This is a genomic window from Dielma fastidiosa (assembly GCF_003475485.1).
Lineage (GTDB): Bacteria > Bacillota_I > Bacilli_A > Erysipelotrichales > Erysipelotrichaceae > Dielma > Dielma fastidiosa.
The window spans coordinates 632,690-688,452 of sequence record NZ_QRQL01000001.1 but is presented as its reverse complement, the minus strand read 5'-3'; the positions used below and the strand labels follow the sequence as shown (position 1 = coordinate 688,452).

General features: G+C 40.0%; 63 protein-coding genes, 1 pseudogene and 1 riboswitch (2 of these 65 running past the window's edge). Of the genes and pseudogenes, 51 read left to right on the top strand and 13 right to left on the bottom strand.

The features are described from left to right. The 3 genes and pseudogenes from DWZ33_RS03560 to nrdD all read left to right on the top strand — a co-directional run. A protein-coding gene (locus DWZ33_RS03560) for a hypothetical protein (RefSeq protein ID WP_118453816.1) crosses the window boundary here: on the top strand, positions 1-1,024 show its 3' portion. It extends 563 nt beyond the left edge of the window; 1,024 of the gene's 1,587 nt are visible here — the last part of the coding sequence; the start codon falls outside the window, past its left edge; the stop codon is at positions 1,022-1,024. Between the two features lie 215 nt (positions 1,025-1,239). Next, positions 1,240-2,643, top strand: a complete 1,404-nt coding sequence (locus DWZ33_RS03555; RefSeq protein WP_118453815.1) for a DNA recombination protein RmuC — start codon at positions 1,240-1,242, stop codon at positions 2,641-2,643. Between the two features lie 255 nt (positions 2,644-2,898). Next, positions 2,899-3,003, top strand: a pseudogene (nrdD, locus tag DWZ33_RS18495) (anaerobic ribonucleoside-triphosphate reductase); the annotation flags it as partial. A 63-nt stretch (positions 3,004-3,066) separates the two neighbouring features. On the opposite strand, the gene DWZ33_RS03545 reads toward nrdD, so the two are convergent. Beyond that, positions 3,067-3,732: a gamma-glutamyl-gamma-aminobutyrate hydrolase family protein gene (locus DWZ33_RS03545; protein WP_118453814.1), complete on the bottom strand. Its 666-nt coding sequence runs from the start codon at positions 3,730-3,732 to the stop codon at positions 3,067-3,069. A 101-nt stretch (positions 3,733-3,833) separates the two neighbouring features. Between DWZ33_RS03545 and DWZ33_RS03540 the strand changes: the two genes are divergently transcribed. From DWZ33_RS03540 to DWZ33_RS03485, 13 genes are all read left to right on the top strand, one after another. Continuing rightward, positions 3,834-4,790, top strand: a complete 957-nt coding sequence (locus DWZ33_RS03540) for an Rcat domain-containing protein (RefSeq protein ID WP_118453813.1) — start codon at positions 3,834-3,836, stop codon at positions 4,788-4,790. Further along, positions 4,783-4,914 (top strand): hypothetical protein, encoded by a 132-nt coding sequence (locus tag DWZ33_RS18410; RefSeq protein ID WP_276330524.1) that lies wholly within the window; start codon positions 4,783-4,785, stop codon positions 4,912-4,914. The genes DWZ33_RS03540 and DWZ33_RS18410 overlap by 8 nt, the downstream gene beginning before the upstream one ends. Beyond that, positions 4,907-6,091 (top strand): NAD(P)-dependent malic enzyme, encoded by a 1,185-nt coding sequence (locus DWZ33_RS03535; RefSeq protein WP_118453812.1) that lies wholly within the window; start codon positions 4,907-4,909, stop codon positions 6,089-6,091. The genes DWZ33_RS18410 and DWZ33_RS03535 overlap by 8 nt, the downstream gene beginning before the upstream one ends. A gap of 30 nt (positions 6,092-6,121) precedes the next feature. Further along, on the top strand, positions 6,122-7,114 hold the full coding sequence (gene mutY / locus DWZ33_RS03530; protein WP_118453811.1) for an A/G-specific adenine glycosylase: 993 nt from the start codon (positions 6,122-6,124) through the stop codon (positions 7,112-7,114). Next, positions 7,111-8,166, top strand: coding sequence for a M24 family metallopeptidase (locus tag DWZ33_RS03525; protein ID WP_118453810.1), 1,056 nt, complete (start codon positions 7,111-7,113; stop codon positions 8,164-8,166). Before mutY ends, DWZ33_RS03525 begins: the two co-directional genes overlap by 4 nt. A gap of 197 nt (positions 8,167-8,363) precedes the next feature. Continuing rightward, positions 8,364-9,086 carry a tryptophan synthase subunit alpha gene (locus DWZ33_RS03520; RefSeq protein WP_182425496.1) on the top strand — a complete coding sequence of 241 codons (723 nt, stop codon included), beginning with the start codon at positions 8,364-8,366 and terminating at the stop codon, positions 9,084-9,086. Between the two features lie 134 nt (positions 9,087-9,220). Further along, positions 9,221-9,979, top strand: coding sequence for a DeoR/GlpR family DNA-binding transcription regulator (locus DWZ33_RS03515; RefSeq protein WP_118453808.1), 759 nt, complete (start codon positions 9,221-9,223; stop codon positions 9,977-9,979). Between the two features lie 11 nt (positions 9,980-9,990). Then, positions 9,991-10,479 (top strand): PTS sugar transporter subunit IIB, encoded by a 489-nt coding sequence (locus DWZ33_RS03510; RefSeq protein ID WP_022936802.1) that lies wholly within the window; start codon positions 9,991-9,993, stop codon positions 10,477-10,479. Positions 10,480-10,498: 19 nt separating this feature from the next. After that, complete coding sequence (locus DWZ33_RS03505) at positions 10,499-11,248, top strand: PTS mannose/fructose/sorbose/N-acetylgalactosamine transporter subunit IIC (RefSeq protein WP_022936803.1); 750 nt, start codon at positions 10,499-10,501, stop codon at positions 11,246-11,248. A gap of 11 nt (positions 11,249-11,259) precedes the next feature. Beyond that, a complete protein-coding gene (locus DWZ33_RS03500; RefSeq protein ID WP_022936804.1) occupies positions 11,260-12,075 on the top strand; it encodes a PTS system mannose/fructose/sorbose family transporter subunit IID in 816 nt (271 codons plus the stop codon). Between the two features lie 51 nt (positions 12,076-12,126). Further along, entirely contained in the window at positions 12,127-13,596 is a 1,470-nt protein-coding gene (locus tag DWZ33_RS03495; protein ID WP_118453807.1) for a serine hydrolase domain-containing protein, read from the top strand. After that, complete coding sequence (locus DWZ33_RS03490; RefSeq protein ID WP_118453806.1) at positions 13,593-14,000, top strand: PTS sugar transporter subunit IIA; 408 nt, start codon at positions 13,593-13,595, stop codon at positions 13,998-14,000. Before DWZ33_RS03495 ends, DWZ33_RS03490 begins: the two co-directional genes overlap by 4 nt. After that, complete coding sequence (locus tag DWZ33_RS03485; RefSeq protein WP_022936807.1) at positions 14,001-14,804, top strand: BtpA family protein; 804 nt, start codon at positions 14,001-14,003, stop codon at positions 14,802-14,804. It abuts the gene before it with no gap. A 47-nt stretch (positions 14,805-14,851) separates the two neighbouring features. On the opposite strand, the gene DWZ33_RS03480 is transcribed toward DWZ33_RS03485, so the two are convergent. Further along, entirely contained in the window at positions 14,852-15,262 is a 411-nt protein-coding gene (locus DWZ33_RS03480) for a type II toxin-antitoxin system HicB family antitoxin (RefSeq protein WP_118453805.1), read from the bottom strand. Between the two features lie 342 nt (positions 15,263-15,604). Between DWZ33_RS03480 and DWZ33_RS03475 the strand changes: the two genes are divergently transcribed. From DWZ33_RS03475 to DWZ33_RS03465, 3 genes are read left to right on the top strand one after another with little or no spacing between them, the layout of a single operon-like run. After that, positions 15,605-16,591: an ABC transporter ATP-binding protein gene (locus tag DWZ33_RS03475; protein ID WP_118453804.1), complete on the top strand. Its 987-nt coding sequence runs from the start codon at positions 15,605-15,607 to the stop codon at positions 16,589-16,591. A gap of 9 nt (positions 16,592-16,600) precedes the next feature. Further along, a complete protein-coding gene (locus tag DWZ33_RS03470; RefSeq protein ID WP_022936810.1) occupies positions 16,601-17,404 on the top strand; it encodes an ABC transporter permease in 804 nt (267 codons plus the stop codon). Between the two features lies 1 nt (position 17,405). Then, the gene (locus DWZ33_RS03465; protein ID WP_118453803.1) at positions 17,406-18,182 is read left to right on the top strand and encodes an ABC transporter permease; all 777 of its coding nucleotides are present in this window, start codon (positions 17,406-17,408) and stop codon (positions 18,180-18,182) included. An 84-nt stretch (positions 18,183-18,266) separates the two neighbouring features. Here the strand turns inward: DWZ33_RS03465 and DWZ33_RS03460 are convergent, their stop codons facing one another. Continuing rightward, on the bottom strand, positions 18,267-20,174 hold the full coding sequence (locus DWZ33_RS03460; protein WP_118453802.1) for an aconitate hydratase: 1,908 nt from the start codon (positions 20,172-20,174) through the stop codon (positions 18,267-18,269). A 111-nt stretch (positions 20,175-20,285) separates the two neighbouring features. Between DWZ33_RS03460 and DWZ33_RS03455 the strand changes: the two genes are divergently transcribed. The 8 genes from DWZ33_RS03455 to DWZ33_RS03420 all read left to right on the top strand — a co-directional run bounded on the left by DWZ33_RS03455 (position 20,286) and on the right by DWZ33_RS03420 (position 28,030). Next, positions 20,286-21,620: a citrate synthase gene (locus tag DWZ33_RS03455; RefSeq protein WP_118453801.1), complete on the top strand. Its 1,335-nt coding sequence runs from the start codon at positions 20,286-20,288 to the stop codon at positions 21,618-21,620. A 1-nt stretch (position 21,621) separates the two neighbouring features. Next, positions 21,622-22,626: an isocitrate/isopropylmalate dehydrogenase family protein gene (locus DWZ33_RS03450; protein ID WP_118453800.1), complete on the top strand. Its 1,005-nt coding sequence runs from the start codon at positions 21,622-21,624 to the stop codon at positions 22,624-22,626. A 147-nt stretch (positions 22,627-22,773) separates the two neighbouring features. After that, positions 22,774-23,496 carry a GntR family transcriptional regulator gene (locus DWZ33_RS03445; protein ID WP_022936815.1) on the top strand — a complete coding sequence of 241 codons (723 nt, stop codon included), beginning with the start codon at positions 22,774-22,776 and terminating at the stop codon, positions 23,494-23,496. A gap of 79 nt (positions 23,497-23,575) precedes the next feature. Beyond that, the gene (locus DWZ33_RS03440) at positions 23,576-24,019 is read left to right on the top strand and encodes a PTS sugar transporter subunit IIA (RefSeq protein WP_118453799.1); all 444 of its coding nucleotides are present in this window, start codon (positions 23,576-23,578) and stop codon (positions 24,017-24,019) included. A gap of 12 nt (positions 24,020-24,031) precedes the next feature. Next, a complete protein-coding gene (locus DWZ33_RS03435) occupies positions 24,032-24,766 on the top strand; it encodes a sugar isomerase domain-containing protein (RefSeq protein ID WP_118453798.1) in 735 nt (244 codons plus the stop codon). A 14-nt stretch (positions 24,767-24,780) separates the two neighbouring features. Continuing rightward, positions 24,781-25,059 (top strand): PTS sugar transporter subunit IIB, encoded by a 279-nt coding sequence (locus DWZ33_RS03430; RefSeq protein ID WP_022936818.1) that lies wholly within the window; start codon positions 24,781-24,783, stop codon positions 25,057-25,059. A gap of 18 nt (positions 25,060-25,077) precedes the next feature. Continuing rightward, a complete protein-coding gene (locus DWZ33_RS03425) occupies positions 25,078-26,406 on the top strand; it encodes a PTS ascorbate transporter subunit IIC (protein WP_118453797.1) in 1,329 nt (442 codons plus the stop codon). A gap of 283 nt (positions 26,407-26,689) precedes the next feature. Further along, complete coding sequence (locus DWZ33_RS03420) at positions 26,690-28,030, top strand: dicarboxylate/amino acid:cation symporter (RefSeq protein ID WP_118453796.1); 1,341 nt, start codon at positions 26,690-26,692, stop codon at positions 28,028-28,030. Positions 28,031-28,080: 50 nt separating this feature from the next. On the opposite strand, the gene DWZ33_RS03415 is transcribed toward DWZ33_RS03420, so the two are convergent. Next, the gene (locus DWZ33_RS03415) at positions 28,081-28,284 is read right to left on the bottom strand and encodes a hypothetical protein (RefSeq protein ID WP_022936821.1); all 204 of its coding nucleotides are present in this window, start codon (positions 28,282-28,284) and stop codon (positions 28,081-28,083) included. 192 nt (positions 28,285-28,476) lie between these two features. Here DWZ33_RS03415 and DWZ33_RS03410 point away from each other — a divergent pair, with 192 nt between their 5' ends. From DWZ33_RS03410 to DWZ33_RS03355, 13 genes are all read left to right on the top strand, one after another. Continuing rightward, on the top strand, positions 28,477-29,748 hold the full coding sequence (locus DWZ33_RS03410; protein ID WP_118453795.1) for a hypothetical protein: 1,272 nt from the start codon (positions 28,477-28,479) through the stop codon (positions 29,746-29,748). 96 nt (positions 29,749-29,844) lie between these two features. Next, entirely contained in the window at positions 29,845-29,976 is a 132-nt protein-coding gene (locus DWZ33_RS18405; RefSeq protein ID WP_276330523.1) for a hypothetical protein, read from the top strand. A 354-nt stretch (positions 29,977-30,330) separates the two neighbouring features. Continuing rightward, a complete protein-coding gene (locus DWZ33_RS03405; RefSeq protein ID WP_118453794.1) occupies positions 30,331-31,233 on the top strand; it encodes a peptidase U32 family protein in 903 nt (300 codons plus the stop codon). Continuing rightward, the gene (locus DWZ33_RS03400; RefSeq protein WP_022936825.1) at positions 31,230-32,459 is read left to right on the top strand and encodes a peptidase U32 family protein; all 1,230 of its coding nucleotides are present in this window, start codon (positions 31,230-31,232) and stop codon (positions 32,457-32,459) included. The genes DWZ33_RS03405 and DWZ33_RS03400 overlap by 4 nt, the downstream gene beginning before the upstream one ends. Positions 32,460-32,473: 14 nt before the next feature. After that, a complete protein-coding gene (locus DWZ33_RS03395) occupies positions 32,474-34,162 on the top strand; it encodes a proline--tRNA ligase (RefSeq protein WP_118453793.1) in 1,689 nt (562 codons plus the stop codon). 128 nt (positions 34,163-34,290) lie between these two features. Beyond that, a complete protein-coding gene (locus tag DWZ33_RS03390) occupies positions 34,291-35,985 on the top strand; it encodes a phosphoenolpyruvate carboxykinase (ATP) (RefSeq protein ID WP_022936827.1) in 1,695 nt (564 codons plus the stop codon). 295 nt (positions 35,986-36,280) lie between these two features. Further along, entirely contained in the window at positions 36,281-37,138 is an 858-nt protein-coding gene (locus DWZ33_RS03385; RefSeq protein ID WP_118453792.1) for a KilA-N domain-containing protein, read from the top strand. 130 nt (positions 37,139-37,268) lie between these two features. Next, the gene (locus DWZ33_RS03380) at positions 37,269-38,087 is read left to right on the top strand and encodes a Cof-type HAD-IIB family hydrolase (RefSeq protein ID WP_118453791.1); all 819 of its coding nucleotides are present in this window, start codon (positions 37,269-37,271) and stop codon (positions 38,085-38,087) included. Then, positions 38,087-38,527 (top strand): YaiI/YqxD family protein, encoded by a 441-nt coding sequence (locus tag DWZ33_RS03375; RefSeq protein WP_244925842.1) that lies wholly within the window; start codon positions 38,087-38,089, stop codon positions 38,525-38,527. The genes DWZ33_RS03380 and DWZ33_RS03375 overlap by 1 nt, the downstream gene beginning before the upstream one ends. Next, the gene (locus tag DWZ33_RS03370; protein WP_118453789.1) at positions 38,527-39,378 is read left to right on the top strand and encodes a hypothetical protein; all 852 of its coding nucleotides are present in this window, start codon (positions 38,527-38,529) and stop codon (positions 39,376-39,378) included. The genes DWZ33_RS03375 and DWZ33_RS03370 overlap by 1 nt, the downstream gene beginning before the upstream one ends. A 94-nt stretch (positions 39,379-39,472) precedes the next feature. Then, positions 39,473-40,216, top strand: coding sequence for an N-acetylmuramoyl-L-alanine amidase family protein (locus DWZ33_RS03365; protein ID WP_182425494.1), 744 nt, complete (start codon positions 39,473-39,475; stop codon positions 40,214-40,216). Between the two features lie 23 nt (positions 40,217-40,239). Continuing rightward, positions 40,240-40,935, top strand: coding sequence for a DinB family protein (locus DWZ33_RS03360; protein WP_118453787.1), 696 nt, complete (start codon positions 40,240-40,242; stop codon positions 40,933-40,935). A gap of 80 nt (positions 40,936-41,015) precedes the next feature. After that, positions 41,016-41,363 carry a hypothetical protein gene (locus DWZ33_RS03355; RefSeq protein ID WP_022936834.1) on the top strand — a complete coding sequence of 116 codons (348 nt, stop codon included), beginning with the start codon at positions 41,016-41,018 and terminating at the stop codon, positions 41,361-41,363. A gap of 28 nt (positions 41,364-41,391) precedes the next feature. Here the strand turns inward: DWZ33_RS03355 and DWZ33_RS03350 are convergent, their stop codons facing one another. Both DWZ33_RS03350 and DWZ33_RS03345 read right to left on the bottom strand, forming a co-directional pair. Beyond that, positions 41,392-42,156: a DeoR/GlpR family DNA-binding transcription regulator gene (locus DWZ33_RS03350; RefSeq protein ID WP_022936835.1), complete on the bottom strand. Its 765-nt coding sequence runs from the start codon at positions 42,154-42,156 to the stop codon at positions 41,392-41,394. Positions 42,157-42,225: 69 nt separating this feature from the next. Further along, on the bottom strand, positions 42,226-43,041 hold the full coding sequence (locus DWZ33_RS03345) for a glycosyltransferase family 2 protein (RefSeq protein ID WP_022936836.1): 816 nt from the start codon (positions 43,039-43,041) through the stop codon (positions 42,226-42,228). A gap of 146 nt (positions 43,042-43,187) precedes the next feature. On the opposite strand from DWZ33_RS03345, the gene DWZ33_RS03340 reads away from it, so the two are divergent. Beyond that, on the top strand, positions 43,188-43,382 hold the full coding sequence (locus tag DWZ33_RS03340) for a hypothetical protein (RefSeq protein WP_118453786.1): 195 nt from the start codon (positions 43,188-43,190) through the stop codon (positions 43,380-43,382). Positions 43,383-43,413: 31 nt separating this feature from the next. On the opposite strand, the gene DWZ33_RS03335 is transcribed toward DWZ33_RS03340, so the two are convergent. Together DWZ33_RS03335 and DWZ33_RS03330 are read right to left on the bottom strand one after the other, a co-directional pair. Then, positions 43,414-44,322, bottom strand: coding sequence for a hypothetical protein (locus DWZ33_RS03335; protein WP_118453785.1), 909 nt, complete (start codon positions 44,320-44,322; stop codon positions 43,414-43,416). A gap of 100 nt (positions 44,323-44,422) precedes the next feature. Then, entirely contained in the window at positions 44,423-45,280 is an 858-nt protein-coding gene (locus DWZ33_RS03330; protein ID WP_118453784.1) for a DUF4438 domain-containing protein, read from the bottom strand. Positions 45,281-45,396: 116 nt separating this feature from the next. On the opposite strand from DWZ33_RS03330, the gene DWZ33_RS03325 reads away from it, so the two are divergent. From DWZ33_RS03325 to DWZ33_RS03295, 7 genes are all read left to right on the top strand, one after another. After that, the gene (locus tag DWZ33_RS03325; RefSeq protein ID WP_118453783.1) at positions 45,397-46,563 is read left to right on the top strand and encodes an amidohydrolase; all 1,167 of its coding nucleotides are present in this window, start codon (positions 45,397-45,399) and stop codon (positions 46,561-46,563) included. Then, entirely contained in the window at positions 46,556-47,536 is a 981-nt protein-coding gene (locus DWZ33_RS03320; protein ID WP_182425492.1) for a retropepsin-like aspartic protease, read from the top strand. The genes DWZ33_RS03325 and DWZ33_RS03320 overlap by 8 nt, the downstream gene beginning before the upstream one ends. Positions 47,537-47,639: 103 nt before the next feature. Beyond that, the gene (locus DWZ33_RS03315) at positions 47,640-48,071 is read left to right on the top strand and encodes a peptidylprolyl isomerase (protein WP_029473041.1); all 432 of its coding nucleotides are present in this window, start codon (positions 47,640-47,642) and stop codon (positions 48,069-48,071) included. Next, positions 48,071-48,421, top strand: a complete 351-nt coding sequence (locus DWZ33_RS03310; RefSeq protein ID WP_118453781.1) for an amino acid permease — start codon at positions 48,071-48,073, stop codon at positions 48,419-48,421. Before DWZ33_RS03315 ends, DWZ33_RS03310 begins: the two co-directional genes overlap by 1 nt. 16 nt (positions 48,422-48,437) lie before the next feature. Then, positions 48,438-48,779 (top strand): hypothetical protein, encoded by a 342-nt coding sequence (locus tag DWZ33_RS03305; protein ID WP_147352865.1) that lies wholly within the window; start codon positions 48,438-48,440, stop codon positions 48,777-48,779. 91 nt (positions 48,780-48,870) lie between these two features. Continuing rightward, positions 48,871-48,991: riboswitch (FMN riboswitch) on the top strand. 60 nt (positions 48,992-49,051) lie between these two features. Then, positions 49,052-49,651, top strand: coding sequence for an ECF transporter S component (locus tag DWZ33_RS03300; protein WP_118453779.1), 600 nt, complete (start codon positions 49,052-49,054; stop codon positions 49,649-49,651). A gap of 16 nt (positions 49,652-49,667) precedes the next feature. Next, positions 49,668-50,132, top strand: coding sequence for a pyridoxamine 5'-phosphate oxidase family protein (locus DWZ33_RS03295; protein WP_118453778.1), 465 nt, complete (start codon positions 49,668-49,670; stop codon positions 50,130-50,132). A gap of 81 nt (positions 50,133-50,213) precedes the next feature. On the opposite strand, the gene DWZ33_RS03290 is transcribed toward DWZ33_RS03295, so the two are convergent. After that, positions 50,214-50,948 (bottom strand): TrmH family RNA methyltransferase, encoded by a 735-nt coding sequence (locus tag DWZ33_RS03290; protein WP_022936847.1) that lies wholly within the window; start codon positions 50,946-50,948, stop codon positions 50,214-50,216. Between the two features lie 115 nt (positions 50,949-51,063). Here DWZ33_RS03290 and DWZ33_RS03285 point away from each other — a divergent pair, with 115 nt between their 5' ends. The 3 genes from DWZ33_RS03285 to DWZ33_RS03275 all read left to right on the top strand — a co-directional run bounded on the left by DWZ33_RS03285 (position 51,064) and on the right by DWZ33_RS03275 (position 52,424). Continuing rightward, on the top strand, positions 51,064-51,696 hold the full coding sequence (locus DWZ33_RS03285) for an alpha/beta hydrolase (protein ID WP_118453777.1): 633 nt from the start codon (positions 51,064-51,066) through the stop codon (positions 51,694-51,696). A 99-nt stretch (positions 51,697-51,795) separates the two neighbouring features. Next, positions 51,796-51,996: a helix-turn-helix transcriptional regulator gene (locus DWZ33_RS03280; protein WP_118453776.1), complete on the top strand. Its 201-nt coding sequence runs from the start codon at positions 51,796-51,798 to the stop codon at positions 51,994-51,996. After that, positions 51,996-52,424 carry a hypothetical protein gene (locus tag DWZ33_RS03275; protein ID WP_118453775.1) on the top strand — a complete coding sequence of 143 codons (429 nt, stop codon included), beginning with the start codon at positions 51,996-51,998 and terminating at the stop codon, positions 52,422-52,424. Before DWZ33_RS03280 ends, DWZ33_RS03275 begins: the two co-directional genes overlap by 1 nt. A gap of 48 nt (positions 52,425-52,472) precedes the next feature. Here the strand turns inward: DWZ33_RS03275 and DWZ33_RS03270 are convergent, their stop codons facing one another. The 4 genes from DWZ33_RS03270 to typA all read right to left on the bottom strand — a co-directional run. Beyond that, positions 52,473-53,195, bottom strand: coding sequence for a DUF5131 family protein (locus DWZ33_RS03270; protein WP_118453774.1), 723 nt, complete (start codon positions 53,193-53,195; stop codon positions 52,473-52,475). A gap of 12 nt (positions 53,196-53,207) precedes the next feature. Beyond that, on the bottom strand, positions 53,208-53,612 hold the full coding sequence (locus DWZ33_RS03265) for a VOC family protein (RefSeq protein ID WP_118453773.1): 405 nt from the start codon (positions 53,610-53,612) through the stop codon (positions 53,208-53,210). 43 nt (positions 53,613-53,655) lie between these two features. Further along, complete coding sequence (locus tag DWZ33_RS03260) at positions 53,656-54,486, bottom strand: AraC family transcriptional regulator (RefSeq protein ID WP_118453772.1); 831 nt, start codon at positions 54,484-54,486, stop codon at positions 53,656-53,658. Positions 54,487-54,587: 101 nt separating this feature from the next. Continuing rightward, a protein-coding gene (gene typA, locus DWZ33_RS03255; protein WP_118453771.1) for a translational GTPase TypA crosses the window boundary here: on the bottom strand, positions 54,588-55,763 show its 3' portion. It continues 663 nt past the right edge of the window; 1,176 of the gene's 1,839 nt are visible here — the last part of the coding sequence; its start codon lies beyond the right edge, outside the window; the stop codon is at positions 54,588-54,590.

Below are 55,763 nucleotides of genomic sequence, written 5' to 3'. Positions count from 1 at the left end.
TTTAATGATGATCTTTATCGTGTTGGTCTTTTTCGGTTCATTTATGATACAGACACTGGTTGGCAGTGCTGTTGATGTACAAGAAGTTATCCGCAACATGCAGCTTTATCTGCCATTCTTTGGCTTAATGGTAAAAGGCATGATTGAGGGAAGTCTGCTGAGTTATCTGCTTGGTTTTTTATGCAATGTCCTGCCTTTTGTATTCTTTGTGGTTTTCTTTGCCAAGCGTTTTACGTCTATTAACAGCCGATTGAGAGGCAGCTATCGCGAGAAAAATTATAAACTGGCTAAAATTAAACAAAGCTCAAGCTTTAATGCATTGTTTATGAAGGAGGTACGGCGTTATTTTGCCTGCGGTATCTATGTGATGAATACGGCTTTTGGACCGGTTATCATGCTGGGTGCCTCTATCTTTGCTTTATTCAGTAAACAGAGCTTGATGGCGATCATGAATGAACTGCCGGCGGAATTGACTTCGCAGATCAGTGTGATATTGGCGCTTGGATTGATTTTCTTAATTGTCATGAGCTGTACAACGAATTCATCAATTTCTCTTGAGGGCAGGCATCTATGGATCATTAAGTCATTGCCCATCCGCACGGAGGAAATCTTTGCGGCTAAGATCGCGCTGAATCTGATGATTCTGATTCCGGCAGCGATGCTTTCGGTTCTGTTATTGGCACTGTTGTTTTCATTAAATATCGCAGAGCTTTTATTGCTGCTTCTGTTATGTGCAGTTACGGCATTCTTTACAGCAAGTTTTGGCTTGATTGTGAATCTTAACTTTCCGCGGTTTGACTGGGTCAGTGAGACAACGGTTGTGAAGCAGAGTATGGCATGCATGATCAGTATTTTTGGCGGTATGATTTTATCTGGTATCATTGCCTTTATATCGATTCAAGTGATCGGCAGTATGCCGGTGCTTGTTTATCTGTTGATTTTAAACTTATTTTTTATCTTATTGGGTGTAATTTGTCTGATTTATCTGAAAAAGGCCGGCATTGCGCAATTTAAGCAATTATAGCATGCAGTTCATGATGAAGTCAGCAATCAGTGATTCAAGAGATGCAAGCTGGATCACAAAATTCTAAAGCCGAATAATTGAATGATATGGGAGCTGAAACGGCTCCTTTTTGTTTTACTAACCACCCATTATGCATGTTAGAATATGAATTAAAATGCTTTCTTTGATCGTATGAATCAGCAAGTATGTTAAAATAGAAGCACTGGAGGGATTCTATGGAATTATTACTTTATATATGTTTGATTGGGATTGCAGTGCTGGCTGTTTTGCTGTTTGTGCTGCATCTTGGTGATAATAAAAAAAATGCGGCGATGATGGCGGAGCTGAAGCTGATGAAGCAGGAGCTGAGCGCATCAACGCAGAATCAGGTAAGCAGCCTGTCAACGGTTTTGTCTGATTCACAGAAAACCTTTATGGAGCTTCAGAATATGCGGCTTCAGGAGCTGAATCAATCAATGAGTTCTCGTCAGGATGTTTTAGCGGCCAATATCAATACGCTGATTAAGCAGATGGATGAGCGGATGCTGAAGGTCAATGAATTAAATACTGCCAACAATGAGATGGTACGCCGTCAGCTGTTTGAAACGAGCAGCCAGCTTGAGGAAAAGGTGAATGTACTGACCCGTCAAAATGAAGATAAGATGGAACAGATGCGTACAACACTGGAACAGAAAATTACGGAAATGCAGGCTGACAACGGCAAGCGTTTGGAAGAAATGCGGGTTACGGTTGATGAAAAGCTGCAGGATACGCTTGAAAAGCGTATTTCTAAATCATTTCAGCTTGTGTCTGAGCGTTTGGAACAGGTTTATAAGGGACTTGGTGAGATGCAGACGCTGGCTGCCGGTGTCGGTGATTTGAAAAAAGTGCTTGGCAATGTGAAAACCCGTGGTATTTTAGGTGAGATTCAATTGGGAGCCATTTTGAAAGAAATCTTGGCGCCTGAACAATTTGAAGAAAATGTCGCGACCAAAAAGGGCAGCAAGAATGTTGTTGAGTTTGCGATAAAAATGCCTGCTGATAATGATCGCTTTGTTTATCTGCCAATCGATTCAAAGTTTCCAAGTGAACCTTATGTAAAGCTGCTGGATGCTTATGATACCGGCGATAAGGAACAGATTAATGCGGCGGGGAAGCTGTTGGATACAGCGATTAAACAGAATGCTAAGGATATCCGAGATAAGTATATTGATGCCCCGAATACAACGGATTTTGCAATCATGTTCCTGCCATTTGAGGGCTTGTATGCGGAGGTTGTGCGCCGTGGGCTGATTGAAGTGCTGCAGCGTGACTATAAAATCAACATTGCCGGACCTACAACGATGGCGGCCTTATTAAATTCATTGCAGATGGGCTTTAAAACACTGGCTATCCAAAAGCGTTCCAGTGAGGTTTGGGATGTACTGGGAGCCGTTAAGACAGAATTTGAAAAATTTGGTGATGTTCTGTCGAATACTCAAAGCAAGCTTGATCTGGCACAGAAGGAGCTTGATAAATTGGTAGGTGTACGCACGCGTCAAATTCAAAAACGACTCAGTTCAGTGACTTCGCTGGATGAATCGGCTTCAGCGCAGATGATTGAGAATACAATGGTTTTTGCCGAGGAAAGTGAAGAATAAAAATGAGCATTGTGAATGCAAGCAATGCTTAGATAGCTTATACTTAAGGTAAGGAAAAAGGAGAAATGCGATATGGTATTTAATAAATTAATTAATGGTGTGCAGATTAGCGCCAATGAGGAAATGAGTGATCAGGATTGCCGCAATTACATTGAATGGGCCAGAAAGAAGAATCCCGGTCATGTCATTGAATCAATGAATCTTGAATTTGATGGTGAGGATGTCGGTATCGAATATAAAATTGCACCCGTGCCTTTTGAAAAGATTCGCCGCATTACCGGTTATTTGGTAGGCACGCTGGATCGCTTTAATGATGCCAAAGCAGCGGAGGAGCACGACCGCGTTAAGCATACAATTTAAGGGAAAAGAAAAATGCGCAGATCAGCGATTAGGACTTGATGTGCGCATTTTTATATTCCGTTATTATTTTTGGCATTGCTTAATAAAGCACTTAAACAGCTTCAGCTGATCCGGCTCATGCGTTAATGCTTCAGGATGCCACTGAACAGCTAAAATATTATCGGCTTCAATAGCTTCAATGTAGCCCTCGCTGCTGAAAGCAACGGCTTTTAAGCCATCACCCAATCGATCAATCACCTGATGATGCAAAGAATTGACCTGTGTGCTTTCATTAAAGATTGAGGCTAGCTGACTGTCCTTAACGATCTTAACTTCATGAGTTAATACATGACGGTCTGCCTTTTGGCTGTGGTTGGGAATGTCTTGAATCAGTGTACCGCCAAAAGCTACATTTAATACTTGCAGGCCCCGGCAGATTCCTAATATTGGTTTGTGCTGCTGCATAAACGCTTGAATAAGGTTTAAGTCAAGTGCGTCAATTTCATCAAAATAATCCGTCACAGTAGGATCAGGCAGCTGATGATAGAGCGCGGGGTTTAAATCAGCACCGCCAGGCAGCAATAAGCCATCACATGTTAAAGCGGCTTGTTTGGCATCCATTAACGGAAAGATGGGAACGCCAAGGGCATCAATCTTATCCAGCATATATAAATAATCAGTATTCGCGTAATGATAGGTATAATCCTTGTCTTTCATGCAGCGTACCGCCACAGCAATTTTTGTTTTCATTTGTTCACCTCAGATATTTGTATTTTATCATAAATTATAAGAGGATAAAAGCTTTTAACTATGTTATAATAACCTCGAAGAAATTGGAAATGAGGCGTTTTATGAAAGAGATTCAATGCCCAAAATGCAATGCGCTGATTCAGCTTGATGAAGCGGGAGGCTGTACCCATTGTCATTATGAGTTAACTGCCAATGATATTGTAAGCAGTTTGTTTGATGATGAGTTTTTCAAGCGGTTGGCACTCGATGAAAAGCATCCGCTGCGTGAGGGATATGCTTATTATTTTGATGGCAATCTGAAGAAAGCAGAGCCGCTTTTCAGTTCTGTTGATAAACGGGATAAAGCGTTTATTTATGCTTATTTCGGAGAGATGCTATGTATCAGCGATGGGTTTGAAATCAGTTTTGCGCCTTTTGAAGAGCCTTATCAAAAGATGATGCAGACCATATTGAAGCAGACTAAAAATCAACCGGAAGCGGCATGGCTGAGTTTCATTTTAAATCGCTATCTGATGAAAAATAAAGCCCTATATGATGAACAGCTTGCGAAGATTGCATCACTGAAGCAGCAGCAGGCTGCTGAAATAAATGCGAAGGAAAATGAACTGCGTTCTTTAGAGCTGAAAAAGGCTGCCAAGATACAAAAGAAGCGTGAGCAGCTGCCAGCTCTTAAATGGGGTGTGCTGATAGGCATATGGCTGCTTTCGGCAGTGTTGTTTACTTGGGGCTTTGTGGCTGGCAAAGCATCGTACTTCACTTTGATCATTGCGGCACTTGTGCCTTATACATATTGTCTTGCATTAATTCCTTTAATCAGTTATGCCAATAATGAAAAGAAGTTTTATGGCTTTTCTTTGCTTTTGTTAGTGCTGCTTTATCCGACTTATTTTGCGGCAATGCTGATTGGTATGCTGATTATCAATGATTCAACGCTGTTTTCACTGACAATATTTCAGGAGCGTTTATTGATTTATGCGGTTATTTTAGGTATATCATCCTTCATTCAGTTCATTGTTTTTATTCTGAATGAAAATAAGCTGCATAAAAAAAATGGTTAAGTATACGCCGGCTAACAGCTTTGATGTCAGTTTAGATCAAAGCGCGCTGACACTTTGCGAGGCTGAGGCGTTAGTTATGGATAAATGGTTAAATTTTGATAAGAAGGAGAACAATTATGAGTAATGTATATGAAGAAGCATTAAAGAAACATGCGCAGTGGCAGGGAAAGATTGAAACTAAGGTTGTCTGTGAAGTCAATAATGCAGAAGATCTGACTTTGGCCTATACACCGGGAGTTGCCCAGCCATGCCGAGAAATTCATCAGGATTTAAAGAACGTTTATAAATATACCGGTAAGGGTAAAACGGTAGCGGTTATTACAGACGGTACGGCGGTATTAGGCTTGGGAGATATCGGGCCGGAAGCGGCTTTACCGGTAATGGAAGGCAAATGTGTATTATTTAAACGGTTTGCGGATGTCAACGCGGTACCAATCTGTCTCGATACAAAAGATCCTAAAGAGATTATTGCCATCTGTAAGGCATTGGCACCAGCTTTCGGCGGTTTTAATCTTGAGGATATTTCAGCCCCTCGCTGTGTTGAAATTGAGAGAACATTAAAAAAGGAATTAAATATACCGGTTTTTCATGATGATCAGCATGGAACGGCGATCTGCGTGACTGCGGCTTTGATCAATGCCTTAAAGGTTGTTAATAAAAAGGCTGAAGATATTACGGTTGTTGTGAGCGGCACCGGTGCGGCAGGTTCTTCCATCATTCATATGCTGAAAGATTTTGGCGTGAAGGAAATCTATGGTTTTAATATTAATGGCATTGTATTAAAAGCGGATAAGGAGAAATATGATTTCTTAACCCAAGAGCTGTGTGAAATCACAAATTCAGAGAATAAACGGCTGAGTATGGCGGAAGCTTTAAAAGAGGCTGATGTTTTTGTGGGTGTCAGTGCGCCAAAATTGCTGAATAAAGAAATGGTTGCCGGCATGAAACGTGATCCGATCATTTTTGCGATGGCGAATCCTGAACCTGAAATAACAGTTGAAGAAGCATTGGCTGGCGGTGCCCGTGTTGTTGGTACAGGCCGCAGTGATTTCCCTAATCAGGTAAATAATGTATTAGCTTTCCCAGGTTTATTTAAGGGAGCTTTATCGGTGCGGGCGACTAAGATTACAGAGGAAATGAAAATGGCGGCGGCCAGAGGTATTGCCTCTTTGATCAGTGATGAAGAACTGAATGAAAATTATGTTATTCCTTCTGCCTTTGATCCTAGAGTTGCCGATATGGTAGCAGCTAAGGTAGCAGAGGTTGCATTGGCAAGCGGCGTTGCCCAAAAAGCAGAGTAAATCTGCTTTTCTTTTAAGAATGGAGAATTTATGGAAATTAAAGATGAATTGACAGGCTGGTATCGTCAGTATCACCGTAAGCTGATTTTCAGGGAAAGCGGTGATCCATATGCGATTTGGGTTAGTGAAATCATGGCCCAGCAGACGCGGATTGATACGATGCTGGCCTATTATGAACGGTGGATGAAAGACTATCCCACAATTGAGGCATTGGCATCAGCACCGATTGAAAAGGTGTTAAAAAGCTGGGAGGGGCTTGGTTATTACAATCGTGCCCGCAAGCTGCACGAAGGCGCACAAATGGTTGTGCGTGATTATCAGGGTCAGCTGCCTGCAAATCTTGAGCAGCTGCGAGCAATACCGGGAATCGGCAATTATACAGCGGGTGCAATCGCTTCAATTGCTTTTAAAATGCGGGCGCCAGCTGTCGACGGCAATGTGTTAAGAGTAATTTCAAGATTGCTGCTGATGGCCGATGATATCAGTTCGCAGAAAACACATAAAAAGGTCTATGATCTTGTGTATGATTTAATGGCTGACAGTAATCCTTCTGACTTTACACAGGGTTTGATGGAGCTAGGCGCATTAATCTGTACACCGCTGGCATGGAAGTGTGAACAGTGTCCGCTAAAAGCGAAATGCCAAGCGTATGCAGCTGGCAGACAGGCTGAATTTCCTGTTAAGAAAGCCAAAAAGGCACCTGCAGAGGTTGATTTAATCACTCTAATTGTACCTAAAGAAAATCAGCTGCTGCTGTGCCGTGATTGGCAGGATGGTTTGATGGAAGGCTTTATGCGGCTGCCGCAGTTTACAGAGTTAAAAACTGAGCATCTTAAACATCTGATGAAGAAAAAACATGTCTTTTCACATCGGATTTGGCATATGGATGTATATCTTGCAGATGCTTCACAAATTGAATTAAAGCCAGGCTGGGAATATGTCAGTTTGGAGCAATTAGACAATCTTTCAATTGTGACCGCGCATCGCAAAATCATTGATCAATACAGGAGGAAATATCTATGAACTTAAATAAGCTTCAGGAAGCAATGCGAAATCTTGGTTTAAATCAACTGATTGTTGCTTCACCCAAACAAATTGATTATTTAATTAACCGCCGCTTTGAATGCGGTGAGCGGTTGCTGGTATTGGTTGTTAAGCCGGATCGGGCAGTTTTAGTGCTGAATGAGCTGTTTCCAATCGATCCTATCAATGGTGTTGAACTGGTAAATTATAATGACTGTGATGACGGCGTTAAGGTGGTTGCCGATTTGCTTGATTCAGGTCATGTTGGTGTTGATGGTGAGTGGCCGAGTGCATTCTTACTGCGTTTGATGAAAATCCGCCCTGAGCTTGCAATCAGTGATGAAACAGATATTATTTCAGATTTGCGGGCAATAAAAAATCCGGATGAACAAGAAAAAATGCGTAAGGCATCACAGCTGAATGATCAGGTAATGCATGAAGTCAGAAAACTATTGAGGGTAGGCGTGAGTGAGGCAGAGGTAGCCGCTCAAATTCATGATTTGTTTGTCGAAATCAGCGGCGGTGATGAGAGTTTTGAAACGATTGTCGCATTTAAGGAAAATTGTGCTGATCCGCATTGTATGCCGGGGGATAAGGTATTGCAGGCAGGTGAAAGCATCGTCATCGATATGGGCTGTAAGTATCAGGGATACTGTTCAGATATGACAAGGACTTTCTTCATTAAAGAAAATACAATGAAGGAAGTGTATGACCTTGTACTTCAGGCAAACATGGCTGCGAAGCAAGCGGTGAAACCGGGTGTCAGATTCTGTGATATCGATGAGGCAGCGCGCCGTGTAATCCGTGATGGCGGTTATGGCGAATACTTTATCCATCGCCTTGGTCATGGTATCGGTATGAGTGTGCATGAACCCTATGATGTGAGCGGCAGCAATGAGCGGATTGTTAAAGCGGGCATGTGTTTCTCAATTGAACCAGGAATCTATCTGCCTGGTGTGGGCGGTGTGCGCATTGAGGATTTGGTGCTGGTCACTGAGGATGGCTGTGAAGTGCTGAATCACTATCCGTATGATATTGAAGTGATTGATTAAATGTTCTTTTAATGAATATGATATAAATGAGAATCAAAAAAATTATGGCTTTATGAAATGTTTATTCTATAAGGTCATAATTTTTTTATGCTTAATTTTGGCTAATTTAAAACCAATTAGTGACGTTCGTTGACTTAATAAATGTATAAAGCTATAATAAAAGAAAGAAAAAGAAAATATAAGAAAGGATGAGATGTATGAAATTTATTGGATATATACCTTTTGGCTACCCAAATATTGAAAAAAGTATAGAAATTGTAGAAACTTATGTTGCAGCTGGCTGCAAATCCTTAGAGATTAGTTTCCCGACGTATGATCCTGTTGATGAAAGTGAGATGATAACTGAATACATGAGGAAAGCATTGTCAAATTGTAATGATTATGAAAAATATATGACAGGCATTCAATGTGTTAGGGATAAGCATCCTAATCTTGAAATAAATTTGTTAATGTTTGTGGACATCATTGATCAAATTGGTCTGGAAAAGTTATGCAGTTTTTATACTAAAAACAGAATTGCTTGTATTATATGTCCTGATATTGACACAAATAAAGAGTTAAAGGCATATCTGGTAGGAAATGGTATTAAATTTTCATCACCAGTTCATTACGATTTTACTGAAGCTGAAATTAAAAATTGCTTAAATAATGATGGATTTGTTTATGTGCAAGCTTTTCCTACTAAGGGTCAAAAAGTTATTGAAGGTTATGATACGCCGGATAAGATAATCTCTTATTTGAAAAGAGTGGGGGTAAAGCAGCCTATTTATGCAGGTGTTGGTATAAAAACTGTGGAGGATGTTCAATTAATTAAAGCTGCTGGTGCTGATGGATTTTTTGTTGGCGGTACGCTAATGCGAATTATGGAAGATGATAGTCTTCAGTTAGCAATTAAACAATTTATTGATGCAGGTAAATAAAAAAGGAAAAATAAGGAAAAACAATAAAAAGAAAGTTAAAGGATTGACATTAACCTAATATTTTGTTAATATTTGTATGTAAAAGAAAGAAAACGAAAACAAAAGCAAGGGGATGTCATAGGTGAGGAAAGCAAATGTTTCAAGAAGAAAGATTAAAATTTATCGTAGATTATGTCACTAAAAATAAAAAGGCATCGACAAAAGAATTGAGTGAGCTGTTAAGTACATCGGTCGTGACAATTAGAGCAGATCTTAAAATTCTGCAGGAAAAAGATTTATTAGTTAAAACCCATGGTGGAGTAATGATTAATTCTTATAAAATTAACGATGTGATTCCATCCAATGTTAAATTTCAAAAGTTTAAGCGTGAAAAAGCCAAGATAGCAGAATTGGCAAATCGTTATATTTCTGATGGCGATATTCTTATCATAGACTCTGGATCAACAACCCTTGAATTAGCAAAATGTATAACTGCAGAAAATTTAACAGCTTTTACAAATGATTTGCAGATAGCTATTGAATTATCAAAGAAAAGAAACATTGATCTAACAGTTTCTGGCGGAACGCTTATTCCTGATGTTTATACATTAACCAGTTATGAAGCAGTTAACTTTTACAAGCATTTACATGTAGAAAAACTGTTCCTTAGCTGTGATGCCATAGATGCTGAATTTGGTATTTCTAATCGTGATAAACGCGAGGTGGAAATAAAAAAAGCTATGTTAAAGGCAGCTAATGAAGTTATTCTAATGGCTGATCACAGTAAAATGAATAACAGTGTTTTATTGCAGGTAGCCGATTTTGAAGATTTTGATAAACTAATTGCTGATGATATACCGGCCGATTTAAGAGCCGTTATTCAAAGCAAAGGAGTTGAAATAATTACTGAATAGGAGGGAAAAATATGTCAGTAACATTAGCAAGAATTGATGATCGTTTAATTCACGGACAGATTGTGCATGCATGGATTGAATACTCTAAGGCAAAACACCTTTTGATTGCAGATGATTTTGCGTCAACTGATAAAACATCTCAGCTAATGTTAAGGTTGGCAGCTCCCAAGACAATTAAATTAGTAATCCTCTCTTTAGAGGAAACGATTAATTATATAAAAGAAAATGAAAATGAACCAATCTTTCTGATTGTACGTAATCCAGAGAGTATGCTTAAATTGTTGAATCTGGGTTTAGTCCTTTCTGAAATCAACTTAGGGAATATTAGTATGACTAAGTCACAAACTGGCAGAAAAATGCTTTTAAAAAATATTCATGTTGAACAGAATGATGTTGATTGTTTGAAGGCAATAGCCGAAAAAGGCGTTTATATATATATTAAATTGGTACCAGATGAACGTCCAATTGATGCTATTGACCTGATAAATAAGAAATATTAAAGAAAGGAAAGGGGTCATTATGTCATTATTAACTCAGGCACTTATCGCTTCATTGGTAATGTTCATCGTGTGGCTGGATTATGAATGGGTTCATGTCTGGACATATCGTCCAATTGTTTTAGGTCCTTTGATGGGCATTTGCCTAGGAAATTTGCAGATTGGACTTGAAGTAGGTGCAACCGTAGAATTAATGTTTTTAGCCACTGTATGGGTAGGCTCAGCTGTACCGCCAAATGAAATATTATCGGCTGGTATTGCTACTGCTTTAGCAGTTACAACAGGGGATGCAACGGTAGCTATCGCTACAGCGCTGCCAATTGCAATATTGGGCAGTGCATTACTTACATTTAGGAATACGTTTATGAATACCTTTGCAATGCAGCATTTTGAAAAGGCTGCAGGTAAAGCAGATATAAAAGGAATGAAATTTTGGGGTATTATCATTCCTGTAGGTCTTTATCATTTAGTATTATTTGTTATACCAACATTCATTGCAGTATATTTTGGAGCAGATGTCTGCGTAAAAGTATTAGAAATGATACCTCCGGAAGTACTGGCAGCAATTAACTGCGGAGGCCGTATGATTGGTGCTGTCGGACTTGCATTATTATTAAAATCAATTAACTTTAATAGAGCTTGGCCATTCTTCTTTTTGGGCTTCATATTCTCTGCTTATCTTGGTGTAGGTAACTTAGGTATTACGATGCTGGCGGTTGTCGTTGTAGGAATCATCTACATGTATAAAGAAAAGACAGCCAGTAATAAGTAGGAGGAAAAATCATGGCTAAATTAGAAAAAAGTGATTTATGGAGGCTGTTTTGGTCAAGTCAATGGTTCACGGTTGGGTGTAATAATGAAAAGTTTGAATCTATGGGTTTTACACTATCATTAATACCAATTATTGAGAAACTTTATAGTAACGAGGAAGATCGCAAAGCTGCTTATTTACGGCATCAGGAAATATTTCTGACTGAGGCTCAATGTGCTAAGACTGTTATTGGCATAACTGCAGCAATGGAGGAACGTTATGCCAATGAAGGTGACATTCCCGTTGAGTCAATTGGAGCAATTAAAGCGGCAATGATGGGACCTTTAGCAGGTATTGGTGATACGCTGTATCATGGTACTTTACGTCCAATCTTTGCGGGCATCGCAGTTAGTTTGGTAGCAGCAAGTGGATATACTAGTCCGCTAGGCTCAATTCTCTTCTTCTTGATCATGGGCGGAATTGGTCAATTAATTAATTGGTTTGGCATCTTTAAGGGATATGAAAAAGGTGTTGAACTAGTTGCAAATATTGAAGAAGCGGGTCTTATAGACAAAATAAGAGATTATGCTTCCGTCTTAGGCTGCATTATCATGGGTGGATTCTCAGCTGTATTTGTTACGATAAATCTAGGTATAGAATATAATGCCGGAGAATCGGTAGTGAATCTGCAAAATACTTTAGATAGTATGATTCCGCATTTGCTGCCAATGACATATACATTATTCTTGTATTATCTAATTACCAAAAAGAAGGCTAACCCTATTGTATTAATGGTAATAACCATGGTTGTAGGAGCAATTGGTTATATGCTTGGAATCTTTGCGTAAATGATAACCTGATAAGCGTATATGGCACTGTAAGGATGTCTGGGAGGATCTATGAATAATTTAGAAAAAAGTAATTGTTTAAAGGAGCATTTAGCTCCGGATAGTGTATTAACATTTATAAAAAACATTGAAGAGATAATTGAACCGCATGGCATTGTAATGATTAAAAATGGCAAGATTATCTTAGATGCTAAGTGGGAACCTTATTCTACTGCCAGGCCTCATGCAGTTAATTCAGTAACTAAGACTTTTATAGGTATTGCTATTGGATTATTATATGATAAAGGTTTGATTCGTTTAGAGGATAAAGTTATTAGTTTCTTCCCTGAGGTTAAAATAGATTTACATAATACACAAGTCAGAGAAATGACAATTAAAAATGTGTTAACAATGTCGATGGGACAAATAACTACACCTATATTAGATGCTGATCGCAGTTGGGTAAGTGCTCTATTGAATAATCCAGTTACTTATACACCTGGAAGTATGTTTCATTATGATTCATTAGCCTCTTATTTATTGTCAGCTATTTATACAAAAGTTAAAGGTGAAAGTATTGCCGCAGGACTTCAGCGAGAATTATTTATGCCCCTTGGTATCGAGAATGCATATTTTTTTGATAATAAAGAGGGAATTACGATTGGTGGCTTAGGTTTATTTATTCCTACTATTGGCTTAGCTAAAACTGGATATATGTTAATGAATCATGGCGTTTATGCTGGACATAGGATTCTGTCTGAAGAATGGTGTCAGATGCAATTAGCTAAACAAATTGATAATGCTGCTGCGTTTGCACCAAGTAAGCATGAGAGTCGCCAGGGCTATGGCTTTCAATGCTGGCATTGTGTGAATGGTGGCGTTAGAATGTCAGGGTTATGGGGACAAATGTGCCTAATGATGCCGGAATATAATTTTGTGATGGCAATTAACGCGAGGGGCTCAAGTTCTCAGCCAGTTCTAGATATATTTAATAAGACGATTTTACCAGCATTACAAGATGGAGATATTGAAGGTAGTCAATGTGAACTTGATCATTATCTTAGTACTCGTAAAGTAACGATTAATAATAATGATTTCACTTCTTATATGAAAGATATAATCAATAATAAAGAAGTGACAGTCAGTGCTGATGATATTTATGATGTATCTAGATTTAAACTGACATTTGAAAATGATTTGCTTTTGTTTGAAGTTGAGAGAAAGAATAAAACATATAGTTGTATCTATCAGCAAAATTGTTTGAGAAAGGGTAAATCTAATATTGTAGATTTGTTTCCTCCTTATTATGATTCTCTGGCTAAGTCTAAAAATGAATTATTGAACTATCATGAACCAGTATGCTTTGCACAATATATTTGGGAAGATGAAGGCACACTCTTACTGACTGCTTTATTTGATAATGAAGCCACACACTTTATAATTCGTATTCATTTTGATTATGAATATGCGGCTTTTGAATGGCAGCCTCTATCATGTTTTACCAAATATGAACATGTAATTGTTCACGGGAGATATGTATGATTGGTATTTTATTGATAAGTCATGGTAATTTCTCGGTTGGAATTAAAAATTCAGCCGAAATGTTTTTCAGTAATTCAATTGATGCATTTGATGCAATTGTATATAACGAGAATATAAGTTTGGAACAATTTGATGAACTGCTCAAAAATAAAATTCAAGAACTGGATGATGGTTCAGGAATTGTCATTCTTGGTGATCTCGCTGGCGGAACACCAATAAATCGTTCAATTTCTTTATTGAATGATGATGTTTATCTAATTGCTGGCTTTAATTTTAATTTATTAATTGATTTATTAATTAAGCGTAAGGTTCTCTCTCATATCAGTGAATTAAATTTACACGATATGATTGAAGAGGCAAAATCAGGGATGATTTTCATTAATGAATTACTGGAGGTGTTATAATTGAAATTTATTGATTTATTTAATAAAAAGCCCATAATTGGGATGGTTCACTTGCTGCCTTTACCTTCAAGTCCTTTATTTGATGGTGATTTAGATAAAATCGAAGCACGAGCCATAGCTGATACTGAGGCATTAATTCAAGGTGGTGTTGATGCCTTTATTATCGAAAATTTTGGGGATGTGCCTTATGATAATACAATTTCCCTAGAAGCTTATTCAGTGATGTTGTCAATAACAAATAAAATCAGACAAATGACTGAAATTCCATTTGGATTAAATATCCAATTTAATTGTATCGAACATGAATGGTCGATGGCGTATGCAGCCAAGGCGGATTTTATCAGAGTTGAATCTTTTGTGGAAAATCGAATTGGAACTCACGGCATTAGTTTTGCCAGTGCTCCCAAACTAATGAGGATGAAAAACTCATATCCTGCAAAAAGCATGATTTTCTCCGATATTAATGTTAAGCATACATATCCGATGACCGAAATAACAATGGAAGATGCCGCCCATGAAGCAATTGAATCGGGTAGTGATGCAGTAATTGTTACTGGTAAGATAACAGGTCAGAATCCTAAGCTAGAAGATGTACAGGATTTAAAGGACAAAATTAGAAATATACCAATTTTAATAGGCAGCGGTGTAAATTCAGAAAATGTTAACGAGTTTCTACAAGTGGCAGATGGTATAATTGTCGGCAGCTCTTTAAAATATAACGGTGATGTATATCAAGGAATTGATCCACTACGAGTAAAGAATTTTATGAATATTGTCAAGGGACATCAAGCATTTGCTGATTGATTAAATAAAAATAAACAGCAGAAGGTATTTAAACCATCTGCTGTTTATTATTGATGACGTTTTGACAGTCCCATTTTTTGAAGCAGCGCTTCCTGCAAAAGTGATGAAAAGTTTATATTCTCCTTTTCGGCTAATTGATTCAGCCATGCGGGAAGCGTTACATTTTTTCTGATAGATTTTGTGCTGTAAGTCTTTGTCCATTCATCCATATCGATGCTGATAAGTGCGGTATATGTATTCTCACCGGTTTTATATTTTAACATATCTGAGGCAGCTGGCGGCATAATACCACGTTCAAGATAGTCAGCAATACCGATTCCTAATGCTTCCTCCGCTTTCTCAAAAGCCTCCTGTAAATTCATGCCTTGAGTCACAATGAAATCAAAATCGGGATAGGTAACGGTAATACCATCATCAGCGATTGTAAAAACAGCCGGATAATAAAATTTTCCTAACATACATTTTTCCTTTCTCTTTTACTGGCTCAATAAATGAATTATTAGTATATCATAATTATAATACGCATTATACGCATTGTAAAGAGCTAGTCAGTGTTTTTATTTTTGTTTATAGAAAAGCATTAAACAATGATTACACTGATTTTTTTCATATTTTTAATTATCATTGACATCGGACTTGTTTAGCAGTATAGTGAAATTCCATAATAAGCAACTTATTATCATTCATGTCTGGCAATATGAATGCAAAGTATCAAGACATGGCTGTGCTGATAATCATTGCACACAGATTTATCTGACATGTCCGCTGATGGTCTAACTGTACTGAAGGAGGTAAGTATCATGATACAGGTGGAGCATCTTAGTAAATCATTTAAAGTAGTGAAGAAGCAATCGGGGATGATGGCTTCTTTTAAGTCGTTGTTTCATCATGAAACGATGACTATCAAAGCGCTGGATGATATTTCATTCAACATTAAGAAAGGGGAAATCGTAGCGTATATTGGCCCTAACGGTGCCGGTAAATCTACAACCATCAAGATTATGAGCGGTATTCTGACACCGGATGAGGGAACGGTTTCAATTAATGGCAAGGTGCCATGGCTTGATCGAGTGGATTATGTTAAGGATATCGGCGTTGTATTTGGTCAGCGAAGTCAGCTGTGGTGGGATGTTTCAATTATTGACTCTTTTAACTTATTGAAAGACATTTATTCAATTGATGAGCAAGCTTATAAACAGCGTCTTGATGAGTTAAGCGAGCAGTTAAAGCTTAAGGAGCTGCTTCACATACCTGCCCGTCAGCTTTCATTGGGGCAGCGAATGCGCTGTGAACTGGCAGCCTCTTTGCTGCATGCGCCGTCTATTCTGTTTCTTGATGAGCCGACGATTGGTCTGGACGCGGTTTCTAAGCTGGCTGTGAGAGAGTTTATCCTAAAACTGAATCAGCAAAATGAAACCACGATCATTCTAACAACCCATGATATGCAGGATATTGAAGCGCTTTGTCAGCGGGTGCTTTTAATTGGTAAGGGGAGACTGCTGTATGATGGCACACTTGAAGAATTAAAGCGGCAATATGCATATGAGAAACAAATTACTATCCTCTATCAGGGTGAGCTGACAGTGCCCAAGCATTGCCATCTGATTGAAACAAAGGATCTGCTGCCGCTGATGTCAGCCGTATTGGAAATTGATACCCGGCTTACAAGCAGCGCGGCGGTAATGAAGGAGCTTACAGCGGTGATGGATATTAAAGAGTTTTCAATTGCCGAGAAAAGTATTGATGAAATTGTCGCTATGCTTTACCGGCAGTTTGAGATTCTTTAGAGGTGAGCTATGAAACAATATATTGCTTTCTTCAGAATCCGCTTTATTAATTTTCTGCAATATAAAACAGCCGCTTGGGCAGCTGTTGGTACACAGTTTATTTGGGGTACGCTTGAATTAATTGTTTTCAGTGTTTTCTATGATGAAGGAATCGGAATCTTTCCGATGGATTTTCAGGCTTTGGTTGATTATATTTGGCTTAAACAGGCATTTCTTTCCTTTTTTGCTTTATGGGTATTAGACAGTGATATTTTAGAATCAATCCGTGACGGCAGCGTTGCCTATGAACTATGCCGGCCAATTAACCTATATGAAATGTGGTTTTCTAAATGCAGTGCTTCACGGCTTTCTAAATGCAGCCTGCGCGCTATTCCAATCTTATTAGTTGCCATGCTGATACCCGGGCGATTCCGTATGAGCCTGCCTGCTGACTGGCAGCTTTTTGGCTTATTTATCATTTCGATGGCAGCCGCTTTAATCATTATCAGTGCCTGCTGTATGCTGATTTATGCCATTACCTTCTACCTCTTGGCTCCCAATGGCATCACGTTAGTGATATCTTCAGTGGCAGATTTCTTATCGGGTGCGGTTATACCGCTGATGTTCTTTCCTGAACCGCTGCGCAGGATTGCGGAGCTTTTACCCTTTGCTTCGATGCAGGATTTGCCCTTGCGCATTTATGGCGGTGAATTAGCCTATATGGAAGCTATCCATGTCATTTTGCTTCAGCTTTTCTGGGCGATTGCATTGATAGCTTTAGGGAAATGGCTGCTTAAACAGGTGCTTAAGCGGGTTGTTGTGCAGGGAGGCTAGTATGAAACTATTTTTTCGATATTTTCTGATGGAATTAAAATCAGCGATGGAATACAAGCTTTCCTTTTTATTAGTGGCACTGGGACAGTTTATAGTATCTTTCAGTGCTTTCTTAGGCGCGGCATTTTTACTTCAGCGCTTTACGAGCATTAAAGGATACAGTATGGAAATGATCATGCTTTGTACGGCAAGTGTTCTTTTACAGTACACATTGGCAGAATGTCTGGGCCGTGGTTTTGATAACTTTCCCTCGTTAGTAAAAAGCGGGAAATTTGACCGCATCCTATTGAGACCGCAAAATACAATGCTTCAGGTGATGGGCAGCCGTTTTGAATTTACCAGAATCGGCCGTCTGATTCAAGCGGTTATCCTAATGGCTGTAGGCTTAAATGGTGCGAATGTGGCATGGAGTATCGGCAGGATCATGACGCTGATTTTTATGATGATTGGCGGTATCTGTTTGTTTATTGGTATCTTCATCATTACCGCGGCTTTTTGCTTCTTTACGATTGAGGGATTGGAAATCTTTAATGTGTTTACTAACGGGGCAGTCGAATTTGGGAAATATCCTATTGCTGTTTTTGGCAAACGCATTCTTCAATTCTGCACCTATATCATCCCTTATGCGCTGATTCAATATTATCCGCTGTTATATCTGATGGGTGAGAGTAATCAAACGTTTTTGATTTGGGTGCCGTTATTGGCCTGCCTATTTTTGATTCCGGCGGTGCTGATTTGGCAATTTGGTGTTAAGCATTATAAATCATGCGGTTCATAAAAGATGGAAAGGGTTGAAGCTGACGGCTTCAGCCCTTTTCTATGAAATAAAAAACTGCCGCGTTTTCGGCAGTTAATTAGTATTTTAATCTTTTAATGTATTCAGCAAGCCGCCTTTTAGAAGGAATTCAGCCTGCTGGGCGGTACATGGCAGGTAAACCATAAAGCTGCGGCCTTTGGTTTTGTTCATGACCACTAGTGTTGTGTCACCTTGAATCGCATGCAGATTTTTAAATTCTAATTCATCCATTTCATCGATCATGTCATAGTCAGCTTCATTTTTAAACAGACATGGCAGAATACCAAAATTATATAAATTGGCCTGATGAATACGGGCAAAGCTTTTCGCAATCACTGCCTTGATGCCAAGATACATCGGCGCTAATGCGGCATGTTCACGGCTGGAGCCTTGTCCATAGTTACTGCCGGCAATGATAAAGCCGCCATGCTCTTTAATACAGTCATCATGGAAGGCTGCTTTTTGATTCATGAAGCAGAATTCAGAGATTTTTTCAATGTTGCTGCGGTAAGGAAGCACTTTAGCGCCGGCCGGCATGATGTCATCCGTAGTAATGTTGTCACCCACTTTAATCATAACTTTTTTACTGATATGATCGGGCAGCGCTTCATTTTTCGGCAGGGCTTTGATATTTGGCCCGCGGATGATTTCCGCATTTGGATCACACTGCGGCTGAATCAGTGAGCGGTCATCAATTGTGTAATAAGGTAAATCCAAAGCAGGCTCATAATCCATGGTGCGCGGATCGGTAATAACACCCGTGATTGCACTGGCAATGGCGGTTTCACATGATACCAAAGCGACACTGGCGCTCAAAGTACCGCTGCGGCCATAGAAATTACGGTTAAACGTTCTCAGTGACCAGGCATTGCTTGCCGGTGATTGACCCATGCCGATACATGGTCCGCATGTGCTTTCTAATAGACGGATACCGCTTTTAATAATATCGGTCAGCTTATTGTTTTCCGCCAGCATGCTTAATACCTGCTTTGAACCCGGTGAGAGGGAACAGCTGACATTTGGCGCGATGGTTTTATTGCGTACAATATTGGCTACAGTGCATAAATCAAGATAAGAGGAATTAGTACAAGAGCCGATTGCGACCTGCTGGATCGGCCGGCCTGCTACCGAAGCGACGGTAACCACATTATCCGGTGAGTGCGGCAAGGCGATCATCGGTTCTAATTCATCAAGATTAAGCTCGATAATTTGATCATAGCATGCATCCTGATCAGCTTTGATTTCTTCAAATTCATCTTCACGCTGCTGTTTCTTCAAAAATTCCAAGGTACGCTCATCACTTGGAAAGATGGAGGTTGTAGCGCCTAATTCAGCACCCATATTCGTTATAGTAGCCCGCTGCGGTACGCTTAGGGTAAGCACGCCGTCACCAAAGTATTCAATAATTTTACCGACACCGCCTTTAACGCTTAATAGCTGCAGGACTTTTAAGATGATGTCTTTGGCAGCCACGCCGTGCTGAAGCTTACCGCTGAGGCGGATGCCGATAATTTCAGGCATAGTTAAAGCAAAGGGTCTGCCGGCCATCGCTGCTGCTACATCTAAACCGCCCGCACCAATGGCTAAGGCACCCATACCGCCGGCTGTCGGTGTATGAGAATCCGAACCCAGCAGCGTCTTGCCTGGTCTGGCAAAACGTTCAAGATGCACCTGATGGCAGATACCGTTGCCAGGTCTTGAAAATATGATGCCGTAACGATTTGCGACACTTTGCAGATACTGATGATCATCGGCATTTTCAAAACCGCTCTGTAATGTGTTATGATCAACATAGCTGACTGAAAGCTCCGTTTTAACCCGATCAATACCGATGCTTTCCAGCTGCAGATAAGCCATTGTACCAGTAGCATCCTGAGTCAGTGTCTGATCGATGCGAATCGTGATTGGGGCACCTTTTTTCATTTCTCCGGATACCAGATGTCTGGCTATGATTTTTTCACTTACTGTATTCATCTTCTCATTTCTCCTCTTTTTCAAAACTCATTATAGCATGATTGGTATTGAATTGAAACTATAAATGTAATATAATGAAAGAAATGTGAAAACTAAGAAAGTGGTGTGGAAATGAATCGTGAACTAGCAGAAATATTTAAACAGTCAGTCAATGACAATGCCATTGAAAATGGCTTATACAAAACCTATGAAGTAAAAAAAGGGCTGCGCAATGAGGATAGTACCGGTGTATTGGTCGGTTTGACAAAGATTGCTGATGTTGTGGGCTATAAGCGGGTTAACGGTGAGAAGGTCGATGATATCGGCCGTTTATATTACCGGGGTTATGAGATTAAGGATCTGATTGACGGCTTGGATTTCAGTGAGCATCATGCTTTTGAAGAAGTCGCTTTTCTGATTCTTTTTGGCAAACTGCCCAATGCTTCAGAATTAGCGCTTTTCATGAGCTATCTGCAAAGTCATTACGCACTGCCGAAGGACTTTTTAGAACTGAATATCTTACGGATGCCGGGCAGGAATCTGATGAATAAGGTTCAGCAGGCGATTTTAATGCTGTATGGTTATGATGAAAACAGTGATGATACAACGGCGATGAATACGCTGTTTCAAGGCTTAAATATTATTGCCAAAATGCCGGCTATCATTTCTTATTCTTATCAGGCAAAACGGCATAATTTTGATGATGAAAGTCTGATCATCCATCAAATTGATCCGCATTGTACGATTTCAGAAAGCATCCTGCGGCTGATCCGCAGTGATATGCAGTATACAGATACCGAGGTGCGGGTGCTTGACTGCATGCTGATCCTGCATACCGATCACGGCGGCGGCAATAACTCAACCTTTACCAATGTCGTTATCTCATCAACCGGCACAGATATCTATTCAGCAATCAGCGGCAGTATTGGTTCATTAAAGGGGCCGCGTCACGGCGGTGCCAGTTTGGCGGTCTGCCAGATGATGAGTGCGGTCATTGATGAGATTGGCTATCAAGCAGATGATGCCGCAATCAGAGGTATTGTTGAGCGGCTGCTGGATAAAGATTTCTTTGATCACAGCGGCTTGATCTACGGTATCGGTCATGCTGTTTATACATTGAGTGATCCGCGTTCTGAAATCTTGAAAGAAAAGGCTTATATGCTTGCTGAAGAAAAACAGATGATTGAACAGTTTGATTTCTATAAGCGGTTTGAAGAAATTGCGAAACAGTGTATTAAAGAGCGCAAGGGCAAGAGTGTTTCCAGCAATATTGATTTTTACAGCGGCTTTGTTTACAGCATGCTGAATATTCCCCAGGAGCTTGTCAGTCTGCTGTTTGTGACCGCCCGGATCGTCGGCTGGCTGGCACATAATATTGAGGATAAATGTTATTGTGATAAGATTGTCCGGCCGGCAACAAAATATGTTGGGGATACAAAAAAATTTGTTAAAATTGAGGAGCGATAGAATGAAAAAAGTAACATTGTTTAAGGGTGACGGCATCGGTCCGGAAATCTGTGATCAGGTAGTAAGGATTATTAACACATTAAATCTGCCGCTTGAATTTGAACCTTTTGAGGTTGGCGCTGCAGAATATGAGCGTCATGGCGCATTGATACCGGCGGCCGCTTTTGAATCCATTGAACGCAACAAGGTGATTTTAAAGGCACCGATAACAACCCCGATCGGCAAGGGGTTTCGAAGCTGTAATGTGCAGCTGCGTGAGAAATATGATCTTTATGCCAATATTCGTCCGGCAAAAAGTCTGCCTAATGTTAAGACGCCGTTTGCTAATGTAGACATGGTTATTTTCAGAGAGAATACGGAAGATTTATATGTCGGTGTAGAAAAGCAAATTGATGAAAACACTGTTCATGCAACTAAAATCATCACTCGCCGCTGCAGTGAGCGAATTATCCGCTCGGCCTTTGAGTATGCCAAAGAGCATCACCGCCAGCGCGTCAGCTGTGTGCATAAGGCTAATATTTTAAAGCTAAGCGACGGTTTGTTCCTAAAGGTGTTTAATGAAATCAAAGAAGAATATCCGGATGTAGAGGCAAACAGCTATATCGTTGATAATGTCTGCATGCAGATGGTCATGCATCCTGAGAAGTTTGATGTATTGGTTATGCCGAATCTTTATGGAGATATCACTTCAGATTTAGCAAGCGGTTTAATCGGCGGGCTGGGCCTCTTGCCAAGCGCAAATTTAGGTGATGAATACGCGATGTTTGAAGCTGTTCACGGATCAGCACCGGACATTGCCGGTAAGAATCTGGCCAATCCAACCGCACTCTTATTATCTGCCTGCATGATGTTGGATTATCTGGGCTATCATGATGAGGGGGAAAAGGTACGCGCAGCCATCAACAGCGTATTGATTCAGGGTGATGTTTTAACTCAGGATCTTGGCGGCAGCGCGTCAACAAGTGAATTCACCGATGCTATCCTTCAAGCACTTCAAAAAGCATAAGAGAGTCAATGGCTCTCTTTTTCTATACAATTTATTGATAATGCGTATAGCATGAGAATCATTCAGCATTAAATTAATGGAATCGTTTACAAAAAAGTTGTTGACAAACTGGTCATAACCAGTTAAACTGAATTTAGGAGGAAAGTCATGAACAGCAACTATAACAAAATCCCCTTGTACTGTCAGTTGGCTGAAAGTATTGAGGAACAGATTAATGACGGTACTTTAAAAAAAGGACAGCCGATTCCTTCTGAAAGAGATTTATGTAAGCAGTACAACGTTTCAAGAATAACGGTTCGTTCAGCAATTGATGAATTGGTAAGACAGGGTAAATTAGAAAAAATTCAAGGCAAGGGTACGTTTATTCTCGGTAAGAGTATTGTACAGAATTTAGGAAATGTTTACAGCTTTTCAAAAGAAATGGAAAAGCAGGGTAAAATATCCTCAACCAAGATCGTAACCCGGGAAAAAATCAAAGCTGAACCGAAGATTGCCTATCATCTTGGTATTAATGAAAATGATGATGTAATTTATATCGAGCGTCTGCGCTGTGCCGAGAATGTCGCAATCATGGTTGAAAAAGCCTATTTTCCTTATCAGGGATTTGAATTCCTGCTTGATTTGGATTTTGCGAAGCGGGGGTTATATAAAACCTTAGAAGAGGACTATCATATTGTATTTAATAAAGCAATAGAAACCTTTAAGGCATGTGAGTTAAATACCCGTGAATGCAAACTGCTGAGCTGTCCGAAGAAGCAGTATGGTCTGCTGGTTAAGCGTACCAGCTATTCCAATGATAAAATAGCCTGTTATTCTACGATTGTTTCAAAGGGAGATTCGTTTGAGTTTACAATTAAATTAGTATCTTAATTTCTGAGATGTCTGATTGATATCTCAGAAAAAAAATAATGTAACTGGTAATGATGTCATAATCAATAGGAGGACACTTATGATAAAAGATATACTTACTGAAGATTTAATTTTGACAGATGCGGATGCAAAGGATTGGCGGGATGCAGTGCAGCTCTGCGGTGAATTGCTGGTCGATCAGGGCAAGGTGAATGAAGCATTTATACAGACGATGATTGATGTTATTGAGACATATGGTCCCTATATGATTCTGGTGGAAGGAGTTGCTTTCTTTCATGGCAAGCCAGGTTCAGATGTAAAGGAGGCATGTCTGTCACTGGTAACATTCAAGCATAAAATCGTATTTGATGATTTTGAGAATCAAGAGATAGATTGCGCGTTCGGTTTTGGGGCTGTTGACTCAGATTCACATATGGCAATGATTATGAGTCTTGCTTCACTGCTTCAGGATACGGAATTTATCAATTTGATCAGAAATCATGGATCGAAAGCAGAAATTGCGGCAATGTTGAAAAAATACTAGGAGGAAACAAAAATGAAGCATGAGGAATTCTATGACATTGTAATGGATCAGATGAAGCATCAATTTTATGATGAGAGGGAACAGATTGAACAGGCAGCCCGTTATGGCGCGGCTTCAGTGATGAAAAAACGTCTGATTCATGTATTTGGCTGCGGTCATTCCCAAATGTTTGCCATGGAGGTATTTTATCGGGCTGGCGGACTTGTTCCGGTAAATGCCTTGCTGATACCGCATCTCGCGTTATTTCCCAAAGCGAAGCTAAGCACGATTCAGGAGCGGGTCGAGGGCTTCGCGGGCGAGTATTTGAAGCTGGAAAATGTCAGCGGTGACGATACGATGATTATCGTTTCCATCTCCGGCCGCAATGCCGGTGTCATTGATATGGCACTTACCGCTAAGGAAATCGGCATGAAGGTTATCGCGCTGACATCAAAGGCATTTTCTGATCAGGTCAGTTCCCGTCATTCATCAGGCAAGAATCTGAAGGATATCGCGGATGTGGTAATTGATTTGAAATGTGAGCTTGGTGACGCGTGTCTTTCCATGCCGAACGTGCCTGATAAATTCACGGGTACGTCAACGATACTTGGTATGCTGGTGATGGATTGTATAACGGCGCGGGTCATTGAAATATGTGCTGAACAAGGGTATGTACCGCCAACCTATGTCAGCTCGAATCTGGATCGGGGTGATGCTATCAATGCTGAGCATATTAAGCATTATCATGATTTAATTGATTGCTTATAGAAGGGAGCAAGAAAATGTTAAAAATTATTACAGTATGCGGTTTAGGTGTAGGTTCAAGCTTGATTTTGAAAATGACTGCAGATACTGCCATGAATCAGCTTGGCGTTAAGTGTAAGATTGAACATTGGGATATGGGAACCGTAAAGGGTAAGCCCTGTGATTTAATCATAACCACGGAAAGCTTCCGTAAGCATTTTGCGGATCAAGATAATGTTGTGTATGTCAATAACATTATGGATGTTGAAGAGGTTAAGGGGAAGCTTAAAGCATATCTTGACAGTCATGAACATTAAAGAAAGGGGTTTTGACTTATGTTAGATTTTATTCTCAATATTTTTCAGACACCGGCAATAATCCTTGGATTAGTTGCGCTGATTGGTTTGCTGCTGCAGAAGAAAAGCGCTGGTGAAGTATTCTCCGGTTCAGTAAAAACAGCCATTGGTATGCTGGTTTTATCCGCTGGCTCAAGTTTGATCGTCACGGAAATTCTGCCGTTTGTTGATTTATTCTCGGCCGTATTCAATCTTCAGGGCTTCGCAACTTCATCAAAAGCCGTAGTGGGTGCGATGCAAAGCGCAGTTCCGATTATTGCTACTACAAGCGCCTTGATCATGGGCATCGGCTTTGTCGTCAACGTCTTAATTGCCCGTTTCAGCCCGTTAAAATATATCTTCCTGACTGGCCATATGATGTGGATCTTATCTGTGGCAGTCGCTGGCAGTCTGTATATCGGCGGTTTCAATGAGACGATGATTGTTGTGATAGGCAGTATTCTGCAGGGAATGCTGATGGTTATCTTCCCTGCAATCGGACAGCCGATGGTGCGTAAGGTTACCGGCAATGATAATTTTGCGATTGCCCATCTGACAACGCTTGGTACTGTGCCAGCAGGTTATATCGGCGGTCTGCTGGGTGATAAATCAAAAAATGCAGAAGATATTAAATTACCTGAATCACTGGAATTCTTTAAAGATACTTCTATGTCGGTATCCATCGTTATGGGTGTATTCTATCTGTTAGTCGTTATTATGGCCGGCCCGGAAGCGGTTGCTCCTTATGCCGGTGAAACAAATTATATTATTTATGGTATTTTAAAAGCTCTCGGGTTCACTGCCGGCATCATGGTTCTGCTGCAAGGTGTGCGGATGTTCTTAGGTGAGCTGGTACCGGCCTTTAAGGGTATTTCTGATAAAATTGTACCAGGTGCTATTCCAGCACTTGATGTTCCCGCATTGTTCGCATTTGCGCCAAACAGCTTAATGATTGGCTTTGTAACAGCGGTTATCGGCATGATACTCGGTATGGTTGTAAGTTCTGCCCTCTTTGGCGTAGTACCTTTGGTATCTATTATCGGCGCGTTCTTTACCGGCGGGGTTGCCGGTATTTATGGCAACGCACAAGGCGGCAGCCGCGGAGCTGTCATTGCGGGTTTGATTTATGGCTTCTTGTTAATCGTCGGCTCTGCCTTCCTGTTTACGATTTTTGACTACGCGGCTTATGGCGCGGCAGGAGTTGGTCATGATTGCCTGGATGTCATGGTATTAATGACTATTCTGAAACAGCCGTATATCGGTATAGCAATCATTGCGGCAGGCTTTGCAGGCTTATGCATCTTCCACAAAAAACAGCAAAATCATTAAGTAATATGAGGAGTGAAGCAATTCACCCCTCTTTATCTATTATTTAAGTATTATTTATAAATTTATGGTTATTTAGAAACTGTAATAGCTTACATAAAAGAAATCGTGAATAATCGTTGACAGCACCGGCTTTCATGATTTATACTAAATCAGGTTTAAAAAGAACCTTTAAAATAATCCAGAGAGGTTATGAAGGGGATTGAAATTCATTGTTTTTTTCGTATGAGGCTCAAGATCCTGCTAACTTTAATGGTAGGATCTTTTTTATACGAGGAGGACACATATGACAAAGAATCAAGGATCAAAATTAGCCATGAAGATGGCCATTGCATTAGCGATTGGACTGCTTTGCGGCGCTGGCTGCATCTTCCTGCGTGAATCATTAATAAGCTCCGGACAGGCATCTACCTGGACATTCATTAATAATCTGCTGTTTCAGGATATCACAGCGGAAGGCGCAACAAATGCAATTGGTATTTTCTATATCTTAGGGCAGATTTTCATCAATGCTTTGCAGCTGATCATTATTCCGATGGTATTTACTTCCATCACGCTGGCAATCTGCGATATGTCAGACGCGAAGAAATTAGGCAGAATCTCATTTAAAACAATCAAATGGTTCTTGATTACTTCATTCATCGCGCTTCTGTTCGCAGGGGCGGTAGGCTTTGCTGTTTATCATTTAGGCGGCTTCAGTGTAGGTGAAGTTGGCGAATTAACGGCGGCTGCCGGTAAGGCGGGAAGCAATCCGCTGCTGATCTTCATTCAGGCAGTTCCTAATAATATCTTCGATGTATTCTCAAATAACGGCCGTGTCTTATCAATTGTTGTTCTGGCAGTTGTGTTTGGTCTGGCAATCCTTAAGCTAGGTGATAAGGTTACCGTGTTTAAAAAGCTGTGTCAGGAAATCAATGACATCGTTGTAGTATTCCTGAGTTATGTTGTTAATAATTTTGGACCGGCAGCAATCTTCGTGCTGATTACCAGAACCTTTGCGATTTACGGCATCGATCACTTAAAACCGGCTTTAACTTACGTCGTAACAACGATTATTTGTCTCTTACTGTTCTTATTTGTAGCTTATGGTATTATTGTAAGACTGACAACTGGTTTAAGTGCTAAAAAATTTATCGGCAAGATTTCAAAAGTAGCGCTGTTTGGTTTCTCAACCTCATCAAGTGCAGCAACTCTGCCATTAAATACTAAGACGACAACTGAAGAATTAGGTGTTAATGAAGAAATTGCATCATTTGTACTGCCATTAGGCATGACTGTTAATATGAACGGTACTGCCATTATGCAGGTAATTGCTGCTATCTTCATTGCCGCGAGCGCTGGTTATCAAGTAACTTTCGGCAATATTGCTTTAATCGCTGTACTGGCTTTAATTGCATCTGTGGGGACACCGGCTGCACCGGGAGCAGGCGCTGTAATCTTATTCACGATCCTGACTGCCATGGGCTATACAAACGATCCGGCATTATTGGCTTATAGTTTAATACTGGCAATTAACCGACCGATTGAAATGTTGGTTACCTCATTAAATGTTGTTGGTGATTCAGCAACCAGTGTGATTGTCGCCAAGAGCGAAAATATGCTTGATACAGATAAATATAACGCATAAAGAATAACCACTATAATAAAAAGTAAAGCAGAGGCTAAACAGCTTCTGCTTTATTGCTTTCTGGCAATCAGATAATCAAGTTCATCCGCATAACGGCCATCAAATTCAAATGTATGACCACAGGCTGAACAGGTAAAAACATAATCAAGATCAGCAACCCGAACTAATGCCTTGCGCCCGCAATGAGGACAAACCTCGTTCATCGATATTCCTTCACATTCCTTTAAAAAATTATTATACCAATCATCTTGCACGACGTATTCCTCCTTTTTTGTATTATATATCAGAAACGCATTGGGAAGCAAACTCCATCATTCAACAAGACGTTGTATATGAAGCTATACTAGCAGAATAGTATTGATTATTGATATAATTATTATGTGATTAAATGTTTACAAATCTGATTTTAATGGTTAATTTAAACCCCTGAAGAAAGGTGATGTCGAATGGCTGAGGAAATAGTTATCAGTAACAAGAATAAGATCAGAGTAGGAAGATTGATCAGAATCTATCAAAAGGAAATGGGGATTACTTTATTTGATCTGATCGAAAATGTTTGTTCAAGGCAGGTAGCGACTAATTTTAATAAGGATATTCCCGCTAAGAATGATGAATTTTATTTGGGCGCATTGGCAAAATTAGGTTTTAATTATAATTACCGGCATGATATGGATGACTATATTTTAAACCAATGCAGGCTGTTAAGAGATGCAGTTGAATGGTATGATACGAAAATGATGGAGAAAATCTGTTATGAGACGATTAAAAGGTTAGAGCCATATCGGAAATATATCATTGAGTATGAGTACATCAGAGCGTTTGAAATGATTTACAAATTTAGTTTTGTCAGTGTTATGGTTGAAGAGGAGATAGATCATTTTATTAAGTCAATGCAATATTTGAATCAAGATATTATAGATGTCTTATCTAATGTAATATTTAAGTTTTGTTTTAAATTTTATGATTTTCATGAAGGTTCAAAAACATTCTTTAAAGCTAATTTTATATTTAACACTTTGAATTTAAAAAACTCATTTTATAGTGTTAATCAATTGAATTATGCTAGCTATTTGCTTTCCGTTAAATATCATATCGATAGTTTAAAGATATTAATGAAAATAGATCAGGAATATAGTGAAAAGAAAAACTATAACGGCTTATTACTGGTATATAGCAAATTGTTTTGGTTGATTGGCAATATACAGGAAAAATCAATTGAAAGATACGAAGATTGCTTTAACGATATAGTTAATAATAAAGACATAAAAGTAAATCAAGAATTAGTTATGCAAGGAAGAATGAATTTGGCATTAAATTATTTTGAGAATGGGTATTATTTGAAATCAAAAAAATACTTTTTAGAAACAATTAGATTTGAAAAGTATTATGTTAAGAGTGCTATTTGTTTGAAATTGATTGAATATTGTGAAAATGATTTTACTTCGGATTTTGTTATGCTACCAGTAGAAAATTGCAAAATAATTACCGAAAGAGAAAAAGTCTTCTATGAATATTACTACCTGAAAAGCATGAATGATGATTTTGCAAGACTTATCAATTATCTAGATTCATATGTTTTGCCTAATGTTGAATCACACGACTCCTTTTACTATATTGTATTTACAAATGAAATTAAATTACTCTTAAAAGACCATAATCATCATGAAGTAAATAGAAGAAAACTAATGAAGATTTCTGATAAGTTTAGGAAAATGTAATAAAAAGTATTCAAAATGCATAAAAAAGGAAGGTAACTCCTAAAATTCACAAAATAATTACAAGGTGTGTTATTCTATTGCACGAGAGGTGATAGAATGAAATTATTTAAGGTATTTTTAGTTGCAGGTATTATGTTCTCTGGAATCGTTACTCCGCCAATTCCAGGTGATGATGATCCTATTCCAACTCCATTTTGTTATGGCCGTGATTGTCATGAGGTTTTATAATTAATGTGTTTTTAATAGGGAATGAGTTTTATTAAATATTAACAGCTGAATGTCTATATCAGTAAACCCCCAATGACTGTTATATTCTATTCAGCATCTATCTAAAAATCAAAAGAATGAGGGCAATCGCCCTTTTCTTTTACGCGCATGACATAATTATCTAAGCATGCATGCATTTCACGCTTAAGAGCACTAAATCATTTCATCATCCCCTGCAATTCACTGTTTTATCATCAATTTCACCTAATACAGCCGCAAAATCCCATCTTTAATCCGCTTTTATTCATTTGTTTTGCTATACAGAAAGCCGTAAAAACAGTATAATAATACAGGTAGTTGATAGGAGAGTGGCAAATGTTCGAGTTAAGTGCTGCTAGTTATGAATTGGCAGATATTAAAAAGTACCATGATGCAGGAATTAATACGGTTCTCTTCGCGTTGCCGTTTTTTAGTGCGCGACCCGCTGGGGTATTCACTAATCAACAAATTGAAGAAGGAACAAAACTGCTCCATGAATTAAATATGAAAAGCGCCGTTCAGCTGACACGTTTTTTTACTGAAAGTGAATGTGAAGCGTGCCGTGATGAACTGCAATTATTAAAAGCTATGAATGTAGACCAGATTTATTTCACTGACTGCGCGGTTTTACAGTTAGCCGATGAATTAGCAATGAAAGATAAATTGATTTACAATCCAGATACACTGATTACCAATGCGGCTGACGCACAGTTTTATCTTGATCAGGGTATCAATGGTGTTACATTATCAAAGGAAATCACCAAGGAAGAAATGATTGGCATTGCCGCTCAGGTCAAGGGTAATTTAGAAGTGCTGATTCATGGCCGGTTGAATATGATGCATTCCAAGCGTCGTTTATTAACCAGCTATTATGAATTTCTGGGCCGTGAATTTGATCTTGAAAACAATCATGATTTATATTTAATGGAAGAAAATCGTGATGAGCATATGCCGATTATCGAAGATGAGCTTGGTACGCATGTGTTTACCGGCTTTACTTTATGTTCATTTAATGAAGTGAATGATTTAGTCAAGGCAGGGATACAGTCTTTGCGTATTGGAAGTCTGTTTATGAGCAGTGATGAGGTTGCTCAGACTGCCCGTGATTATCGTGATGTGCTTGAAGGCAGAAAGTCCGGGTTAGAAATGTTTGAAGCATATCAGAAGCAATATCCGAATCAGAATATCAGTACCGGTTTTATGTATAAGAAAACAAGTACAGTGAAGGTGAATGTATGAGACAGAGAATTGAATTATTATCACCAGCCGGTGATCTTGAACGTTTGAAAATAGCAATCTTGTATGGTGCTGATGCTGTTTATATCGGCGGCAAAAAATTCTCTCTGCGTTCCCGGGCAAGCAATTTTGATATCGAGGATATCCAAGAGGCAGTTAAGTTTGCTGATGCTCATGGCGCGCGTATTCATGTGACCGTGAATATGCTGCCGCATGAAGAAGATATGCATGATTTAAAGGAATATTTAAAACAGTTGGAGGATGCCGGGGTAACGGCTGTTATTTGTGCCAGCGCAACAATCGCGATGACTGCCAAAGCGGTAGCACCTAAGCTTGAGGTGCATTTGAGTACCCAGCATTCCACATGCAATTCATTGGCTGCTAAATTTTGGCAAAGCAAGGGTGTTGATCGGGTGGTTTTGGCTCGGGAATGTACGCTTGAAGATATTAAGGCAACAACGGCTGCTTCGCCGCTGCCCATCGAAGCCTTTATTCATGGCGGAATGTGTATTTCCTATTCCGGCCGCTGTACGTTATCTAACAATATGACCAATCGTGATGCGAACCGCGGTGGCTGTGCACAAAGCTGCCGTTGGAAATACCGGCTGTATAAGGGCGATGAAAAGCTGAATGATGATCAGGAGCTGTTCTCAATGAGCAGCAAGGATCTGATGGCAGCCCGTTATATTCCGGATCTGATTCATGCCGGTGTTGCTTCATTAAAAATTGAAGGCCGGATGAAATCGACGTATTACATAGCCACGGTTGTGAAAGCATACCGTATGCTGATCGATGAGGTATATGAAAAGGGTGAAATCAGTGAAGCGCGGATGGCGTTCTTCCTGTCAGAATTAAGCAAAGCGGAAAACCGCCCGGCTGATGTTGGTTTCTATGCCGGCCTGCCGAAATTCAGCGCTCATCTGTATGGTGTTAATGGTGCCGGTGTTACACAGGAATTTATCGCCAGTGTGCTGTCGTATGATGCATCGACCCAAATGGCAACGATTCTGGTGAGAAATAATTTCAAACCGGGCTGTCAGGCTGAGGTATTTGGCCCGCATATAACCAATGAACCATTGATTATCGGTGACTGCTTTGATGAAATGAATGAGAAAATTGAAGTAGCGAATAAGCCGATGCAGATACTAACCACCAGGATACCATTTCCGGTGGAGAAAAATGATATGATCCGTAAAGTGATGATTAAGGATCGCAGTACAATTTATTAAGGGAGAAAAGAAAAATGAAATTGAGTGAGAGCTTCTTTTATACATTAAGAGAAAATGCTAAGGATGAAGAATCAACAAGCGGCAACCTGCTAGTCAGAAGCGGAATGATCAAGAAAACCAGCAATGGCGTATATATGATTATGCCGATGGGACATCGGGTATTAAAAAAGGTAGAAAATATTGTTCGTGAGGAAATGGATCGTACCGGTGCTCAGGAATTATTGATGCCAGCCCTGATTCTTGAAGAGGTTTATGAAAAGTCTGGCCGCCGTGAAGCGTTTGGCAGCAATATGTTTGCGTTAAAGGACCGTTATCAGAAAAATTATGTATTAGGACCAACCCATGAGGAATTATTTGCGGTAGCCGCAAGTATGAATGGTGCTTCTTATAAGAGCTTTCCGTATAATCTTTATCAGATTCAAACAAAATACCGTGATGAAACGCGTCCTCGTTATGGCTTGATCCGTGTCCGTGAGTTTATTATGAAGGATGCTTATTCTTTTGATACTGATCTTGAGGGCCTGCATACATCTTATATGAAAATGTTTAACGCTTATAAGGCTTGCTTTGACCGCATGGGTTTAAATTATAAGATCGTTAAGGCAGATACTGGTGCTATGGGCGGCTTGCTTTCTGAGGAATTTCAGGCAATCTGTGAAATTGGTGAGGATACAGTCGTTCAATGTGAGGGCTGTGACTTCTCAAGTAATTTAGAAATTACTGAGGTTATCGATACAAGTGAGGTCAGCGATGAGGCTGAATTAGCGATGAATGAAGTGGAAACACCGCATGCGAAAACCATCGATGAGGTAGCTGCTTTCTTCAATAAAACGGCTGATTCTTTTGTAAAGACATTAATCTATAAGGTAGATGGTGAATTTGTAGCCTTCCTGCTTAAGGGAAATCGTGAATTAAATGAAACTAAGGCATTGAAATTGCTGCAGGCAAATGAGATTGAATTAGCGGCTTTTGATGATGTAGAACGGATTACAAAAGCGGCTGTCGGTTTTGCCGGTCCAGTCGGTTTAGGGATTAAGATTGTCATGGACCGTGAGGTTGCGAAGATGAAAAACTTCATTGTTGGTGCCAATAAGACGAATTATCATATTGAAAATGTTAACTTAAAGGATTTTAAAGCGGATCTTGTTGCTGATGTGGCCTGTGTTCAAGCGGGTGATGTTTGTCCATGCTGCGGTAAAAAGCTTGTATTTACCAAGGGTATTGAGGTTGGCAATACGTTTAAGCTGGGTACTAAGTATGCTCAGACTATGGGACTGAATTATCTTGATGCTAATAATAAGCTGAATCCAGTTGTAATGGGCAGCTACGGTATTGGTCTGGAACGCTGCATGGCGGCGATTGCGGAACAGCATAATGATGAACACGGTTTGATCTGGCCTAAATCAGTTGCGCCGTTCCAAGTGGCTTTAGTGATTGTTTCAATGAAGGATGAAGCGCAGAAAAAAGCAGCGGCAGAATTATATGAACAGCTGAGCGCGGCAGGCTTTGAGGTACTGCTTGATGATCGTGATGAGCGTCCGGGTGTTAAATTCAAGGATATGGATTTAGTAGGTATTCCATGCCGTATCACTTTGGGCCGTAAACTTGGCGAAGGTCTTGTTGAGTTTAAGATGCGTGATGAAGCTGAAAGCTTTGATGTTGAATTATCAAAGGTTATTGATGAAGTAAAGAATCGTTTTTAAAAGATGTAAGAGTTTTCATTAAAGAATGAAAAAGAACTAACTTTACACTGAAAATTTTTGTGTGTATAATTAGAAAGGCTAAGCGTACGATAGAATGTAGGCTTATAGAAAGATACGAGGGATAAAAGATGAAAGAAACATTGTATATGAATGAACAGATGGCAATACTGAATTTCAGCGCATCGTATGCACGTACACCGGCAGAGCTGTTGAATTCACCAACGTTTAAAAATCTTGTGGAATCTTTTATTGATGATTTGGAAACTACGGACCCTGAATTATATGCATGGGCTGTTAATGGTAAATCAACCCGTCAGGCTAAGGTTGAAATTACAAAGCTTTTCAGAGAACTGACAATTTTAGAATGTGATGAAGTAGAGAGCTATTATCTGAATGATAAGACTTTGCTGCTCGATTTCATTGAAGAACTGTATAATTTCTGGAAACGTCATCAGCGTTTTTCAGTAACTAATATCGGATCAGGGAATGCCCTTCAGGAATCTAGCTATGTAACGGCAGATTCTAATTTTAACCGTTTGATTCGTGATATTTATCGTAATCTTGAACAAAAGGTTCAGGGCAGAAAGAATAAGGTATACCGTCAGCTGCAGGCAGGAACAAATGCGGCAGCGGCAGTGCGGATTAATAAGAGTAAATTATCTGCAAGATATGACCGGCTTAAAGAAATCCCAATGTTTGATTCAGTCATGCTGCGTACACCTTTACTGCTGACAACACGTTCTAATAAACGTACAGGGATGTTTGTGGAAAGAGCGGATAATCCGGTTGATACGTTCAGCGGCAATGCGGATGAATGGTTCTGTTTCCCGGCTAAGATCGGCAGTATGTTAGCGTTCATTTATTTCCATCGTGATTTTATGTGTTCAGGTATTTCACTGGCAAACTTATTTGAAATTGCAACGGCTGATGAATGCGCGAAAAAACCGGATCTGATCTGTCTGTTTGGTAATCAGGACGGTAAGAATGAAACAACTTTCTATCATGATACCGAAGAAGATATTTGGGTTGGTTCTGTATCTTATGGTCAGCAGATTGAGTATTTTGGCTATATTAAGAAAATGTCACTGACTTTGCATAATCTGGCAATGATGCAGAAGGGCTGGCTGCCAATTCACGGCGCGTTTGTAAATATTACGTTGAAGGATGGCAAGCGCAAGGGAATCATGCTGATGGGTGATTCCGGAGCCGGTAAGTCTGAATCAATTGAAGCGCTGCGTGCCTTAGGCAATGAAGTGATTTCGGATATTGAAGTTGTCTTTGATGATATGGGTACGATTCATATCGAAGACGGCATCCCTTATGGTCAGGGTACAGAAATCGGAGCCTTTATCCGTTTGGATGACCTTGATAAGGGTACGCCATATCGTGATATGGACCGTTCAGTATTCTTAAATCCAGACAGTGCGAATGCGCGTGTTATTACACCGGCAGCGCCTTATGATGTGGTTGCGACAAATCATCGCATTGATCTGTTCGCCTATGCCAATAACTATGGTGAAGCTATCGGTTTAAGAAGAATTGACGATAAGGAAGAAGTAAAGAATATTTGCATTCAGGGTCAGCGTATGGCATTGGGTACAACGCAGGAAGTTGGTTTATCAAAGACTTATTTTGCGAATCCTTTCGGACCGATGCAGAAGCAAGATGTCTGCGCACCGCTGATTGATAAGGTATTTGATTGTCTGTATGCCAATAATGTCTTTGTTGGTGAAATCTTTACGCATTTGGGCTTTAGTAAAGAAGACCGCACAGGCTTAAATGAGGCCGCTCAGCAGTTGCTTGATTTTATTCAAAATGCATAGAAAATAGCAAAATTTCGCTGTCTCGTCAAACGTTATATATTGAAAATCTACTTGTGAAATGCTGCACTCTAGCAAAAACATAGTGTTTATGCGGAAGTGCAGCATTTCTTTTTTTCTCCTGTTCAAACTGTGTAAAATAAGCCAATGATGCCCAAATGGTGCCCGTGTTCTGCGCGGAGTTAGAATACAATTAAAAGTAGCATCATATAATGTCGAAGTTTTCCAAACTGATGGGTTAAAAGGAAGACATTTAGTATAGGATTTGATATAATGAAAAAAATGGTGGAGGTTAGAAATGAAGGAAGAAAAGGTCTTAAAAGCAAAATTAAGTGCTAAGGGGATGCAAATTTCTGTTGTGTCGGATGGAAGTTATGATGACTATATTTCTTTAACTGATATTGCGAAATATAAAAATCCCGAATATCCGGGGTATGTAATTCAAAACTGGATGAGGAACAGAAGTACCATTGAATTTCTGGGTCTGTGGGAACAACTCAATAATCCTGACTTTAATTACCTCGAATTCGAGGCAATTAAAAATGATTCAGGTAGCAATGCTTTTGTTATGACACCTAAAAAATGGGTGACAGACATTCACGCTATTGGGGTGGTTACAAAACAAGGTCGTTATGCAGCGACTTATGCTCATAAAGACATTGCATTTGAATTTGCTTCGTGGATTTCGCCGGAATTCAAACTATACATTATCACGGATTATCAACGGTTAAAGGCGGATGAAAACAGCAGGCTTTCTCTTAATTGGAATATGAACCGTGAGATTTCAAAAATCAATTACCGAATTCATACGGACGCTATCAAAGAACACCTGATTGTACCGGAACTGCCAAAACAATATCAGAGCTTTACATATGCAACAGAAGCCGATGTCTTAAATGTAGCAATGTTTGGTAAAACGGCAAAACAATGGCGAGATGCAAATCCGAGATTAGATGGAAATATTCGTGATCATGCAACCTTGCAGCAACTTATTATACTTTCTAATATGGAAAGCTTTAATGCCGAGTTGATTAAACGCGGTTTGAACCGCGAGGATCGATTGATAGAATTGAATCGGATGGCAAGGGAACAAATGCAGTCTTTGATTGATTCAGCAGGGATTAAACGACTAACGGATATAAGTAAAGAAAAATGAAGCGGGCCATTGTTATGGTGACAGTGTGGTTTATAAAGAACCCAAATTTTTGCGGGTTCTTTTTCTTTGGCTTGATAGACAGCAAGAACTTTATCTTTTATAATAGTAGGGGAAAGAATGAGGAATAGCTATGGAACAGAAAATCATATTCATTGATGTAGATGGCACGTTAGTCGGCAATGACGGCGTTTTGGCAAAGAGTACACTATGGGCATGTGAACAATTGAAGAAGAAGGGCCATAAGCTTTATCTATCCACCGGCCGCAGCAAGGCAGAATTACACGCAAATATTATGGCTATCGGGTTTGACGGCTTTATCTGTGCGGGCGGCAGTTATCTTGAGGATCATGGCGAGGTGTTGATGCATTTAGTGATGGAACAAGCAGACATCAGAGCAATTGTAGATGCATTAGACAGCTATCAGATGGATTACTTTGTGGAGTGCAGCGGTGGTCTATATGCCAGTGAAAACTGTATTCCTCATTTGATGAAGCTGATGCAGATTGAAAAGGTGAAGGATCACCCTTTTACTGCCTGTTTTATAAATAGTCGTGATTATTATGATAAAGATGTCAGCAAGATATGTTTCCTTGAAGGCAGTCAGCCGTATCAAAGGATCGCGGATCAATTCAAGGACCGTTTTGAAATCATTCCATGTACGGTACCGGTTTTTGGTAAGGAAAGCGGTGAAATTGCCATCAAGGGTGTATCTAAGTCAAAAACAATCTTGAAGCTGCTTGAGCATCTGAATGCTGATCTTAGTCAAACGATTGCGATTGGTGATGGCGGCAATGATATTGATATGATAAAGCTATGCAATCTGGGAATTGCCATGGGGAATGCGAAGGAAAGCCTGAAACAAGTCGCTGATTTTGTTACGGATGATTTAGAGCATGATGGCTTTGCGAAGGCATTTATTAAAGCTGGTCTGCTGAGTGGTGAGGAATAATGCGTCTGTTTATTGATGGTGATGGCTGTCCGGTCATTGATGAATGCTTATGGATCACTCAGCAAAGGGATATACCGGTTACTCTGGTATGTGATACGGCTCATCAGTATGCGATTGACGGCATAGAAATCATTATTGTTGATCAGGGTCATGATCATGCTGATTTTGAGATTTTAAAACGTATCACAAAGGGAGATTTGCTGGTTACTCAGGATACCGGTCTGGCTGCTCTCGCCTTGGGTAAAGGGGCAGTCTGTCTGCATCCCTCAGGCATGGAATTTGATGATGGAAGCATTCTTCAGCTTTTAAATCAGCGCAGCGACGGGATTAAAATCCGCAAACAGACTAAGCGCTTTGGGCATATAAAAAAACGAAGTGAGGCTGATGATGAGCGATTTATCGAAGCATTAATCAGCTGTATAGAAAGAGAGCGTAAATAATGATGATAGATGAAAAGCAATTAGCTGAAAAAATGGATAAAATGTATGCTGATCTTGAAACAATGGATCAGTCATTGATGATGGAAAATCTAAAGGCAATGGGCTGCACATGGAGCTATGAACAGATCGTTGATGAATTGACAAAGAATTGGAATGATTTAAAGGTTTCAGATAAAATTTTTGAAACATGTACGATTGATGATACATGCAGCATTTATCCGCGTGATTTCATTGATGAGGCAATATATCTCATTCTCAGCAAGTTTCATCATTTTAAATTTGAACATTACGGCTTAATTTCTAAACGGCTTGATGACTTATGTGAGGCTGAGCTTGATGATTGCGAAAAAATTGCGCAGCTGGAGAGTTGTTTTCAGCGTTTCTTTAAGATGTGCAAATGTTTTGATTTAGATAATTTTGACCGCATCACTTATGAGGTAAATGACGGCATTGATCTGCACAGCATCATCATTGATTATCTGGATGAATGCATGGAACAGGGGAGAATGAATGATCCGTGCTATTACCAAAAAATCATTGATTTTGTGCTCCGCTTCAATAAGCAGTTCAGCTATGTGAATGATTTTCTGGCTTATGCGCTTGAAGTTGAATTGGCAACTGCCTATGTGGCTTTGAAGAATCCCAAAGGTGAAAAGATGCTGCTGGCAGCCATTGATAAGCGTAATGATAAAACAGAAGCGATTCTTTATTATGGATTAGCTTATCTTGATGAGTATCCGCAGAAAACGTTAAAGATTTTTGATCGCTATAAAGCTCTGTTAAATAAAGAAAGTGATTCCTATGAGATCATTATGGAAATCATTAATGACATGAAGCAGGAGCAGGCTTAACGCGGCTTTTAATTATGGGAAATTGTCGGATTATTCATAATTAGTAGCAATCAGGCAGCAAATAAGGTTTAATAATAGCTGGATGGTGATAAATATGAAACGCCGCAGACGTTTAAATATAAAGCATTGTATTATTTTCGCAGGTGGATGTTTAACAATAATCGTTCTCTTGGTGATGAGTATTCAATTTTTGATTGGTCTGTTTACGCATGAGGATGTTAACGCGAATATAGAACCGCCGATTGTGGAACAGCAGTCAAAGCCAACCGTTGTTATAGATCCGGGACATGGCGGTTATGATAATGGAGCGGTGTCTTATAACGGTATCTTGGAGAAGGATATTGATTTGACCGTAGCCAAGAAGATTAAAAGCGCGCTTGAGTATTATGGGGTGAATGTCATTATGACCCGTGAGGATGATAATGTACCTTGGCCTGATGATAATGTGGCAGATCTGCGCGGACGCAGTGCGATTGCCAATGCATCTAATGCCAGTTATTTTGTATCCCTGCATTGTAATTCAACCGATCTGGCCGGTGAGGTTAAGGGCAGTGAGATTTATGTGTATTTTGATGATGCGAAGGCCATGGCGCTGAGTGATGCAGTCAATGCGCAGTTACAGAAGATTGACGGCTTGCCTAACCGGGAACCCAAGGATGCGTCAGTGAATCTTCTGCAGCTGCTGATGGAGAATGAAATACCGAGCATCATTGTGGAAATGGGCTTTTTAACTGACAATGAAGAGGCTGATTTTCTGATGAGTGATGATGGTCAGAATCAGCTAAGTATGGCAATTGTCAAGGGGCTGCTTCATGAGTTAGGCATCGCTATGGAATAATGCAGGGACATGGAGGATAATTCATGAAGTATTTTGGTGAAGGCTTAAGTGAACAGCATAAAGCATTACAAAAGATAATTCGTAAGCCAGACCAGCTTGAAGCCGCCAAAGAATTGTTTTTAGCCATTCATGCGTCACTGCATCCTTCAGACAATATGATGACAGCTTTGAATGAGGTTGATGCGCTTTTAAATGATCTGACAGTTCAGGAATATACCGCTATGGCTGCCAGCAGCGATGAGACGATAGCATGGGTGCTGTGGCATACGGCTCGCATTGAAGATTTAACGATGAATTATCTTGTCGCCAGACAGGAACAGCTTTTTGATTCTATGTGGCAGCAGGCTATGGGGATTGAGTTTACTGATACTGGCAATGCTTGGTCAGATGATGAAATTCTTCAATTCAGTCATCAGGTGGATATCAATGCTTTGTTGAATTATTGCAGGCAAGTATCACGGCGTACCCGAACCATTGTGAGCGAGCTTCAGGCGGGGGATATGCGGCGTCAGGTAAAGGCAGAAGATTTAGATAAAATACGGGCTGTCAAGGGTGTAAGTGAGCATGAAGATTCAATCTGGCTGCTTGATTATTGGGGCAAAAAGGATGTTGCGGGTTTATTGCTGATGCCGCCCACCCGTCATGTTATGCTGCACTTGAATGACTGCTGCAAATGGAAGCTGCATTTTCGTACCCATAAACGCATCTATCGTGAATAGCCTGGAAGCTGTCCATTTAATTCTTGCCTGATTTTATGTGTTGAATTAAGCTTGTAATTTAGAGCCGCGGAGGAAGTATAATGTTTAATGAAATATGTATTTATGAAGCTAAAATTGATAAGCAGGATGAAATTGAGGCGTTAATGAAAGAGGTTGCGGAATTTTATCTTTCACAACCTGGTGTTATAGATGTAAAATACATCAAGCGCACTCATCGGCAAGAAGATTTCAATGCAGTAAAAGAAGGCAAGGCGCCGCTTCGTTTAACCAGATATATCGGAAAAGTAACATATATTTTGCATTGGACAGTTGAAAATGAAGAGGTTCATGCGCAGGTGTCTAAGCGAGGCTTGGAAAAGTTTTATAAACGCTGGAACCGCTGTCTGATAACGATGCCTAAGATCTTGCTGGGTGAGAATATCGTATAGTTTTTAATAGAAAAAAAGCCATTGCGGCTTAATCTTTAGCCAGAATCAATGGCAGTTTTAATGCTTCAGCCTCAGCTCGCAAAGCAGCGTCAAGCTGATTGTCAGTAATAATAACATCAAATTCACTGGCAGCTGCGTGCCGGCATAGATAATGAGTGTTGAATTTCTCATGGTCAATCATGAGAAATTTTTTACGTCCGCTTTTAATCAGCGCCCGCTTAACCTGACAATCCTCCATGTCCGGTACTGTGGCACCCTCTTTTAAATCAAAACCCTGACTGCCGACAAATACCTTATCAGCTTGAAACTGATGGAAAAAATCAATTGTCATGGCAGAAATTACGCCATTGCTGGTGCTTGAATAAATGCCGGGCGCCAGAATCAGCTTAATCTTGGGGTTCGCCTGCAGATAGCTGACCGCCGGCCACGAATTCGTAATAACCGTTATCCGCTTGTCCTGAATGAAACGGCAAAGCTGCAGGGTGGTTGTACCGCAGTCGATAAGAATACTGTCGCCATCCTGTACAAAACGGGCCGCTTCCTTGGCAATCGCACTCTTACAATTCATTTGGGTTTTCTGTTTTAAGGTGAAGCTCGGTTCAATCGCAGCCCCCTGATTCAGCTGCGCGCCGCCATAATTCTTTGTTACTAAGCCCTGCTTTTCAAGCATTTCTAAATCACGCCGAATCGTCATTGTCGATACATTAAACAAACGGGCCAGCTCGCTGACTTCCACCGCCTTATTCTTTTGTAGTAGATTAAATATATCCATTCTTCTTGATGAAGTACCCATACTCATTCCTCATTTCGTCAGTTTCAATTTAGCATAATCAGCGGATGAAGTAAAGAAAAAAAGCCAGCGTTAAACCGGCTTAATCATCATCAGCTTATCACGGGCAGCAGTATAAAGAATTAGAAAATTGGCTTTAAAGAGATTCATATCGGTGCAGCTGATCAGCTCAGGATAAAACTTCGCAATCTCATGACGCTGTTCCTGATAAGCTTTTTTCATCTCAGCGGCATTCATCGCAGGCAGTGAATAGGTAATGCTTCCCTGACGCATCCGGTAATAATAAAGCGGTTCATTCAGCAGCGAAAAGCGGGATGCCTGAAGAAATACTTTATAGACTGAACGCACATCCTCATAGATCTGATCGACAGGGAATTGCAGTGCGGGCAGCAGACTTCGGCGGATCATTTTTCCCCATGCATAATTCTTAATGACCTTATCCTGAAGAATCATTTTCACAGCCTGCTTCTGATCAAGAACCCATGACTTGCGGCTTCTGACCTTCAATTTATAATGACTGCCGGCAATCCAGTGTCCGCAGATCGCGATATCGCTTTGATCAGTTTCCAAGGCATTTACCAGCTTTTCAATCAGAGTCAGCTCTGCCCAGTCATCACTGTCCATAAACGTTATGTATTCACCATGACACATCGACAAGCCCAAATTACGAGCTGCTGACGGGCCGCTGTTTGCTTGTGAGATTACACGCAGACGCTGATCCATTGCCGCATAAGCATTTAAAATAGCTAATGAGTTATCGGTTGAACCATCATCCACAGCAATTACCTCAAGATCTTCATAAGTCTGATTCAGCAGTGAATCAAGACAAAAAGTGAGGTAATCCTCAACATTATATACGGGAATAATAATACTTACTAATTTTTTCATCGTATCACCTAATCCTATTATTACATGCCGATGTGAAGAAAAAGTGAAAACTTTGTTAAGATTTAGCAAAGATTATAAAAATCAAGTCTTGTATGTGATTTTTATTCAGGTAAAATAATACATGCTAGTTAAAGGGATGAGAAATAATGACAAAAAGAGAATGTGAAATGCTTGAGATGGAGAAGAAGCTGGAATCCTTAATGGATGAGGTTTGGAAAGATTATTATTCAGAAATTGGCAATGCTCAGCTTGAAGAGACAAACAATATGTTTGATCATTTATGCAAAGAAGAGGAATGGCAGAGCAATAACCTACGACTGAAAACAGCAGTCAGCTATTAAGCATATGAAAACGGCACAATATGCCGTTTTTTTAAATCATAGATTTTAAAAATTTTATGTTTTTAATGATAATATCGCTCTTCCACCAATTTTCACTGATTGACCATTCTCTAGGATATTCACCCCAATCCCATGTTACGTTCCATGTACCATCAACATTTTGAGTCTGTTTGATGAATTTACATTCATAGGCGCACAGCTCTGCCAATTCAGGATAGAAATCACTCTTCTTATTCTTGATGAATAAAGAGGGCTTGCAGCTGTAAGTGGTATCCCATAATGATGTTTCAAAAGTTAGCAGTGCTTTTATTGACTGCATACATAAAGCTTTAAATTCGTTTAAATCGATGATGTTAAGAGGCTCAGCGGTTAAATAATCATACAGTTCGACAAAGCATGCCGTTTCATGCATTGAAGCAAGCGGTGTATTCGCTTTTAAATAATCATAAGCTTCAATTAACAGGCGGGTGCCTAAGTTGTAAATCGATGATGTTTTGTCTGCGTATTTCAGGATAAAGCCGATTAAGCTTGCGGTTGGATTATAGCCTGAGCCAGCTTCAGCATCGTAAGACCACCAAGGTGCATGCGGATATTCGTTATTTGAGGAAACGTTATTTAAGCCATGCCAGCAATGACCATCAAAGGCAGTGGTTGTTTCCAGATAATTTAAAAGGTTGGTGATGAGTGGATGCTGCTTATCGTTTAATTCAATTTCATCAATGATTCTGGTTGCTACCCATGTTTGGATTGGCAATGAATTAGGATTCCAGCAATCCGGCTCAAGGGCATTCGCAAAGCCGCCGTCTGGATTTTGATAGCTGCTTAAGGCGTCTATCACCGGTTGTTTGCTGCCATTTTCAAATAGATAATGCCAGCGTGCTAGATCGAGCGGCCGGGCATTGCGATATATAAATTTTCTTGATGCTTCAATGATTTCCATAAGGCTCCTTTATTGTGTGGTATCACTTTTTATCGTAAAACGACTGCTATTGAATCTAAAAATGTCCGCATCGCCGAAACCGCTTTGCGCAGCCAAGTTACTATTTTAAAAGATAATTGGCAATATTGGCATCTTTGCAGATTTTGGGTTTCAATGTATCCTTTTTACATGTCAGCATGACACAGACACCAGGACCATGACCTGAAGTAAAGGAATCTGAATGGACAATGACACCGACACTGCCGCTGCCTTTCAGATAATGCGCGCCATTATGACCATCATTATCTTGGATATAAACGATATCGCCAAAGCGCAGCGTATCTAATCCCAGCTCTTTAACGGCTTCTTTATCTTGAGTTGTAATATCATAATCACCGCTCATTAAGGTCGCCGAACCAAGACCGCTGCCCATCAGATAAGCAGGTATGATGTGGGTTACCGGGACGATCAGCTTGCCGTCTTTTTCCTCAATTCCCAGCTTATCAAAGAGTTCAGGATCAGTATTCATAACCATGACCTCTTCATAATCCAGCAGCTTCATGCCTTGACCATGTGCCTTAATCAGCACCTTGTCATCAACAGCCATTTTTTCAAGTGTTTCACTCGGAAAGTAAATCATGACATGATCAATGCCGCCATGCTTGCCGGTCACAAAGCCCAGCTCACCCTTGGCATCACCAGTTAATACTTTTGCGGTATTGCCGACACAGGCAAAAGCATTCATTGCGTCATTTTCACTGGCATCCGCGTTCTTTAAGCTGACCCCCGGTTCAATATGATCACCGGCAATTCCCATGCAGCAATCACCAATCGCGTAATTATAGGTAATACCGCCGGTAGCCATTGGGATTCGTCCCCAGCCGTCAAAGCCGACCCGATATCCAGCCCCGCGCATGGTCGGATGATGGACGCGTCCTTGTACAGATTGTATTACTAAATGTTCTTTATTTGTTTTCATTGCAGAATCCTCCTGAAACTATTATACATGTTTGCAGTCTGACGCTCAATGATCGAGATCGAAATAGTGTAATTTTTAGTTTTGGTGTATAATACTGATAAGCGAGGAGGTTCTTTATGCTTCTAATTAAAAATGGAATGATTTATACTATGGGTAAAGCGGGTATTCTGCAAGGTGATATCCTGATTGATAACGGCAAGATTAAAGCAGTCGGCAAGGATTTGGCAGTTGATGCGAAACAGATAATTGATGCTTCTGGATTTAACATTTATCCAGGTCTTATTGAGGCTCACTGCCATCTAGGTCTTCATGAATCAAGTATTCAGTTTGAAGGCAATGATGTCAATGAGAGCACTGATCCCATCACCCCGCAGCTGCGCGCGATTGACGGGATCAACCCAATGGATGAAACGGTGCGTCTGGCATGCAGTCATGGTGTTACAAGCGTCTGCGCGGGGCCGGGCAGCGCGAATGTAATCGGCGGTACTTTTACTACTTATAAAACAAACGGTACTTGTATCGATAAAATGATTATAAAAGATAATGTCGCAATGAAGGTTGCCTTTGGTGAAAATCCGAAACGCGTTTATCAAAACAGCAAGATTAAGACACGCATGCAGACTGCGGCTTATCTGCGTGAAACGCTATTGAAAACTAAGGAATATCTGGCTAAAAAAGAAGCGGCCGGTGATGATATCAGCAAACGTCCGGCTTTAGATATGAAGCTGGAAGCACTGATTCCGGTAATTCAAAAAAAGATGCCGTTAAAAATTCATGCTCATCGTGCTGATGATATCTTAACCGCCCTGCGGATCGTGAAGGAGTTTGATCTGAACTGTACTCTCGATCACTGTACGGAAGGGCATCTGATTTTAGATGAAGTAAAAGCCAGTGGTTTTCCGGCTTTGGTAGGACCAAGCTTGGGAAATAAATCTAAATTTGAGTTAAAGGAAAAAAGCTTTAATACACCGGGCATTTTAAATAAAGCAGGTGTTAAAATTGCTATTATCACAGATTCACCGGTTATTCCTCAAGAATACCTGAGTCTGTGCGCGGCCTTGGCGGTAAAGCATGGTCTTGATGAAATGGAAGCGTTAAAGGCTATTACGATCAATCCTGCGGAAATCCTAGGCATTGCTGATCGGGTCGGCAGCCTTGAGAGCGGCAAGGATGCGGATCTCGTATTTGTGAAAGGCAATTTATTATCTTATGAAGCAGAGGTAATGAAAACGATGATCAATGGTGAGATCGTTTATGAAAGTGAGGAAACAAGCAATGTTTAATTCACATAAATGCTATGTTGTTGATACAAAACCGTCAATGATACAGAATACACCCCAATATCAGCGCTTATTGAATCGGGTTATGGCTTCTTCGATGCATCATGCCAAACTGGAAGAGGTTTATCAGAATCTCGCGAACGGCGGCCCGGCTCAGGAAAAACGGCTGTATCTGCCGGAATTCAGTGTGCCGCTGCGTAAAAATCTGTTTGGTTTATATCTGATCAATGTTTCAGTTAATGACATTGAAAAAAGCTTTTTGCTTGATACCGGGGCTCAGGTTTCCGCAATCACAGAGAAATGCGCTAAAGAATGCGGCTGTGAAAGCAATCAGGGTGTCATGCAGATTGAAAGCTTTGCCGGCAGTGCTAAGGAATTATCCGCGGCAGTTGTGAAAAAGCTTCGCGTCGGTGCCTTGGAATTAGTCAATCAGCCGATGGTGCTTTCCTCTTTGCAGGATATCAGTCCAACCTTGTTTGGCATCTCATTGACGGGGATTGAAGGAATCTTAGGCTGGGATATTCTCAGTCAGCTGGATTTTGAAATTGATGATGCCAACCGCACATTTAATGTCATTCAATATCAGGGCGAAGTCAGCAGCTGCAATATGATCAGCGGTATGTTTCCAACGCTGGTTGTCCTTAACGGCAAAAAGGAATACGCATTGGCAGGTTTTGACAGCGGTGCGAAAACTAGCTGGATCTCAGAGCATATTATCGATGATGATAAAATCAAAAAGGTGGATGATGGTGAGGCCATCGTGCTTGGTGTGCATGGCTTAGAGACAACCCATCTATCACTTGTTAATGAAGTGCGCTTCAAATTTCATCAGTCTAATTTAGTATTTGAAAATATTATAACCGGCCGTACTAATATTTTTAAGGATCTTGAATTTGACGCTGTTTTTGGCAATGAAATCATTCGTAAGCGTAAGATTCGCTTTATCAATTCACAAAATTTTGCGCAAATCATATAATCACTGCCGTACCTCATGGAAAGGTACGGTTTTCTTTTGATTGATACTTTAAAAAGCCGCTGAAAAATGATATATTTATATACAGGATTTAAGGAGGAAACAAATGTTAACTGGTAAAATTACAATGGCAAACGGGGCAGTGATCCCATTTGAACTTTATGAAGAAGAAGCTCCGATTACGGTCGGCAATTTTGTGAAATTAATTAAAGAAGGCTATTATAACGGTAAAACCTTTCATCGGGTAATTAAAAATTTCGTATCACAAGGCGGCTGCCCTTACGGCACCGGTGCTGGTGATTTGGGATATACAATTCCATGTGAGACAAAGAATAATCCGCATAAGCATGTGACTGGGGCTTTATCAATGGCTCACCGCGGTAAGGATACCGGCTGCTGTCAGTTCTTTATCTGTCATGAACCTCAGCCGCATTTAGATGGCGTACATACGGTATTTGGCTGTGTAACCGATAATATGGGCGCAGTCCGCAATATGCATAATGGAGACGTGATGACAAGTATCACGCTGGATGAATAATGGATGATGTAAAGCGTTTAGGCTATCCGGTATTGATTATCTTTTTATCAGCGTTCATCGTAAAGCTGGTCAATACTTACTTTTACAGCAACTTTACCGCGATGCTGCTGACGATTATTACCGTAAGTGCTTTATTTTTATTTGGCACTTCATTGAATAAAAGCCGTAAACGCCGCAATCCGGCAGTGCTGAAAAAGGTACTGGCAATCATTATTGTCTTGTTTTTGGTCTTGATGCAGCTGGGACTGTTTGAAATTGCGGTTGTATCTGAGGTTTTGTTTTTCTTTGGTGTTAATTCTTTCTTTATTAACATGATCTACATTTTCTGTGGATTCTTGTTTGTGGATTAAGCGTATGGAAGGCTTTATGAAAATTTGGCATCAGCTGACTGATATTGAGCTGAAATGCCCATTCTGCGGACACCATATCCCTTTTTCACTCGTACAATGGAATACTCGGGTGAGATGCGCTCATTGTAAGAAGGTGCTGAGAGTTGGTTTAAAACGCTTCGCTATCATCACAATGTTTGTGCTAGGTATGATTCTTTATACTCTGCTTTATATGCTGCTTCAGCAAATGACCACAGATTTTATGCTGATTATGATCATTCTTGTATTATTTTTATTTGTATATTCAGCTTTATATACGAAAGCATTGATTCATTTTCTAGGCGTGGAAAATGTCTATGATATAAAGGTCGTAAAGTAAAAATTTATTTTGGGATTGTATTTGCTTGATGAACTGCTTATAATAGAATTACAGAGGATGTTTCGGCATAACCTGCATTCAAAATTGAATATCAAGTCTTTGTGGCGGGGTGTAAGTCCCTACCGATGGTAAAGTCCATGACCTGCGAAACAGCAGCTGATCTGGTGAAATTCCAGAACCGACGGTTAAAGTCCGGATGAGAAAAGACATTTTCTGTGTACACTCGGAGACGAATTTTTTTCGTTTCCTTTTTTTTGATTGGAGGTATTTCTATGCATAAAGCTTTTTCAATGAAGCATTTGACGCTGATTGGCATGATGGGTGCCCTAGCTTCTGTGCTGATGCTGTTTCGCTTTCCACTACCCTTTATGCCGCCCTTTTTAAGCTTTGATCTGGCGGGTGTGCCGGAACTGATCGGTGGATTTGCGTTAGGGCCGTTCAGTGCGTTTTTAATTATTCTGGTTAAGATTTTGATTCAGCTTATAATATCCGGCAGCAAGTCGATGCTGGTAGGGGAGCTGCAGGGGCTGATGTTAAGCTGCGCGATGGTTCTGCCGGCAGCCATAATCTATCAAAAGAATAAAACCAGAAAGGGGGCAATTCAGGGACTGATTGCGGGTGCGCTGCTTTGTATTATCACAGCGGTAATTACGAATCTTACAATGATCATTCCTTTTTATATCAATCTATATGGCATGACCATGGATTCAATTGTAACCTCAAGCCACAGTATTAATCCGCTGATTAATGATGTTTCATCACTGGCGCTGATTGGCATTCTGCCATTTAACATCATTAAGACGGCGGCGAATTGTGCAGTAACGCTGATCGTGTATAAGAAAATCAGCGGTTTGATTCATAAATATCTATAAATAGGAGGCAAAGAAAATGGAATTTAATGAAGCAAAAGCATTAATGTTTAAAAAACTGGGAACAAGTAAGATTATGGCATTGGCGTCCAGTGTGGATGATTATGTAATGGTAAGAAATGTGAGCTGTTTATTTTACGATGATAAAATCTATTTTAAGACCGATAAAAATTTCAGAAAGACGCAGCAGCTTTTCAAAAACCCAAGAGTAGCCTTATGTGTCGGCGGTGTGCAGATCGAAGGGATCGCTGTCAATAAAGGTTTAGTTGTGGAAGAGGAAGGACGTAAATTTGAAACAGCTTATAAAAAATATCTTTGGCAGAGCTATAATGCTTACAGTCATGAAGACACTGAGATTTTGATTGAGGTTACACCTGTATTTGTGGAAATCTGGGATGAGGATGAAAACCGCTATGCCTTTCAAACATTTATTGATTTTGAAAAGCAGAGTGTAGAGGTTAAAGCTTACGATCAGAAAGACTAATGATTCTTAATCAATGTTATTATAATTAATTAAAACAGAGAGTTTGTCATTGTTGGAAATGAATCAGAACTCTCTGTTTTCTTACTTATGGCGTCGCTGTCTCACACATTCAAAGGCAATGGCTGAAGCTGCTCCGGCAGCATTTAACGCGTTGCGGAAATCATTGGGATAGGGAATATAGATGTTTTGATCTGAATGCGACAGAACTGTTTTACTTAGACCGCGCATCTCACCGCCGATCGCGATGCAGACAGGTGATTTAAAATCAGCGTCATAGTATTCAATCGCGTTTTCCCGCATTGCACAATAGATTTTAATTTGCCGTTCATGCAGCTGGCTTAAAGCCTCATCAAAATCTTCTATCGGTATTATCGGCAGATATTCGCTGGCTCCGGCACTCGATTTAGTAACCACCTTTGCGGCACTGCTCCAGTTGCGGGAACTGACTAAAAGGCCATCACAGCCAGCCGCATAAAGGATTCGGCATAAATAACCAAAGTTGAATGGGTCTTCAACACCCTCGACCAGTGCTAAAAAGGGGTTTGAAAGATTTATCACATCCGCTAATGACTGATATCTGCGCTCACTCACTCGGGCAATCAAACCGCCATGGGTTTTCCCCTCAGCGATATCGTCAATTGCGTCACGGCTGACCTTTTTCACCTCAACACCCGCTTCATAAGCCTTGGCCAATATATAACGGGTATCCTTATCATTTTTATGCTCATCAACAATAACCTCGCAGACGGTACGCACCTTTGCAAGCAAAGCTGCCTTTACCGATATATTTCCTTCTAACAGTAAATCTTGATCCATAGACAAATCCTCGTTTCTATTGCTATTATAACAAAACTATAACCCATCGTACAGCTGAAACAATAAGAAGCATATATATAAACACATATGATATAATAGCTTGGGAGATGGTACTGTGAAAAAAGCGTTATTGCTTTATGGATTAAATTGTACGGAAGCTATTTGGCAGCCGTTATTAAATAATATGCAAGAGTTAAAGACAGACATTTTGACTTATCCGCATGAGGTAACCGCATCGGCTTTCGAGGTTATGGATCTGACTAAATGGGTTTGGCCGAAGGTAAAGGATAAGCATTATGATGTTATTATCGCCCATTCAATGGGTGGGGTGATTGCCCTTCAGTTAGCGGTAATGGGTATTGATTGTCAGCATTTAATCTTAATTGAAACAAACTTAAGACCCGCGAATCCCTTTTATCGTAATTTAATGACGGCTGAACATATGATGGAATATGATGAAATTAAGTTAATGCTGAAGCAGGAGAGCGCCTATGCGTCAAATGAATTGATAGCTTCATTGCAGGACGAATTCGATTATACACCGCTGATTCATAATCTTAAGCAGAGGATCGATATAATTTATGGCGATCGAAATGTACCCGATTATCCTGAGCGTATCACTGATTTATGTCTTGATCATCAAACAATCAATAAGCTAAACTTTCATTTTATCGCCGACAGCTGCCATTTGCCGATGATAGAAAATCCAAGAGGGTTGGCTGAATGTATTAAATTGCTGATTATTTAATTATAATCAGTTTTTATTTTGTAAAGTTTCCTTGACATAAGTGAAAATCAGCACTATACTAAAGATGTAAAGTTAACTTTCCAAAGGAGGGATGAACGATTGAAAAACAGACTTGAAGAAATTCGCAAGAGTCAAGGCATCAAACAAGAGGAGCTGGCCGATCTGCTTGAAGTATCTAGACAAACAATCAGTTCTTTAGAGAATGGAAGGTATAATCCCTCTATTCTGCTAGCGTTTAAAATAGCTAAATATTTTAATCTTACAATTGAGGAGATCTTTATCTACGAGGAGGATCAATGATGAAAAAACAAATGCAATATCTAATTATGATTATTGGCGGTTTATTGCTTTTGGCAGCCGGTCTGCTGATTTTGAAAACACAGGTATCTGAAGGTATCATGCAGACTCTGCCGTATATATTTATCGGTGTTGGCTGCGGTATCTTTGGACATGGCATGGGGATTTGGATACAAGCCAAAACATTGGCTAAATCACCGGATGCTTACCGCCAGATAGCCATTGAATCTAAAGATGAGCGAAACATCCTGATTGCTAATCAGGCTAAAGCTAAGGCTTATGACAGCATGATTTATATCTTTGCCGCGCTGCTGCTTACGTTTTCATTAATGGGTGTGGATGCGGTTCTTGTGCTAATGCTGGTTGGCTGTTATTTGCTTGTAGTTGGTATTAGTATTTATTATCGGATTAAATTTGATAAAGAAATGTAGAAAAAAACCTGGTCATTGGATCAGGTTTTCTTTATGCAGTTTGATATTTTAAAACAATCGTTTGCCATCGGATATATCGATACCTAATTCCCTTGCTCTTGATGTTTGTTTAAAGGGATTAATATTTTCAATCACACCATCATGGGCAAACTTAGAACCGGTATTTTTAAACCAGAAAGTCACGTTGGCTGCTTGGCATTGTGTATGCAGGTCAAGAACCCAGTCATAATTACAAACACGGGCGTCACGGCCTGTTTCACCGCCAACACTCACATGATCAACACCATGAAGATAGGGTCTTAAATCAATGGCTTCCAGTAAAGGTGCGCAGGCAATGAAACGGCGTTTTATTGGATAAGATAGAAATAATGGCAGCCGATAGTCAGCCGCTTTTTGATTTTCAACAGTGCAGCCAAGATTAACATTGTTATAACCATCGCCCCAATCAGCAGGCAGTGAAGTCATAAACCGATCAATCCGCTTTGTTAAAATCAAGAAATCAATGTCAGACCGTTCTCTGATCATCGCCCAAATTTCCTCGCGCCACGCGTCTGCTTCCGGCAAAAAGAAATCAGTAGCAAAACAAGTCGCAAGTATTTTATTACCCTTGATATTATAGTCACCCTTAGCATTTTTTCTTATCGGCCAATCAAATTTATCTGTTTTCTTGATGGTATTTTGGCCAAACCGTTTGGCATGCGGCCCATAAAAATAACAATTTGCACAGCCATCACTGTGCATATAACAGCCTGTCCAAGGTTCCCAATTCATAATCTATACTCCTTAAATATCACCGTCATTTAATTCAAAAAGATTACCTTCAGGATCTCTGAAGTAGGTACAGCGCATCCCCCATGCTTCTATTGTTTGCGGTTCATTGAGAAAATCAACACCCGCCGCTTTCAGACGCTGATAGTCTGCATCTAAGTTAAGGGTAGGGATGACAGCCGCTATTGTATCAGGCTGTTTATCTGTATCAGGCTGTGAATAGCCGGGAAACAAAGACATTGCACTGCCGCCAAATATAGCGAAACATGGCGGCAGATCAGGACTTACGGTAAAAGAAGTGTAGGGGCCGCTGCGATCGCCCCATACTGGTATCAGTCCTATTTTCTCGGTATAGAAATCATAGCATTCTCCATAATTTTTACGAACTAAAATACGAATTGTCGTTTCATTAAATTTCATCTTATCAATCTCTCTTTCTGTTTCATATAAAAATATTATAGGTTTAAAACTTGGCGATTTCACTGTAAAAATCGGACATGTGAGCTCGATATTCCTGAGGGGTCAGCTGGCACACGATTTTAAAGTCCTTCACAAAATGCGAACTATCATAATAACTTAATATTTCACAAATTTCACTTATTGATCGATTCTCATTCAGCAGTTGAATTGATTTATTGATTCTTACTAATCGTGAGAATCCCTTAATGCTCATTCCTAAATATAAATTGAACAGCCGGTTTAGATGCCTGGGGCTATAAGAGACATGAGCGGCGATAGCTGCGGCGCTGCTGATACCGCTGCTTTGAATAATCAACTGCAATGCAAGCGCTAATTCTTCAGGGTAGGGGAATTGAATGTTTTGGAGCAGAACGGCTTCAAAATTCATTATTAGCTCATCGGCAGAGCATGCTGCTTCTAAAATTGCGCGCATCGCTGAATCAAGAGAATCATTAATCATTGAAAAAGGGATGATGCAGTCGGTAAGCTCTTTTTGGTTGATATTTGCAAAAGGGAAAAAGCCGGCCGGCTGATATTCAATGATGAAGATAATGCTGCACTGGTTAGCAAGATCACCAACTTTAACCGGCTTTGTCGTCGGTCCGAATACAAAGCTGTGTAGTTTATCATTATATTGAAAGAAAACAAGTGTACCGCTGCCATGCGGCATAATTGTATAATCATCAGAAATCGTAGTTTTATCAGGAAAGGTAATCGTAAAATTGGAAATTAAATGACTGAGTTCAACACATGGCAATAAGTAGGCATAGCTTTCTTCCCGGATCAATATTTTATGGTGATCAGACAATGATTTTAAACTGTTTTTATTAATCATAATTTTCATCCTTATAATCTGGAGTTAGTTATATATAGTATACACACGATCAGCAATAAAATAAAACAGCATGCCATTCTATTTTGACATGCTGTTCATAATTATTGTTCGGTTTCCTGAGATTTAACAAGTTCACGGTAATACTGTTTACGGTCAAAAGGTGTAAGACCTTTTTTACGCAGACGAATCGTATCTGGTGTGATTTCTACAAGTTCATCATCATTGATAAATTCTAACGCTTCTTCCAGCGACATAATCTTTGCCGGTGTCAGCTTCATTGCTTCATCATTGCCTGAAGAACGAATCGCAGTCAGCTTCTTATTCTTAATTGGGTTAACTTCTAAATCGGTATTTCTTGCACTCATACCGATAATCATTCCTTCATATACCTCAGTTTGCGGAGTAATGAATAATGTGCCTCTCTCCTGCAGATTCCATAAGGCATAAGTCATTGCTTTGCCTGTTTCAGTGGAAATCATCGCACCGTTTGCACGCTGAGTAATTTCACCCTTAAATGGCTCATAACCCTTGATTCGGCGGACTAAAGTACCTTCACCGCGGGTATCATTGATGAATTCTGAACGGTAGCCCAGCAAGCCGCGGGTCGGCGCGCTGTATGTAATGCGGCAATAGCCGTTTTCTTCATCCATATCCACCATAACACCTTTACGCAGATTCAGTTTAGAAATAATTGTACCTGAATATTCGCTTGGCGCGATGGCAACAACCTCTTCAACCGGTTCAACAATGCGGTTTTCTTCATCCCGATGCATAATAACTTCTGGTTTTGAAACGGCAATCTCAAAACCTTCACGGCGCATATTTTCAAGCAGAATAGAAATATGCAGCTCACCGCGGCCGCTGACTTTGAAACAGTCACCGCTCTCAGTGGGTTCAACCTTTAAGCCGACATTGACTTCTAATTCCTTTTCCAAACGTTCTTTTAGATTTCTTGATGTAACAAATTTACCTGACTGACCAGCAAACGGTGATTTATTTACAATGAAATTCATCGATAAGGTAGGCTCTTCAATTTTAATCGTCGGCATCGGCATAATATTATCTTTATCACATAAAGTTTCACCGATGGAAATATCAGCAATACCGCTGATTACCACGATATCACCGCTGTGCGCTTCTGATACAGCTACACGCTTTAAGCCCTGATAAGCAAAAATCTGATTGACTGACTTCTGACGGATATTGCCGTCACCGTCACAAACTGCCACATTTTGGCCTTCTTTCAGAACACCGCTGTAAATACGGCCGATTCCCAA

What these genes read in the sequence shown, in the direction of transcription:
- DWZ33_RS03555 (WP_118453815.1), top strand. Translation starts at nt 1,240, where the DNA reads ATGGAATTATTACTTTATATATGTTTGATTGGGATTGCAGTGCTGGCT.
- DWZ33_RS03545 (WP_118453814.1), bottom strand. Translation starts at nt 3,732, where the DNA reads ATGAAAACAAAAATTGCTGTGGCGGTACGCTGCATGAAAGACAAGGAT.
- DWZ33_RS03540 (WP_118453813.1), top strand. Translation starts at nt 3,834, where the DNA reads ATGAAAGAGATTCAATGCCCAAAATGCAATGCGCTGATTCAGCTTGAT.
- DWZ33_RS18410 (WP_276330524.1), top strand. Translation starts at nt 4,783, where the DNA reads ATGGTTAAGTATACGCCGGCTAACAGCTTTGATGTCAGTTTAGATCAA.
- DWZ33_RS03535 (WP_118453812.1), top strand. Translation starts at nt 4,907, where the DNA reads ATGAGTAATGTATATGAAGAAGCATTAAAGAAACATGCGCAGTGGCAG.
- mutY (WP_118453811.1), top strand. Translation starts at nt 6,122, where the DNA reads ATGGAAATTAAAGATGAATTGACAGGCTGGTATCGTCAGTATCACCGT.
- DWZ33_RS03525 (WP_118453810.1), top strand. Translation starts at nt 7,111, where the DNA reads ATGAACTTAAATAAGCTTCAGGAAGCAATGCGAAATCTTGGTTTAAAT.
- DWZ33_RS03520 (WP_182425496.1), top strand. Translation starts at nt 8,364, where the DNA reads ATGAAATTTATTGGATATATACCTTTTGGCTACCCAAATATTGAAAAA.
- DWZ33_RS03515 (WP_118453808.1), top strand. Translation starts at nt 9,221, where the DNA reads ATGTTTCAAGAAGAAAGATTAAAATTTATCGTAGATTATGTCACTAAA.
- DWZ33_RS03510 (WP_022936802.1), top strand. Translation starts at nt 9,991, where the DNA reads ATGTCAGTAACATTAGCAAGAATTGATGATCGTTTAATTCACGGACAG.
- DWZ33_RS03505 (WP_022936803.1), top strand. Translation starts at nt 10,499, where the DNA reads ATGTCATTATTAACTCAGGCACTTATCGCTTCATTGGTAATGTTCATC.
- DWZ33_RS03500 (WP_022936804.1), top strand. Translation starts at nt 11,260, where the DNA reads ATGGCTAAATTAGAAAAAAGTGATTTATGGAGGCTGTTTTGGTCAAGT.
- DWZ33_RS03495 (WP_118453807.1), top strand. Translation starts at nt 12,127, where the DNA reads ATGAATAATTTAGAAAAAAGTAATTGTTTAAAGGAGCATTTAGCTCCG.
- DWZ33_RS03490 (WP_118453806.1), top strand. Translation starts at nt 13,593, where the DNA reads ATGATTGGTATTTTATTGATAAGTCATGGTAATTTCTCGGTTGGAATT.
- DWZ33_RS03480 (WP_118453805.1), bottom strand. Translation starts at nt 15,262, where the DNA reads ATGTTAGGAAAATTTTATTATCCGGCTGTTTTTACAATCGCTGATGAT.
- DWZ33_RS03475 (WP_118453804.1), top strand. Translation starts at nt 15,605, where the DNA reads ATGATACAGGTGGAGCATCTTAGTAAATCATTTAAAGTAGTGAAGAAG.
- DWZ33_RS03470 (WP_022936810.1), top strand. Translation starts at nt 16,601, where the DNA reads ATGAAACAATATATTGCTTTCTTCAGAATCCGCTTTATTAATTTTCTG.
- DWZ33_RS03465 (WP_118453803.1), top strand. Translation starts at nt 17,406, where the DNA reads ATGAAACTATTTTTTCGATATTTTCTGATGGAATTAAAATCAGCGATG.
- DWZ33_RS03460 (WP_118453802.1), bottom strand. Translation starts at nt 20,174, where the DNA reads ATGAATACAGTAAGTGAAAAAATCATAGCCAGACATCTGGTATCCGGA.
- DWZ33_RS03455 (WP_118453801.1), top strand. Translation starts at nt 20,286, where the DNA reads ATGAATCGTGAACTAGCAGAAATATTTAAACAGTCAGTCAATGACAAT.
- DWZ33_RS03450 (WP_118453800.1), top strand. Translation starts at nt 21,622, where the DNA reads ATGAAAAAAGTAACATTGTTTAAGGGTGACGGCATCGGTCCGGAAATC.
- DWZ33_RS03445 (WP_022936815.1), top strand. Translation starts at nt 22,774, where the DNA reads ATGAACAGCAACTATAACAAAATCCCCTTGTACTGTCAGTTGGCTGAA.
- DWZ33_RS03440 (WP_118453799.1), top strand. Translation starts at nt 23,576, where the DNA reads ATGATAAAAGATATACTTACTGAAGATTTAATTTTGACAGATGCGGAT.
- DWZ33_RS03435 (WP_118453798.1), top strand. Translation starts at nt 24,032, where the DNA reads ATGAAGCATGAGGAATTCTATGACATTGTAATGGATCAGATGAAGCAT.
- DWZ33_RS03430 (WP_022936818.1), top strand. Translation starts at nt 24,781, where the DNA reads ATGTTAAAAATTATTACAGTATGCGGTTTAGGTGTAGGTTCAAGCTTG.
- DWZ33_RS03425 (WP_118453797.1), top strand. Translation starts at nt 25,078, where the DNA reads ATGTTAGATTTTATTCTCAATATTTTTCAGACACCGGCAATAATCCTT.
- DWZ33_RS03420 (WP_118453796.1), top strand. Translation starts at nt 26,690, where the DNA reads ATGACAAAGAATCAAGGATCAAAATTAGCCATGAAGATGGCCATTGCA.
- DWZ33_RS03410 (WP_118453795.1), top strand. Translation starts at nt 28,477, where the DNA reads ATGGCTGAGGAAATAGTTATCAGTAACAAGAATAAGATCAGAGTAGGA.
- DWZ33_RS18405 (WP_276330523.1), top strand. Translation starts at nt 29,845, where the DNA reads ATGAAATTATTTAAGGTATTTTTAGTTGCAGGTATTATGTTCTCTGGA.
- DWZ33_RS03405 (WP_118453794.1), top strand. Translation starts at nt 30,331, where the DNA reads ATGTTCGAGTTAAGTGCTGCTAGTTATGAATTGGCAGATATTAAAAAG.
- DWZ33_RS03400 (WP_022936825.1), top strand. Translation starts at nt 31,230, where the DNA reads ATGAGACAGAGAATTGAATTATTATCACCAGCCGGTGATCTTGAACGT.
- DWZ33_RS03395 (WP_118453793.1), top strand. Translation starts at nt 32,474, where the DNA reads ATGAAATTGAGTGAGAGCTTCTTTTATACATTAAGAGAAAATGCTAAG.
- DWZ33_RS03390 (WP_022936827.1), top strand. Translation starts at nt 34,291, where the DNA reads ATGAAAGAAACATTGTATATGAATGAACAGATGGCAATACTGAATTTC.
- DWZ33_RS03385 (WP_118453792.1), top strand. Translation starts at nt 36,281, where the DNA reads ATGAAGGAAGAAAAGGTCTTAAAAGCAAAATTAAGTGCTAAGGGGATG.
- DWZ33_RS03380 (WP_118453791.1), top strand. Translation starts at nt 37,269, where the DNA reads ATGGAACAGAAAATCATATTCATTGATGTAGATGGCACGTTAGTCGGC.
- DWZ33_RS03375 (WP_244925842.1), top strand. Translation starts at nt 38,087, where the DNA reads ATGCGTCTGTTTATTGATGGTGATGGCTGTCCGGTCATTGATGAATGC.
- DWZ33_RS03370 (WP_118453789.1), top strand. Translation starts at nt 38,527, where the DNA reads ATGATGATAGATGAAAAGCAATTAGCTGAAAAAATGGATAAAATGTAT.
- DWZ33_RS03365 (WP_182425494.1), top strand. Translation starts at nt 39,473, where the DNA reads ATGAAACGCCGCAGACGTTTAAATATAAAGCATTGTATTATTTTCGCA.
- DWZ33_RS03360 (WP_118453787.1), top strand. Translation starts at nt 40,240, where the DNA reads ATGAAGTATTTTGGTGAAGGCTTAAGTGAACAGCATAAAGCATTACAA.
- DWZ33_RS03355 (WP_022936834.1), top strand. Translation starts at nt 41,016, where the DNA reads ATGTTTAATGAAATATGTATTTATGAAGCTAAAATTGATAAGCAGGAT.
- DWZ33_RS03350 (WP_022936835.1), bottom strand. Translation starts at nt 42,156, where the DNA reads ATGGGTACTTCATCAAGAAGAATGGATATATTTAATCTACTACAAAAG.
- DWZ33_RS03345 (WP_022936836.1), bottom strand. Translation starts at nt 43,041, where the DNA reads ATGAAAAAATTAGTAAGTATTATTATTCCCGTATATAATGTTGAGGAT.
- DWZ33_RS03340 (WP_118453786.1), top strand. Translation starts at nt 43,188, where the DNA reads ATGACAAAAAGAGAATGTGAAATGCTTGAGATGGAGAAGAAGCTGGAA.
- DWZ33_RS03335 (WP_118453785.1), bottom strand. Translation starts at nt 44,322, where the DNA reads ATGGAAATCATTGAAGCATCAAGAAAATTTATATATCGCAATGCCCGG.
- DWZ33_RS03330 (WP_118453784.1), bottom strand. Translation starts at nt 45,280, where the DNA reads ATGAAAACAAATAAAGAACATTTAGTAATACAATCTGTACAAGGACGC.
- DWZ33_RS03325 (WP_118453783.1), top strand. Translation starts at nt 45,397, where the DNA reads ATGCTTCTAATTAAAAATGGAATGATTTATACTATGGGTAAAGCGGGT.
- DWZ33_RS03320 (WP_182425492.1), top strand. Translation starts at nt 46,556, where the DNA reads ATGTTTAATTCACATAAATGCTATGTTGTTGATACAAAACCGTCAATG.
- DWZ33_RS03315 (WP_029473041.1), top strand. Translation starts at nt 47,640, where the DNA reads ATGTTAACTGGTAAAATTACAATGGCAAACGGGGCAGTGATCCCATTT.
- DWZ33_RS03310 (WP_118453781.1), top strand. Translation starts at nt 48,071, where the DNA reads ATGGATGATGTAAAGCGTTTAGGCTATCCGGTATTGATTATCTTTTTA.
- DWZ33_RS03305 (WP_147352865.1), top strand. Translation starts at nt 48,438, where the DNA reads ATGAAAATTTGGCATCAGCTGACTGATATTGAGCTGAAATGCCCATTC.
- DWZ33_RS03300 (WP_118453779.1), top strand. Translation starts at nt 49,052, where the DNA reads ATGCATAAAGCTTTTTCAATGAAGCATTTGACGCTGATTGGCATGATG.
- DWZ33_RS03295 (WP_118453778.1), top strand. Translation starts at nt 49,668, where the DNA reads ATGGAATTTAATGAAGCAAAAGCATTAATGTTTAAAAAACTGGGAACA.
- DWZ33_RS03290 (WP_022936847.1), bottom strand. Translation starts at nt 50,948, where the DNA reads ATGGATCAAGATTTACTGTTAGAAGGAAATATATCGGTAAAGGCAGCT.
- DWZ33_RS03275 (WP_118453775.1), top strand. Translation starts at nt 51,996, where the DNA reads ATGAAAAAACAAATGCAATATCTAATTATGATTATTGGCGGTTTATTG.
- DWZ33_RS03270 (WP_118453774.1), bottom strand. Translation starts at nt 53,195, where the DNA reads ATGAATTGGGAACCTTGGACAGGCTGTTATATGCACAGTGATGGCTGT.
- DWZ33_RS03265 (WP_118453773.1), bottom strand. Translation starts at nt 53,612, where the DNA reads ATGAAATTTAATGAAACGACAATTCGTATTTTAGTTCGTAAAAATTAT.
- DWZ33_RS03260 (WP_118453772.1), bottom strand. Translation starts at nt 54,486, where the DNA reads ATGATTAATAAAAACAGTTTAAAATCATTGTCTGATCACCATAAAATA.